At 50.1% G+C, this 52997-nt stretch carries 46 protein-coding genes, 2 tRNA genes and 2 other annotated features; of the genes, 14 read left to right on the top strand and 34 right to left on the bottom strand.

Translation table 11 applies throughout. The features are described from left to right. Positions 1-258 precede the first annotated feature (258 nt). Both DW915_RS13450 and DW915_RS13445 read right to left on the bottom strand, forming a co-directional pair. The gene (locus tag DW915_RS13450; protein ID WP_022461995.1) at positions 259-630 is read right to left on the bottom strand and encodes a hypothetical protein; all 372 of its coding nucleotides are present in this window, start codon (positions 628-630) and stop codon (positions 259-261) included. A gap of 97 nt (positions 631-727) precedes the next feature. Then, entirely contained in the window at positions 728-1567 is an 840-nt protein-coding gene (locus DW915_RS13445; protein ID WP_022461994.1) for a DegV family protein, read from the bottom strand. A gap of 326 nt (positions 1568-1893) precedes the next feature. Here DW915_RS13445 and DW915_RS13440 point away from each other — a divergent pair, with 326 nt between their 5' ends. The 3 genes from DW915_RS13440 to DW915_RS13430 are packed head-to-tail and all read left to right on the top strand — an operon-like array spanning position 1894 to position 4408. After that, positions 1894-2775 carry a magnesium transporter CorA family protein gene (locus DW915_RS13440; RefSeq protein WP_022461993.1) on the top strand — a complete coding sequence of 294 codons (882 nt, stop codon included), beginning with the start codon at positions 1894-1896 and terminating at the stop codon, positions 2773-2775. A 6-nt stretch (positions 2776-2781) separates the two neighbouring features. Continuing rightward, positions 2782-3288 carry a DUF5721 family protein gene (locus DW915_RS13435; protein ID WP_055221274.1) on the top strand — a complete coding sequence of 169 codons (507 nt, stop codon included), beginning with the start codon at positions 2782-2784 and terminating at the stop codon, positions 3286-3288. A 34-nt stretch (positions 3289-3322) separates the two neighbouring features. After that, positions 3323-4408, top strand: coding sequence for an ethanolamine utilization protein EutH (locus tag DW915_RS13430; RefSeq protein ID WP_118742268.1), 1086 nt, complete (start codon positions 3323-3325; stop codon positions 4406-4408). Positions 4409-4636: 228 nt separating this feature from the next. Here the strand turns inward: DW915_RS13430 and DW915_RS13425 are convergent, their stop codons facing one another. Together DW915_RS13425 and DW915_RS13420 are read right to left on the bottom strand one after the other, a co-directional pair. Continuing rightward, a complete protein-coding gene (locus tag DW915_RS13425) occupies positions 4637-6616 on the bottom strand; it encodes an oleate hydratase (RefSeq protein WP_022461990.1) in 1980 nt (659 codons plus the stop codon). Positions 6617-6835: 219 nt separating this feature from the next. Further along, on the bottom strand, positions 6836-7402 hold the full coding sequence (locus tag DW915_RS13420) for a TetR-like C-terminal domain-containing protein (RefSeq protein ID WP_118742267.1): 567 nt from the start codon (positions 7400-7402) through the stop codon (positions 6836-6838). Positions 7403-7745: 343 nt separating this feature from the next. Between DW915_RS13420 and htpG the strand changes: the two genes are divergently transcribed. The 4 genes from htpG (at position 7746) to DW915_RS13400 (ending at position 12614) form a co-directional block, all read left to right on the top strand. Then, positions 7746-9821, top strand: a complete 2076-nt coding sequence (gene htpG, locus DW915_RS13415; RefSeq protein WP_022461988.1) for a molecular chaperone HtpG — start codon at positions 7746-7748, stop codon at positions 9819-9821. A gap of 63 nt (positions 9822-9884) precedes the next feature. Beyond that, positions 9885-11330 (top strand): Na+/H+ antiporter NhaC family protein, encoded by a 1446-nt coding sequence (locus DW915_RS13410; protein WP_118742266.1) that lies wholly within the window; start codon positions 9885-9887, stop codon positions 11328-11330. A gap of 223 nt (positions 11331-11553) precedes the next feature. Next, positions 11554-11925: a CidA/LrgA family protein gene (locus DW915_RS13405; protein ID WP_055221279.1), complete on the top strand. Its 372-nt coding sequence runs from the start codon at positions 11554-11556 to the stop codon at positions 11923-11925. Then, on the top strand, positions 11922-12614 hold the full coding sequence (locus DW915_RS13400; protein WP_055267500.1) for an LrgB family protein: 693 nt from the start codon (positions 11922-11924) through the stop codon (positions 12612-12614). Before DW915_RS13405 ends, DW915_RS13400 begins: the two co-directional genes overlap by 4 nt. 100 nt (positions 12615-12714) lie before the next feature. On the opposite strand, the gene DW915_RS13395 is transcribed toward DW915_RS13400, so the two are convergent. From DW915_RS13395 to ilvB, 3 genes are read right to left on the bottom strand one after another with little or no spacing between them, the layout of a single operon-like run. Then, the gene (locus tag DW915_RS13395; RefSeq protein WP_118742265.1) at positions 12715-13851 is read right to left on the bottom strand and encodes an ROK family transcriptional regulator; all 1137 of its coding nucleotides are present in this window, start codon (positions 13849-13851) and stop codon (positions 12715-12717) included. Positions 13852-13869: 18 nt separating this feature from the next. Further along, entirely contained in the window at positions 13870-14379 is a 510-nt protein-coding gene (gene ilvN / locus DW915_RS13390) for an acetolactate synthase small subunit (protein WP_022463092.1), read from the bottom strand. A 12-nt stretch (positions 14380-14391) separates the two neighbouring features. Next, on the bottom strand, positions 14392-16110 hold the full coding sequence (gene ilvB, locus DW915_RS13385) for a biosynthetic-type acetolactate synthase large subunit (protein WP_055221285.1): 1719 nt from the start codon (positions 16108-16110) through the stop codon (positions 14392-14394). Between the two features lie 71 nt (positions 16111-16181). Further along, positions 16182-16457 (bottom strand) — a binding site (T-box leader). Positions 16458-16601: 144 nt separating this feature from the next. On the opposite strand from ilvB, the gene DW915_RS13380 reads away from it, so the two are divergent. Next, the gene (locus DW915_RS13380; RefSeq protein WP_118595595.1) at positions 16602-17723 is read left to right on the top strand and encodes a phosphotransferase enzyme family protein; all 1122 of its coding nucleotides are present in this window, start codon (positions 16602-16604) and stop codon (positions 17721-17723) included. 89 nt (positions 17724-17812) lie between these two features. Here DW915_RS13380 and DW915_RS13375 read toward each other — a convergent pair whose 3' ends face one another. After that, positions 17813-19828 carry a beta-galactosidase gene (locus DW915_RS13375; protein WP_118742264.1) on the bottom strand — a complete coding sequence of 672 codons (2016 nt, stop codon included), beginning with the start codon at positions 19826-19828 and terminating at the stop codon, positions 17813-17815. A gap of 161 nt (positions 19829-19989) precedes the next feature. Between DW915_RS13375 and DW915_RS13370 the strand changes: the two genes are divergently transcribed. After that, positions 19990-20652 (top strand): AraC family transcriptional regulator, encoded by a 663-nt coding sequence (locus DW915_RS13370; RefSeq protein WP_118742263.1) that lies wholly within the window; start codon positions 19990-19992, stop codon positions 20650-20652. A 78-nt stretch (positions 20653-20730) separates the two neighbouring features. On the opposite strand, the gene DW915_RS13365 is transcribed toward DW915_RS13370, so the two are convergent. From DW915_RS13365 to DW915_RS13355, 3 genes are read right to left on the bottom strand one after another with little or no spacing between them, the layout of a single operon-like run. After that, positions 20731-22125, bottom strand: coding sequence for an NAD(P)/FAD-dependent oxidoreductase (locus DW915_RS13365; RefSeq protein ID WP_022463087.1), 1395 nt, complete (start codon positions 22123-22125; stop codon positions 20731-20733). A 24-nt stretch (positions 22126-22149) separates the two neighbouring features. Then, positions 22150-22413 carry a hypothetical protein gene (locus DW915_RS13360; RefSeq protein WP_055221292.1) on the bottom strand — a complete coding sequence of 88 codons (264 nt, stop codon included), beginning with the start codon at positions 22411-22413 and terminating at the stop codon, positions 22150-22152. Between the two features lie 23 nt (positions 22414-22436). Then, positions 22437-23105: an HAD family hydrolase gene (locus DW915_RS13355; RefSeq protein ID WP_055221324.1), complete on the bottom strand. Its 669-nt coding sequence runs from the start codon at positions 23103-23105 to the stop codon at positions 22437-22439. A 174-nt stretch (positions 23106-23279) separates the two neighbouring features. Between DW915_RS13355 and DW915_RS13350 the strand changes: the two genes are divergently transcribed. The 3 genes from DW915_RS13350 (at position 23280) to pepF (ending at position 26501) form a co-directional block, all read left to right on the top strand. After that, on the top strand, positions 23280-24101 hold the full coding sequence (locus tag DW915_RS13350) for a Cof-type HAD-IIB family hydrolase (protein ID WP_117760558.1): 822 nt from the start codon (positions 23280-23282) through the stop codon (positions 24099-24101). Between the two features lie 143 nt (positions 24102-24244). Then, positions 24245-24616 (top strand): hypothetical protein, encoded by a 372-nt coding sequence (locus tag DW915_RS13345; protein WP_055267483.1) that lies wholly within the window; start codon positions 24245-24247, stop codon positions 24614-24616. A gap of 82 nt (positions 24617-24698) precedes the next feature. After that, positions 24699-26501, top strand: a complete 1803-nt coding sequence (pepF, locus tag DW915_RS13340) for an oligoendopeptidase F (protein ID WP_199669513.1) — start codon at positions 24699-24701, stop codon at positions 26499-26501. A 97-nt stretch (positions 26502-26598) separates the two neighbouring features. Here the strand turns inward: pepF and pdxR are convergent, their stop codons facing one another. The 3 genes from pdxR to DW915_RS13325 all read right to left on the bottom strand — a co-directional run bounded on the left by pdxR (position 26599) and on the right by DW915_RS13325 (position 30405). Beyond that, on the bottom strand, positions 26599-28005 hold the full coding sequence (gene pdxR, locus DW915_RS13335) for a MocR-like pyridoxine biosynthesis transcription factor PdxR (protein ID WP_055267548.1): 1407 nt from the start codon (positions 28003-28005) through the stop codon (positions 26599-26601). Between the two features lie 86 nt (positions 28006-28091). Continuing rightward, positions 28092-29765: a glutamine--tRNA ligase/YqeY domain fusion protein gene (locus DW915_RS13330; protein WP_022463080.1), complete on the bottom strand. Its 1674-nt coding sequence runs from the start codon at positions 29763-29765 to the stop codon at positions 28092-28094. Between the two features lie 151 nt (positions 29766-29916). After that, entirely contained in the window at positions 29917-30405 is a 489-nt protein-coding gene (locus DW915_RS13325; RefSeq protein ID WP_022463079.1) for an Lrp/AsnC family transcriptional regulator, read from the bottom strand. Between the two features lie 289 nt (positions 30406-30694). Between DW915_RS13325 and DW915_RS13320 the strand changes: the two genes are divergently transcribed. Further along, positions 30695-32107: an aspartate ammonia-lyase gene (locus DW915_RS13320; RefSeq protein ID WP_118742262.1), complete on the top strand. Its 1413-nt coding sequence runs from the start codon at positions 30695-30697 to the stop codon at positions 32105-32107. 113 nt (positions 32108-32220) lie between these two features. Here the strand turns inward: DW915_RS13320 and DW915_RS13315 are convergent, their stop codons facing one another. The 15 genes from DW915_RS13315 to mutY form a co-directional block, all read right to left on the bottom strand. Continuing rightward, a complete protein-coding gene (locus DW915_RS13315) occupies positions 32221-33393 on the bottom strand; it encodes an NAD(P)-dependent malic enzyme (RefSeq protein WP_055267479.1) in 1173 nt (390 codons plus the stop codon). Positions 33394-33740: 347 nt separating this feature from the next. Continuing rightward, positions 33741-35129, bottom strand: a complete 1389-nt coding sequence (locus tag DW915_RS13310; RefSeq protein ID WP_118742261.1) for an MATE family efflux transporter — start codon at positions 35127-35129, stop codon at positions 33741-33743. Between the two features lie 347 nt (positions 35130-35476). Then, entirely contained in the window at positions 35477-35770 is a 294-nt protein-coding gene (locus DW915_RS13300; RefSeq protein WP_117760565.1) for an AAA family ATPase, read from the bottom strand. Next, entirely contained in the window at positions 35749-36345 is a 597-nt protein-coding gene (locus DW915_RS13295) for a chromate transporter (RefSeq protein ID WP_022463074.1), read from the bottom strand. The genes DW915_RS13300 and DW915_RS13295 overlap by 22 nt, the downstream gene beginning before the upstream one ends. Next, positions 36342-36908, bottom strand: a complete 567-nt coding sequence (locus tag DW915_RS13290; RefSeq protein ID WP_117804329.1) for a chromate transporter — start codon at positions 36906-36908, stop codon at positions 36342-36344. Before DW915_RS13290 ends, DW915_RS13295 begins: the two co-directional genes overlap by 4 nt. A gap of 106 nt (positions 36909-37014) precedes the next feature. Continuing rightward, positions 37015-37569, bottom strand: a complete 555-nt coding sequence (locus DW915_RS13285; protein ID WP_117804330.1) for a hypothetical protein — start codon at positions 37567-37569, stop codon at positions 37015-37017. A gap of 133 nt (positions 37570-37702) precedes the next feature. Next, positions 37703-37775, bottom strand: a tRNA-Thr gene (locus DW915_RS13280). Between the two features lie 170 nt (positions 37776-37945). After that, a complete protein-coding gene (gene sigH, locus DW915_RS13275) occupies positions 37946-38551 on the bottom strand; it encodes an RNA polymerase sporulation sigma factor SigH (RefSeq protein ID WP_226906387.1) in 606 nt (201 codons plus the stop codon). Between the two features lie 39 nt (positions 38552-38590). Beyond that, the gene (gene rlmB, locus DW915_RS13270; protein WP_118742282.1) at positions 38591-39337 is read right to left on the bottom strand and encodes a 23S rRNA (guanosine(2251)-2'-O)-methyltransferase RlmB; all 747 of its coding nucleotides are present in this window, start codon (positions 39335-39337) and stop codon (positions 38591-38593) included. 219 nt (positions 39338-39556) lie between these two features. Further along, positions 39557-39916, bottom strand: a complete 360-nt coding sequence (locus tag DW915_RS13265; RefSeq protein ID WP_118742281.1) for a Mini-ribonuclease 3 — start codon at positions 39914-39916, stop codon at positions 39557-39559. A 107-nt stretch (positions 39917-40023) separates the two neighbouring features. Further along, entirely contained in the window at positions 40024-40707 is a 684-nt protein-coding gene (epsC, locus tag DW915_RS13260) for a serine O-acetyltransferase EpsC (protein WP_055227154.1), read from the bottom strand. A gap of 102 nt (positions 40708-40809) precedes the next feature. Further along, positions 40810-41044: a binding site (T-box leader), on the bottom strand. Positions 41045-41086: 42 nt separating this feature from the next. Further along, positions 41087-43714 (bottom strand): cation-translocating P-type ATPase, encoded by a 2628-nt coding sequence (locus DW915_RS13250; RefSeq protein ID WP_117760604.1) that lies wholly within the window; start codon positions 43712-43714, stop codon positions 41087-41089. Positions 43715-43976: 262 nt separating this feature from the next. Beyond that, positions 43977-44525, bottom strand: coding sequence for a 2-C-methyl-D-erythritol 2,4-cyclodiphosphate synthase (ispF, locus tag DW915_RS13245; protein WP_022463066.1), 549 nt, complete (start codon positions 44523-44525; stop codon positions 43977-43979). Positions 44526-44551: 26 nt separating this feature from the next. After that, the gene (locus DW915_RS13240; RefSeq protein WP_055267469.1) at positions 44552-45568 is read right to left on the bottom strand and encodes a glycosyltransferase family 2 protein; all 1017 of its coding nucleotides are present in this window, start codon (positions 45566-45568) and stop codon (positions 44552-44554) included. Between the two features lie 37 nt (positions 45569-45605). Beyond that, positions 45606-46673 carry an A/G-specific adenine glycosylase gene (mutY, locus tag DW915_RS13235; protein WP_055267466.1) on the bottom strand — a complete coding sequence of 356 codons (1068 nt, stop codon included), beginning with the start codon at positions 46671-46673 and terminating at the stop codon, positions 45606-45608. Positions 46674-46821: 148 nt separating this feature from the next. Between mutY and DW915_RS13230 the strand changes: the two genes are divergently transcribed. After that, positions 46822-47454 carry an HAD family hydrolase gene (locus DW915_RS13230; RefSeq protein ID WP_226906388.1) on the top strand — a complete coding sequence of 211 codons (633 nt, stop codon included), beginning with the start codon at positions 46822-46824 and terminating at the stop codon, positions 47452-47454. An 86-nt stretch (positions 47455-47540) separates the two neighbouring features. Here the strand turns inward: DW915_RS13230 and DW915_RS13225 are convergent, their stop codons facing one another. From DW915_RS13225 to DW915_RS13205, 5 genes are all read right to left on the bottom strand, one after another. After that, positions 47541-49964, bottom strand: coding sequence for a L,D-transpeptidase family protein (locus tag DW915_RS13225; protein ID WP_118595585.1), 2424 nt, complete (start codon positions 49962-49964; stop codon positions 47541-47543). A gap of 358 nt (positions 49965-50322) precedes the next feature. Beyond that, a complete protein-coding gene (locus DW915_RS13220) occupies positions 50323-50769 on the bottom strand; it encodes a threonine/serine exporter family protein (RefSeq protein ID WP_022463061.1) in 447 nt (148 codons plus the stop codon). Positions 50770-50810: 41 nt separating this feature from the next. Then, positions 50811-51572: a threonine/serine exporter family protein gene (locus tag DW915_RS13215; RefSeq protein ID WP_055221312.1), complete on the bottom strand. Its 762-nt coding sequence runs from the start codon at positions 51570-51572 to the stop codon at positions 50811-50813. Positions 51573-51962: 390 nt separating this feature from the next. Then, positions 51963-52562 (bottom strand): DUF4230 domain-containing protein, encoded by a 600-nt coding sequence (locus tag DW915_RS13210; RefSeq protein WP_055221314.1) that lies wholly within the window; start codon positions 52560-52562, stop codon positions 51963-51965. A gap of 203 nt (positions 52563-52765) precedes the next feature. Continuing rightward, positions 52766-52836: transfer RNA gene (locus DW915_RS13205), tRNA-Trp, on the bottom strand. Positions 52837-52997: the final 161 nt, after the last annotated feature.

Genomic DNA, 52997 nt, shown 5'->3' with positions numbered 1-52997 from the left:
GTTTCTCATAGTTTTTTCTATAGCAAGACCCGAAAATAATGCAAAAAAGGCAGTGCTGCAGAGCGCGAATTGCAAGGAACAGATTTGAAGGCGTACCGGGGTACGACGAAAATCTGTGACGCAGTAATTCACGCTCTGCGGTGCTGAATTTTTTGCATTATTTTCGGGGATTGCTATAAATCTCTATAACAAAAGCGCTTATCACTCCGGGATTTTCCCGTCTGTGGTAAGCGCTTTTACTTTCTTTAACAATTCTGCTTATTCCGCTGTACTTTCGCTGATGGAATCTGCTGTGCTGTCACTTGCCGTATCTGCTGTGCTGTCCGAAGATGTATCGGAAGCATCAGAGCTGTCGCTGGTGTCATCTGCACTGCTGTCGCTGGATGTGTTAGTCTCGCTCAGATAATTCTGAATATCCGTCACGTTCATCGTTGTGGTTTCTTTCGTGCGGTTCGCCTTTTTCTCTGCTACCGAGTTCTGGTAAACAGCAACGGAGAACCAGCCGATCAGGGTAGCCAGAACAACGACGAAAGCGGTAACTTCCAGTCTCGTGATCCATCTTTCACGTCTCATGATTTTCTCACGGTTCGCTTTTTCCTTTTTATAGCGGTCAACTTTTTCCTGACTCATGGTTCTACTTCTCCTTTGATTTCTAAAAAGTGCTCGGCGGCACTTTCAAACATGTTGAAAATTATACTACATTTTCAACAAAAAGGGAAGAGAAAAGTTATAATGCAATGATAATTCCGCCGTCATTTGCATACATACTGCTGACGCCCTGGGTATCGAGTACGAAGACATCCTGTACCGCAAGGCGCTCCAGAAGGGCTTCTTTTACCATCTCGGCGCGCTCCGGGCAGTTGCAATGAGAGATGGCAAGCGTTTTGTTTTCTACATGCTGTGCGTCATTTACAATGGCATCGACCATTTTCATCAGTGCTTTGTTGATGCCGCGCGCCTGATCGAGCTGTACGATATCGCCCTCCGATGTGGCTCCCATAACCGGTTTGATCTTAAGCGCGGATGCAACAAGTGCTTTTGTTTTGGAAAGGCGGCCGTTTTTCCGCAACGTTTCGAGATTTTCCAGCACAAAATAGGTATGCTGTGTGCTGATGTAGAGTTCTACTGTCTCAACTACACGTTCAAAGCTCATACCGGCTTCTTCACACTCCACGATTTTTTTCACAATCAGTGTCTCACCGATGGATGCACTTCTGGAATTAAACACATGAATTTTCAAGTCCTCATCTTCTTCCTGTGCCAGGTTGGCTCCAAGCACTGCACTGTTATAGGATCCGCTGAGCTGTGCGGAAAGCGTTACCGCATAGCAGTGCTTTGCCCCGTTCAGAAATGCCGTGCGGAAATACTCCGGAGACGGGCATGCGGATTTTGGGCATTCCGGGCACTCCGCCACTTTTCTTAGGAATGACTTCTGATCAAATGTTTCGTCATCCAGAATGGATTCACCACCGACTTCCAGGGTCAGCGGTGCAATTTCAATATTTCCTCTTTTTTTCATATCTGCTGTCAGTTCACAGCAGCTGTCTGCAACAATGTGAAAACTCATATATTTTGTCCCTCCAAACTTGATTCCGCTTTTTCTCACTGCGGACGTTTCGTATTTCCAATCACCGCTCTTTTTCAAACCTTCCTGAACTAGGGACGAATTCGACACAGTGAATTTTTTGATATTTTGTCATGTAGTTTTGATAACTACATTTTATCATAACACACTTAGTGCTCCATTGCAAAAAGTTTTTTCCCAATAAAAGTTTTTCCGTTAAAAGTTTTTTCCTTTTCTTGTCGCACTCCCCTTTTTGCGGTATACTACGGTCATACGGCTTTTTTGTTTATGGATATTTTTCCATTGCTTATTTTCAGGAGGTGGTACGTATGGAATGGACTTTTTCGGATTCGGTCCGGCTTTCCCTGCTTTCGTTTTCGGAAGCTTCCAAAGCCTGCGCGGCGCTGCCCGGATTTTCTCTTTTCCGGCGCAGTCTGCAGCCGGAGCGCATCGAATACTGCCGCGCAGAGCTGCTGCCTGACTGCCTGGTCGGATCGCTTGCCGTCCCGGACAAGACGCATCCGCTTCACCTTGCATTCTCGCTTGCGTTTTATCTCGACCGGGGGCAGCTTATTCTGGCAGCCGACGAACAGACACTTCCGGCTTTGCAGAGCCTCCTCTTCCCGGAAGAACCGCTCGATACTTCCGATGTCTTCCACCTGTTTTTCTCGTTTCTGGAATCGCTGATCCAGGAGGATATGCTCTATCTGCAGAATTTTGAGAAGCGCCTCGCGACAATCGAGGAGTCTCTTCTCGACACTCTGCCAAAAGAGCTGCAGCGGACCCTGATCACGATCCGTCGGGAGCTGCTCGTGTTCCATGCCTATTACCAGCAGCTTCTCGACATGTGCGAAATACTCTCCGAGGACGAAAATCACTTTCTTCCCCCGGAATGCGCCCGTCAGTTTTCGCGCCTTGGAAACCGCGTGGACCGTTTGTACGACCACACCCAGATGCTGCGGGAGTACGCCCTGCAGATCCGCGAGATGCAGCAGGCGCAGATCGACCTGCGTCAGAACGATACGATGCGGATTCTGACGGTCGTCTCGACGATCTTTTTCCCGCTTTCCCTGATCGCCGGCTGGTACGGCATGAATTTTACGCATATGCCTGAGCTTTCTGCCCCGTATGCGTACTTCATCCTGATCGGCGTCTGTATTCTCATTGTTGCTGTTGAAATTTGGTATTTTAAAAAGAAAGGCTGGTTTTAACTACGGATGATTATCCTGCAGATTACACAGTTAAAGAATTTTATGAACACCCTGCTCCGTCTCGAGACATTTGACCGCTTTCCAGTCTCCGAGGCGTCGATCACAACGTTTACGACGTTCTCCATCGACGGCAGTCTTCACACGGACTTTTTCGATCCCGATGACGCGCAGCTCTTAAAAGAAAAAGGGCGGACGCGGCTTCTCTGGAAAGATGTGAAATCGTTCTGCTATTCCGTCATCAAAGGAAAACGGACACCCCTGCAGTTCAAATTTGTGTTTCAGCTTCCGCAGGCGGCGTGCGAAAAAATGATCGCGGACCATGCGCTGCCGCTGGAAATAGAGAACGTGTTTGGATGCTTTCTGAATTTTCAGTATAAGGACGGAAAACTCTTACTTACCACCGGAACTTCCCTCAAAATCTTTACGATGGACAAGTCGCTCGACCGCGTCTTCGATGAGGAAGTCCGCCAGTTTCTGCTGAAAAATGAAATTGCATTTGAAGAACAGATATAAAGACAAAATACTTATTTAGAAAGGTTCTCTTTTTATGAATCAGATTATTATGTGGATCATGGCAGTCGGCGCGGTACTCGGCGGTGTCGACCGGATCGCTGGCAATCGCTTCGGACTTGGAAAACGGTTTGAGGAGGGCTTTACGCTGCTTGGACCGACGGCACTTTCCATGTCGGGCATCATCTGCCTCACCCCGCTGCTCTCCCGCTTTCTCCGTTTCGCCCTCGTTCCCATCTGGAACTTTTTTGGTCTGGATGCGGGACTTCTCGCCGGCATTCTCGCCATTGACATGGGCGGCTACCAGCTCGCCGGAGAGCTTTCGGCATCGCAGGAGATGGTACGCTACGCAGGACTTGTGATTGCGGCGACGCTTGGCTGTACCATCACCTTTACGATTCCGGTCGGCATGGGAATGCTGAAAAGCGGCGACCGCCTCTTTTTCTCCCGCGGCATGCTGATCGGCACGGGCACGCTTCCCGTCACGATGATCGTCGGCGGACTGCTCTCAGGGCTCTCTTTTCTGCAGATCGTACTTCAGTCGCTCCCGGTGCTCCTCTTCTGCTTTCTGCTGATGTTCGGCATCTGGCGTTTTCCGGAACAGACCGTGCGCGCGTTCACGGTATTTGCAGATGTGATCCGGCTTCTGACGACGATCGGCCTCATCGCGGGCGCGTTCTGCTATATGACCGGCTTTTCGCTGCTCCCGGACCTTGCGCCGCTGGAGGACGCGATGGCGGTTGTCTCGTCTATCGGCATTGTACTGCTCGGCAGCCTTCCGACGGCGGAGCTTTTACAGCGGGTGCTCAAAAAGTCGCTCTCTTTTATTGGAAGAAAAACCGGCATGAACGACAGCAGTGCCGCCGGCCTTCTGATGGGCATTGTCAGCCCTGTTCCGGCGATCACAATGATGGAAAAAATGGACGAGCGCGGAAAGATTGTAAACGCAGCTTTCCTCGTCTCCGCCGCATCGACCATCGCCGCACATATGGGATTTACGTTCGGCACCGATCCTGATTTTGTCGTGCCGCTTCTCGTTGCAAAGCTCGCCGGAGGCATCGCCGCCGTCTGTGCCGCACTGTTTTTCACGAAGAAATCTGCTTATAGCAAGACCAGAAAATAACGCAAAAAAGGCAGTGCTGCAGGGCGCGAATTACAAGGAACGGATTTGAAGGCGTACCGGGGTACGACGAAAATCCGTGACGCAGTAATTCACGTTCTGCAGTGCTGGATTTTTTGCATTATTTTCTGGAATTGCTATAATTGTTTGAGAGCATACATAGCAACGCAATAAGACCTGCGCCGTTTGAAAGCGCAGGTCTTATTGAATTTCTTACTTATTTTCTATTTCTTATTTCACCATATCCTCTTTGATAATTCCATGCTCTTTTAAGAGATCTCCAACTACATTTCCATCTACCAGTTTCAGCAGAGGTTTTTTCAGCAGGTTGAGCGGTCCAGGAAGCTCGATTTCCAGCGGGGATTTTCCATCCATCAGTTTCACGGAGCTGTCCAGCAGGTCGCGGATATCGTAAACGCTGCCCCATACTTCCGGCACGCCGCGGTCTACGCCGAGGAGTCCGTAAACAGCTTCCATTGCGGTACGAACGGAATACTCTGTCGTGAAGATGGTATCTCTTGGTGTCTCAGCGAACTGTCCGAGGAATGCGAAGTTGACGCAGCCATCCGGGATGACATCCGGGCGGTCGCCCTTTCTTCTTGGCATAAAGAATGCGGTGATGTACGGCATCATGGTCGGTACGCAGACAGCGCTGTTCTCTGCCAGCTCCGGAATCTGGTCAACCGGCACGCCGAGGTGGTACAGCCACTCTTCGGTGATCTCTTTACCAGTGCACTCTTTCATCGGTTTCTTCACATAGTCGCCAGGTACATCGGTGAACAGGCTGTAAACCCATACGCATACCTTATCTTTATCCTGCTCTTTGAACTGTCCCTGACGGTTGATGGTCCAGCTTAAAAGCCACTTGGAATCCTGGCAGCTTACGATACCGCCGGTAACAACCTTTCCGGTTCTCGGATCACGTTTGCAGATATTGGTGATATACGGAATGATCTTATTGTCGAGAGTGGTAATTGTTGCGGATTCCCAGTTTGTCTTTGCAATATCGGAGCAGAATTTCTCCGGATGTCCAAAGGACGGATCCTGTTTTGCAATGTTTTTCCACAGGCTCCAGCAGCCGCTCGTGCGGACCTCTGCATCACCGTTCGGTGCATGGTTCTGATCGCCGTAGATCGTGCCTTCGGTACAGCTTCCGTTGGTAACGAAGACGAGGTCATTCTCGGTGAGAACGATGCCTTTCTCGACGCCGTTTACTTTGCACTCGATGGCTTTTGCTACTTTCTTTCCATCGTTGATTTCAAAGATAACGTTGGTTACTTCGGTATTGAACTGGAAGTCTACGCCGGCATCCTCGAGGTATTTCTTCATCGGAAGAATCAGGGATTCATACTGGTTGTACTTCGTGAATTTCAGTGCGGAGAAGTCCGGCAGTCCGCCGATGTGGTGAATGAACCGCTGGAAGTACAGCTTCATCTCCAGTGCACTGTGCCAGTTTTCGAATGCGAACATCGTTCTCCAGTACAGCCAGAAGGTGGAATTGAAGACTTCATCATCGAAAACATCCTCGATCGTCTTGTCGTACAGATCCTCGTCTCTTGTCATGAAGAGTTTCATGATCTCCATGCAGCCTTTCTGGCTCAGGTTGAACTTGCCGTCGGTATGGGCATCCTCGCCGCGGTTCTTCGTTGCACGGCACAGGGAGTAGTTCGGGTCTTTTTTGTTCAGCCAGTAATACTCGTCGAGAACGGATACGCCAGGTGTCTCAATTGACGGGATGCTGTGGAACAGATCCCACAGGCACTCGAAGTGGTTTTCCATCTCACGGCCGCCTCTCATGATGTAGCCGCGGGTCGGATCGTAGATACCGTCGCAGGCACCGCCAGCGATGTCCATGGCTTCCAGAATGTGGATGTGATCGCCTTTCATCTGGCCGTCTCTTACGAGGAAGCACGCTGCTGCGAGGGCTGCGAGGCCGCTTCCTACGAGGTATGCGCTCTTCTCATCGACGCCTTCCGGTTTTTCCGGTCTTGCGAAGGCTTCGTAGTTTCCGTTGGTGTAATAAATGCCTTTGCTGTTTTTCTTATCTTTTCCGCGCTCGGTGTTGCGGTAATCATTCTTTGGTTCTGATGTTACAGTGGTTGTCTCCGCTGCTTTTTTTGCTTCACTCTTGTTTTTTGCCCGCAGCACTGCTGCTCCAGCTCCGATGACTGCTGCTGATGCGATTCCGAATTTTAATCCTTTTTTTGACATAGACGTTCATCCTTTCTTTTCTAAATACGACTGCCGGAATGTTTTTTCGAATTTCCGGTTCGTATAGGTTATGCTGCTTTCTTTGTTTTACAAGTTTCTATTTGTGTTGCCATTGTCTGTTGACAATTTGAATCTTACTTCATTTTTCCCCGCTTTTCCATTTACAAAACAAGGCGGATGATTAAATTTTTATCATCCGCCCTGTTTTGTAAAGTGTAACTATATTTTATTTCTTTTTTCAAAATTTCGGATGGAATTGACGACATTTCCTTCCATCGTGCGGTGCATTTTTTCCGCAATCATATGGTAATCCCCTTTCATTCCGTCTTTGATCCAGTCGAGCATGACACCGGTAAAGCTATACTTATAGAAATCTGCGATAAAACTCTGATCCGCCTCGGAGATGCCGGTTCCCTTTGCTTTTTCCTGTACGACACCGTACAGCAGATCGTGCGTCAGATGAAAGAGATATGTTTCGATCTGCTCCCGGCTTACAGAGTGATAGACATTCATAATAAATGGTTTATTCTCGAGCACTGCCTCAAAAATCTGCTGCAGGCCTTCCTGCCATGTCTCATACGTTTTCTTCCCCTGCAGCGCCTGCGTCGCATCCTCCAGGCACGACCATTCGACAAGATCGTAGATATCCTTAAAATGATAATAAAACGCCATCCGGCTGATGCCGCAGTCTGTCGTCAGATCGTTGATCGTAATTTTGTCCAGCGGCTTTTTCAAAAGCAGCTTTTTTAATGACGCTTCCAGCGCCGCCTTTGTCGCATTTGTCATGTATTTCCTCCATTTTTCTTTTATGTACCCTCGGAATCTTTCTGTTCGAAACGCTTCTATGCTTTTTCATTGTAGCATATCCATTCTCCAGAAACAACTGCGCAGCCCTTCTGATCAGACTTTACAAAAAGTTTAGAAAGTACCGTAATACCAGTAAATTCAATACTTTCCGTCGTTCTGTTAGCACTCTTTTTTCTCGAGTGCTAATTTTCCCTTGACTTTTCCCTGTGCCAGTATTACTATAACTATCAGAGCAGTAAAAAAGCTGCAGACATCTAAAAAAGCATGATATTCCCGCTTTGCTGGATCAAAATATTTTTATAAGAAAAGGAGTGTGTTTCTCATGAGTGCGAAACATGGAAATCTTTCAATCAACAGCGACAATATTTTCCCGATTATCAAAAAATGGATGTATTCCGACCACGATATCTTTGTCCGTGAGCTCGTTTCCAACGGCTGCGATGCCATCACCAAACTAAAAAAACTCGACGGCATGGGCGAATATACTCTGCCGGATGACTACAAAGCAGCCATTCAGGTGATTGTAAACCCGGATGAGAAAACCTTAAAATTCATCGATAACGGTATCGGTATGACCGCAGACGAAGTCGAAGAATATATTACCCAGATCGCCTTCTCCGGCGCTACCGAATTTCTGGAGAAATACAAAGACAAAACGAATTCAGATCAGATGATCGGCCACTTCGGTCTTGGTTTCTACTCTGCTTTCATGGTAGCAGATGAAGTTCACATCGATTCTCTTTCCTATAAAGAAGGATCCACCCCGGTACACTGGACCTGTGACGGAAGCACCGAGTACGATATGTCCGAGGGCAGCAAGACAACTGTTGGTACCGAAATCACTCTGTTCCTGAACGAGGACTGCCTGGAATTCGCAAACGAATACCGTGTCCGCGAAGTTCTGGAAAAATACTGCTCCTTCATGCCGGTTGAAATTTTCCTGTCCAAAGCAAATGCGCCGCAGGAATACGAGACCATCGATGAAAGCGAATTAAAAGACGACGACGTTGTCGTAGAGCACATCCACGAGGACGCAAAATACGAAGAGAAAGAAAAAGAAGACGGAACGAAAGAGCAGGTTGAAGTTTCCCCGGCCAAAGAGAAAGTAAAAATCAACAAACGCCCGGTTTCCATCAGTGATATCCACCCGCTGTGGACCAAACATCCAAACGAGTGCAGCGATGAGGATTATAAAGAATTCTACCGCAAAGTCTTCAACGACTACCGCGAGCCGCTGTTCTGGATCCACCTGAACATGGACTATCCGTTCAACCTCAAAGGTATCCTCTACTTCCCGCGTATCAACACCGAGTACGATTCCATCGAGGGAACCATCAAGCTGTACAACAACCAGGTATTTATTGCCGACAACATCAAAGAAGTCATTCCGGAATATCTGATGCTCTTAAAAGGCGTCATCGACTGCCCGGATCTGCCGCTGAACGTATCCCGAAGCGCACTGCAGAACGACGGATTTGTCAAGAAGATCTCCGAGTACATCTCCAAGAAATTCGCTGACAAGCTCTCCGGCATGTGCAAAACCGACCGTGAGAATTACGAAAAATACTGGGATGATATCAACCCATTCATCAAATACGGATGCATCAAGGACGAGAAATTCTCCAAGAAGATGATGGACTATATTCTGTTCAAGAACATCGACGGAAAATATCTGACTCTTGAGGACTGCATCAACGAGAATAAGAAAGAAGAAGCTCCTGCAGAGAACACCGAGGAGAAGGCTGAAACTACGGAGAATACCGAAAATACGGAAAACGCTGACGAGAAGAAAGAGCCGGAAAAAACGACTGTTTACTACGTCACCGACGAAGTTCAGCAGAGCCAGTACATCAACATGTTCCGCAGCCAGGGCATGGATGCTGTCATCCTGAAACACAACATCGACTCCGCTTTCATCACCCATGCAGAGCGTTACAACGAGCATGTAACCTTCCAGCGCATCGATGCAGATCTGACCAACGATATGAAAGACGAGTCCGGTGAGGATCTGACCGATGCTACAAATACTCTGACCGATCTCTTCCGCAAAGTCCTCGACAAGAAAGATCTGACCGTCAAAGTTGAGAACCTGAAAGACGAAAATGTATCCTCCATGGTAACGCTTTCCGAGGAGAGCCGCCGGATGCAGGATATGATGAAGATGTACGGCATGACCGGCATGGATCCGTCCATGTTCGGCGGACAGGAAACCCTGATCCTGAATGCAAAACATCCGCTCGTTCAGTACATTCTGAAGAATGGCGAGAACGACAACACATCCCTGTTCTGCGAGCAGCTGTATGATCTGGCAATGATCAGCCACAAACCGCTCTCTCCGGACGAGATGACAAAATTCGTAAGCAGAAGCAATCAGATTATGATGCTCCTTGCAAAATGATAAAGCACAGGCACAGCAAAACGCACCTCTTATAAAACACGCCGGATTTCTGGAATTTACCAGATGTCCGGCGTGTTTTTCCTGCTTTTTTACTTTACGATTTCTGATCCAGATGATAGAATAATTCTATTCGCCCTATTGAAAAATAAGGAAAATCACACGAAAGGTCTGGTATTTATTTCTATGAAAAAAGGAAAGCCATCCGCCCTGCTCCCGATCGCCGTTTTTCTGGTGTTTTATCTGGGGCTCGGCATTTATTCCGAGTATATTTTAAAAATTCCGATGGGCTTCTACAACATCCCCATCGTCGTCGCGTTTCTGGCAGCGATCCTCGTCGCCTGTCTGCAGAACCGCAGTGTCCCGTTTGAAGAAAAGCTCGCCCTCATGGGACAGGGCATCGGGGACAAAAACATCATCACAATGCTGCTGATCTTCCTCGCCGCAGGCACATTTGTCGGCGTTGTCGGAAGGAGCAGTGCAGAGAGCGTTGCCTATTTCATGCTCTCCTGGATTCCGGCAAAGTATGCCGTCGCTGTGCTCTTTGTCGTTGCCTGCTTCGTCTCCACGGCCATGGGAACCTCCGTCGGAACGATCACGCTTCTCGTGCCGATCGCCGCTGCTGTTGCCGAGACCTCCGGCTTTTCGCTGGCGCTCTGCGTCGCCTCCGTCATGGGCGGATCCATGTTCGGCGACAACCTCTCTTTCATCTCCGACACGACAATCGCCGCCTGCAACGGACAGGGCTGCGAGATGAAAGACAAGTTCCGCGAAAACTTCTGGATCGCTCTCCCGGCTGCTCTTGCCGCGCTGGCGCTGATCCTTGTAATCTCCTTCCGACAGGCGCCGGGCACACCGATCGTCCACGAATACCATCTGCTGCAGACGGTTCCGTACCTGCTCGTGCTGATCGGCGGCATCGCGGGCATTCAGGTGTTTGTCGTACTCCTTATCGGTATTGCTTCCGGTGCCGTTATCATGCTCGGTACGGGACAGACGACGCTCTGGGATATGCTCTCCAGCATGGGAAGCGGCACTTCGGGTATGTTTGAGACATGTATGGTTGCGATTCTTGTCGCTGCGATGTGCGCGCTGATTCGGGAAAACGGCGGCTTTACTGTCCTGCTTCGTGCCATTCACAAAATCTTCCGCGGAAAAAAGGGCGGCCAGCTCGGTGTCGGCATTCTCGTCGCGCTGCTCGACATTGCGACCGCAAACAACACCGTCGCGATCGTCATGGCAAACCCGATCGCAAAGCAGATGTCCGAGGACTACGGCATCACCCCACGGAAAACGGCATCGCTCCTCGATACCTTCTCCTGCATCTCACAGGGCATCCTGCCGTACGGCGCGCAGATGCTCGTGGCGATTTCCGCGGTGCATGAACTGGGATATGAGCTCTCCGCCTTTGAAATCATGGCAAACCTCTTCTATCCGGGCATGCTGCTTGTCAGTTCGCTGATCTTTATCTTCGTTCTGCCGGACCGGAAAAATGCCGAAAGCAATGCTTAAAAAGTTCCGTATCGGATCAACTCAAAAAATTATGTTAAAATGCCCACCGATTTCACTTTTTCGTTTGATCGGCGGGCATTTTTTTGCTTTTTTTTGCAAAAATTGCCAAAATTGCAGTAACATTTACGGTTGAAATTCTTTTATGCGGGTAGTATAATCGGGGTCGTGACATTGAGAAGTAATGATGTTATGTGGGTTATGGGGAGAAAGGACAACAGACAAAGTGAAATTATTAAGACAGTTCCTTGTAATTATGGCGGTTTCGTTCGTCGGAGAAATCCTGCACGCCGTGCTGCCGCTTCCGATTCCGGCAAGTATCTACGGCCTTGTGCTGATGCTGGCGCTTCTGATGACGGGGGCATTAAAACTTGATGCCGTCGAGGACGCAGGCAAGTTTATGATTGAGATCATGCCGGTCATGTTCATTCCGGCGGGCGTCGGCCTGATGGAATCCTGGGGTGAATTAAAAGCCGTTCTCGTTCCGGTTCTCGTGATTACGCTCGTCAGCACCATCGTCGTTATGGTTGTGTCCGGACGCGTGACACAGGCGGTCATCCGGCTGGAAAAGAAACACAAAGGAGGGGACGCAAAATGACAAATATGCTCTGTGAATCTGCATTTTTCGGCGTTGTCATCAGCCTTCTGGCGTATGAGCTCGGCATGCTGTTAAAGAAAAAATTTGGGCTTCCGATTTTCAATCCGCTGCTGATTTCCATTGCAGTCGTCATTGTATTCCTTGCTGTTTTCGATATCGATTATCAGAATTATAATGACGGTGCAAAATACTTGAGCTATCTGCTGACTCCTGCAACGGTCTGCCTTGCGATTCCGCTGTATGAGCAGATGGAAGCATTGAAAAAGAATATCAAAGCCATCCTCGCCGGTATTCTCTCCGGCGTGCTGACGAGCCTTACCGTGGTTCTCGCGCTGGCGCTGATCTTCAATCTGAATCATAAAATGTATGTAACACTGCTGCCGAAATCCATCACAACGGCCATCGGCATGGGTGTTTCGGAAGAGCTCGGCGGTGCGGTGACGATCACGGTTGCCGTTATCATCATCACGGGTGTACTGGGAAATATGCTGGCGGAGACGCTCTGCAAGCTGTTTCACATTGAGGAGCCGATTGCAAAGGGCATCAGTATCGGATCGGCCTCCCATGCGATCGGTACGGCGAAGGCCATGGAGATGGGCGATGTCGAGGGCGCGATGAGCAGCCTTTCGATTGCAGTTGCAGGTATTCTGACTGTGGTCGGAGCGTCGATTTATGCGATGTTTATCTAAAAACGAACACTGATAAAAAACAGAAAAAATCCGGGAATGGAAAGCAATGTAAAACTTTCCGTTCCCGGATTTTCTATCCCTGAAATTCTATAACTAAAAATTAAAATTCCGACTGCAGAAACTCTTCAATAAAAAGAAGCGCCGCGCCGATCGCCGGCGTGTACTGGCCGTGTGTGCCGACCAGAAGCTGCTCCCGCACAAGCGGAAACGGGCTGGCTGCATCGACTTTTTCAAGCAGTGTCCGGCAGTCTTCTTCTTTGAAATACGGCGCAAGGTAACCGCTCACAATCACCGCTCCGTCGAGCAGCAGATTTGCTGTCTTCATTGCATAGGCAAGGTGGGACAGGTACGCATCCCAGATTTCCATAAGACGCGCATCGTTTCCTGCCCGCAGCGCCGGGAAAAACTCTTTGACCGGCATCTGTGCCGCCGCTTCCAGCGCATTCGCGGAACAATACGTCTCAAGGCACCCTTTCTGTCCGCAGTAGCACTCCGGCCCTTCCGGGTCGATGCAGATATGCTCGAGCGTTCCGCTGTGCATCGAAAGCCCCTGATGCACCTTGTGATTCGTGATCACCGCCCCGCCCAGGTTGCGGTTCAGCAGGAAGACCACCGCACTTTCAATCTCCGGGTGATTCCACAGTTCCAGGGACGCCGCCGCTTTCGAATCGTGCTCGAGGCGGCACGGATACGGAATCCTTGTGGAAAAGTCGGCAAGCTTCATATCCGTATTGTGGAGAATCTCTCCGTAAAGCACCGACTCCCCGTCCGGCGCCGGGATTCCCTGCGTCGCAATTGATACACCGAGGATCTTTTCCCTGTCATACCCGTTACGGTCAAGGAATGATTCCAGAGATGATGCAATCCCGTCATAATACGCATCACTCTGCGCAAACGGCACAGCGACCGTTTCCTCTGCGATCGCCTCCCCGTAGAGATTGACCGCAGCCAGGTGAAACATATTTTTCAGAATGCCGACACCGACCGCAATCCGGTACTCCGGCACGATCTGGATCACCTGGGCTTTCCGGCCGCCGGTCGACTCGAAAAATCCGTCCCGCGAAATCAGCCCCTCCTTCTCGAGCACGTTGAGGTTCTGGCTCACCGTGGAAAGCCCCATCGTCAGATCCTGCACAATCTGCTGCTTCGCCGTCTGGCGGTGCTCATAGATGTACTGATACACACTTTTCTTATTAATCTTTTTTAACGTAATTGTGGTAATACTCTTTTCGTTCACGCAAAAACGTCCTCTCTTTTACCGCTCCATCACATTGATCGACTCGATGCCGACGCTTCCGCCGCGCACGACTTCGATCTTGCCGAATTCCTCTTTCATCAGCTTCACAACTGCATCGTTTTTCGTCGCCGTCTGGACAAACTCGAGCAGCAGGCTGTCTTTTCCGTAGTCGATGACCTTCGCCTTGAACGTCTCAGCGATCTGGAACAGCTCGACTTTGTCAGCTGCGCTGCAGTTGAATACCTTGATATACAGAATCTCTTTCATGCGCACAAACACGTCGGTAAAGTCGATGACTTTGATGACCTCGACCATGCGGTTCAGCTGTTTTTTGATCTGCTCAAACGTCTCATCGTCACTGACCGTGGCGATCGTCATACGCGATACGGTCGGGTCCTCGGTCGTTCCGACGGTCAGGCTGTCCAAGTTATAGCTTTTTGCGGAAAAAAGCCCGGAAATCTTGGAAAGGACACCAACCTGGTTTTCTACGTACAGTGAAATCCATCTTTTTTTCATTCCCTTATTCATCGCGCTCTCCTCCTAACAGTCCATAATCATATCTTCGAGCGTTCCGCCCGGCTTGATCATCGGGTAAACCATCTCCTCCGGATCGATGATAAATTCGATGATCGTCGGAGTCTTGGTGTTTTTCTTCGCCTCTTCAAACGCGGCCGCGATATCCTCTTTCTTCATGACACGGATGCCTTTTGCGCCGTAACTCTCAGCCAATTTGATAAAATTCGGCGTGTATTCCGGGTACTCTTCTCCGTCTGTTCTGCGGGAAAGTGCACCGGCGCGCAGATTTGTCATGCTGTACCGTTTGCCGTAAAACAGCTTCTGCCACTGGCGTACCATGCCGAGGTATTCATTATTGAAGATACACAGGATGACCGGCAGCTCCTCGAGAACGGCAGTCGCCAGCTCCTGAATATTCATCTGCATACCGCCGTCACCGGAAATCGCGATGACCGGTTTGTCCGGGTTGCCGATTTTTGCTCCGATCGCGCCCGGAAGGCCGTATCCCATCGTTCCAAGGCCACCGGACATGATGATCTGGCGGTTTTCGGTAATGTCGACGTACTGACTTGTCAGCATCTGGTGCTGTCCGACGTCGGTGACGATGATCGCATCGTCAAACTTCTCGTTGATCGCGTTGAAAATATCGAGCGGTCCCATCACGCCGTTCTGGCGCATCGTCAGCGGATGCTCGTTCTTCCAGGCATCGATCTGGGCAAGCCATTTCGATGTGGAGCATGGCTCTACGTACTCTGCCATCTTCGTGATCGCCTCTTTTGCATCGGCTACGATCGGGATATCGACATGGATGTTTCGAGAGATCGAAGCGGTGTCTATGTCGATGTGGACGATCTGCGCGTGCGGGGCAAATTCATGCAGCTTTCCGGTGATACGGTCATTGAAACGTGTTCCGATCGAGAACAGCAGATCGCACTCGCTGACTGCCATATTCGCCGCATACGCGCCGTGCATGCCAAGGTTTCCGATGAACAGCGGATGTTTCGTGGAGATCGCGCCGCGTCCCATAACGGTTGTGACAACCGGCACCTGTGTTTTCTCGACCACTTCGCGGAACACTTCCTGCGCATGTGCGATGTTGACGCCGCCGCCGGCAAGGAACAGCGGGCGTTTTGCTTTCGAAAGCATCTTTAACGCACGTTTTAACTGACCGATGTGAACGCTGGTGTTCGGTTTGTAGCCACGGATGTTGACGTTTTTCGGATACTCTGCGCTGCCGAACTCTGCCATGACATCTTTTGGAAGGTCAATGAGAACCGGGCCCGGTTTTCCTGTGCGTGCGATGTAGAATGCCTCTTTGATGATGCGTCCGAGATCTTCACGGTTTCTTACCGTCACGCCGTATTTCGTGATGCTGCGGGTGATGCCGACGATATCAACCTCCTGGAATGCATCGTTTCCGATGAGGTGGCGGGCTACCTGTCCGGTGAAGCAGACAAGCGGAACGCTGTCGTAGTTTGCCGTTGCAAGACCGGTGACCAGGTTGGTTGCGCCAGGGCCGCTGGTAACGAGGCATACGCCGACTTTTCCTGTCGTTCTCGCATAGGCATCCGCCTCATGCACCAGCGCCTGCTCGTGGCGCGGCAGAACGATTTTGATTTCATCCTGTTTGTAAAGCTCATCGCTGATATCAATGGTGCAGGCTCCCGGATAACCGAAGAGATACTCAACACCCTCCTCCTTCAGAGCCTTTACCAGAAGTTTGTTTCCTGTAATCTGTTTCATATGAAAACCTCCTGTTCTAAATTTGCTGCATAAAAAATCCCCGAACATAAAACACCTTTTCTGTGCCTTACGTTCAGGGAGAATGTTTCCATCCACGGTACCACCTGAATTCCAGAAGAATACACTTCTGCTCATTCCGTACAGGATTTAACTTTTTTCATCCGATACGGCATCCCGGTAACGTGGGAACTACGTTGTAGCCTACTTGGAAAACATTGCTGTCCGCTTTTTCTGTTCAGTCCACTGCTCGAGGGCTACTTCCGCAGGCACGCTCACGGAGATTCTCACCATCCATCTCCTCTCTTTGCTTTGCGCCGCCAGGTACTCCTCCCTGTCACTGCATTTTAGGTTTTGTTTTTTCTTAAATTACTGTCTATTATAGTCGGAAATGCCGCTCGTTGTCAATCGTTTCGCGCCCTTTTCTTGACTTTTCGCCCTGCGCGTGCTTTACTTAATCAGGTTTGTCTAATTAAAATAAGGAGTTTATACCCATGATGATTACATACACACAGGAAGAACTCTCTTCCATTGTCCACGCATTTGCTTTCCCGGGAACGATTACAGACTGGACGCCGCACGGGAACGGCCATATCAACGATACGTTTCTGGTGCGCTCCACCGAAAACGGCGTCCTCCGCAAATCGATTCTGCAGCGCATGAACCGCACCGTTTTCCACAATCCAACGGAGCTGATGCAGAATATTGCACAGGTAACATCATTTCTGCGGAAAAAAATCACAGCCGCAGGAGGAGATCCATTCCGCGAGACGCTGAACCTGATTCCGACGACAGACGATGCCTGGTTTTTCGTCGATGAGCGCGGAGAATTCTGGCGCGCATTTCTCTTTATTTCCGATGCGTCCTGCTATGATGCCGTGACAGATCCAAAGCTGTTTTACGAGACCGGTAATGCTTTCGGCCGCTTCCAGCAGATGCTCTCCGATTTTCCGTCCGCCTCTCTTTTCGAGACGATCCCGGATTTCCACAACACACCGCTCCGCTACCAGGCGCTTTTACAGGCGGTACAGGCGGATCCGAAAGGACGGCTGAAAAACGTTTCGGATGAGATGGCGTTTTTCCTCGACCACGCAGACGATTACGGCGTAGCCGAGCGCATGAAGGCCTCGGGCGAGCTGCCGCTCCGCGTAACGCACAACGATACGAAGCTGAACAACATTATGATTGATGACAAAACCGGCGAGGGCATCTGCGTCATCGATCTAGACACCATTATGCCGGGACTGTCGATCTTTGACTTCGGAGATTCCATCCGCTTCGGCGCGAATACGGCCGCTGAGGACGAACAGGATGTCTCGAAGGTGTCTCTTTCCCTTCCTCTCTTTGAGAGCTATACAAAGGGCTTTCTCGCAGGCTGCGCAGGCTCTTTGACCCGTGCGGAAGTCGAAATGCTGCCGATGGGTGCAAAATTAATGACCCTCGAATGCGGCATCCGTTTTCTCGCCGATTACCTGATGGGCGATACCTACTTCAAAACCGCTTACCCGGAGCACAACCTCGTACGGGCGCGGACACAGATCGCGCTTGTAGCGGATATGGAGGAGAAATGGGGCGAGATGGAGAACATCGTCGCACGGGCTTCGTTTTCCCACTAAGCACCCGCATAAATTCACAACATCAAAAAGACACAGCTGGAAGTATCTTTCTGCCTCCTGCTGTGTCTTTTTTGTTAATATGTTTTATATTATGCTCTCGGAACGCTGACAATCCGCAGATCGTATTTCTTCAGCATCTCACCGCCCTGTACTTTCTCGCCGGTCAGGATATCTTCTTTTCCGTCGAAGACTGCCGGAAGCGGAATCTCCTCATCTTTAAAGTTGATGATAAAGTACAGATCCTCGCCGTCTGCCTGGCGTTTTGTGATCTCGAGTGCTGTTGCTTCTCCAATCACCGGCTGGATGGCTGCGCTGTCTGCTGCCATAGCAAGAACTTTTGCAAGGCCGCTCTCAGAAAGGTCGGTTCCGACATAATATACGGTTCCTTTTCCGAACTGATTTTTTGCAACAGCAGTCATGCCTGCATAGAAATCGCTCTCATACTGTGCGATTTCTTCAGCTCCTTCGAGGTGCATCAGGTCACATACGAGACGGCACTCTTCCTCGGTTCCGTCTGCGAAACGGATCTTGTTTCTCTGCTCCGGTGCAAGAGCGTCGATCTCTTCTACCCATACGCCTGCCATTTTTCTGAGCGGTCCCGGGTATCCGCCGAGATGAACGTTGTCCGACTGTCCGACGATACCGCTCATGTAGGTGGTGATGAGGGTTCCGCCTGCCTGTACATAAGCCTCCAGGCTCTCTGCCACACCGTCTTTTACCATGTAGAGAACCGGTGCTGCAACGAGGTCATATTTGGAGAAGTCCGCATCGATCGGGATCATATCGACAGCGATGTTCTTGTTATAGAAGTAATTGTACATCTGCTCGATCTGGTCTACGTAACGTAAATCGCGGTTCGGTCCGCTGGTGTACTCCAGTGCCCAGTAGTTTTCCCAGTCGAAGATGATGCCGACTTTTGCGTGGTTCTCGGAGCCCATCACACGGCTTCCGATTTTCTCCAGTTCTTTTCCGAGCTGGGTTACCTCACAAAAGACACGGGTATCTGCGGTTCCTGCGTGTGCGATAACAGCACCATGGAATTTCTCGCATCCGCCGACGCTTCTTCTCAGCTGGAAGAACTGAATCGTGTCTGCGCCGTGTGCAACGGTCTGATAGCTCTGTGCGCGCATCTGGCCCGGTTTCTTTAAGGAGTTGTACGGCTGCCAGTTCTGCTGGCTCGGAGTCTGCTCCATCAGCATGAACGGTGCGTCTTTGAGGCCGCGCATCAGGTCGTGGGTCATAGCTACGTGGCTCCATGGTGTATTGTAGCTCGGGTAGTTGTCCCAGGATACGATATCCATTTCTTTTGCCCACTTGAAGTAGTCGAGACCTTTGTACGTTCCCATCAGGTTTGTGGTGATCGGTGTTTCTTTGTCGTATTTGCGGATCGCGTCACGCTCCATTTTGTAGTTGTTCAGCATGCCGTCGGAGTTGAAACGCATGTAGTCGAGGGACATTCCTGCAAATGCAGTGCCGCTTCCCCATGGCATTCCGTCTCCCAGATCGTTCGGCGGTACAATCTCGTCCCAGTCGTAGATGGTGTGGCCCCAGAACTCCATGTTCCATGCCTTGTTGACTTCATCGAGTGTTTTGTATTTGTCTTTCAGCCATACGCGGAACGCTTTTGCACAGTTCTCGCAGTAGCACTCGCCGCCGTACTCATTGCTGATGTGCCAGCAGACGATGTTTTTGTTGTCGCCGTAACGCTCTGCCAGTTTTTCTGCCAGGCGTTTTGCATATTTCTGGAAAACCGGGCTGTTCGGGCAGGCATTGTGGCGATGACCGAATTTGTGATGGCGTCCTTCGAAATCGGTTCTTGCCACTTCCGGATAACGGTGTACCATCCATGCCGGGAGTGCGCCGGTGGATGTTGCCATGACGATCTGGACGTCCTCTTTTGTCAGGGTGTCTACGATCTCATCGAGCTCTGTAAAGTCGTACTCATTCTCGGACGGCTGGATTTTTGCCCAGGAAAATACGTTGATCGTGGTGCTGTTGATGCCGGCCTGATGGAAAAGTTTCATATCCTCATCCCAGATCTCTTTTGGCCACTGGTTTGGGTTGTAGTCTCCTCCGTATAACATTTTTTTGAATTTTGGCTGCATTTTTTTGATTCCTCCTGTGTTTGGATATCTCGTTTTGATGGCTCTATTATATACTGGTCTTTGTGAGAAAAGTATGATATGCTTGTCTAAAAAGTATGAATTTTCGAAACTCATTCCGGAATCTTATTTTAGACTTTTCTTTCAGAAAGGAACTGACTGTTATGCCTATTTTCTTTAAACCATCCGCCTCTGATTTTTCCCTCTCCGCTGACAGCATCGGCAACCGCTGGCTGCAGGAGCCCGTTGTGCGCCCGAACGGATTCCCCTTATATCACTGGATTCAGACGGAACGCGGCGAAGGGCTGCTGACCCTCAAAGGCCAGGAACTTTTGCTGAAACCAGGTGACGGTGTTCTGATTGCTCCGCATGTGCCGCATGAATACCGCGAAAACGACGGCAGGGAGATGTGGTTTACATCCTTTCTGACCTTTGACGGAAAGCTCTCCGATGATCTCTATAAAATCTGTGCCGTCTCGCCGTATCTTTTCGTTCCGGCCTCAGAGGGCGCGTGGTTTCAGGAATGGATTGACCGCATAATCGACTCACATTTTCTGAAAAATGACATCGACGATGCTGCGCTCTCCGTCGGATGCTTTGAGTTCCTGACACGCCTGTTCCAGCGTTTTGTCGGCAGCTCTGTCCGCTCGTACATCAGCGTTCTGCGCATCAGCCGCGCCAAGGAGCTTCTCATCAGCCGTCCCTACACTACGCTCGACGGCATCGCCGCCCTCTGCGGCTACCGCGATGTCAGCTACTTTATCTCGGTTTTCCGCCAGCAGACCGGGACAACGCCGAAGCAGTTCCGGAAGCTGTACGGCATATAATCTGAAACACCCCTCTTTCCGGCGCCAAAAAAGATCCTCCGTCTCATTTCACAGACGAAGGATCTTTTTCGTTTTCTCTTATTTCATGCTTTTCAGAATGCTTCTCGCAACCGACAGTCCGTTTGCGCTTGCCTGCTGGAGGCCGCGGGTTACGGATGCGCCGTCGCCGATGGCGCGGAGGCCTTTGACGCTGGTGCAGAAGTCTTTGTCTACGACAACTTTGTTGGAATAGAATTTGACTTCTACGCCGTACAGCAGTGTCTCATCGCTGGCGATACCCGGTGTTACTTTGTCGAGGGCTTCGATCATCTCGGCAATGTCGACCATGATACGGTGCGGGAATACCAGGGAAAGGTCGCCCGGAACGGCATCTTTTAAGGTCGGGATCAGGTTATTGCGGCAGAGGCGCTCTTCTGTCGTTCTTCTTCCGCGTTTGAAATCGCCGTACGTCTGAACGAGGATCTTGCCGTCGCAGAGCATGTTGGAAAGCTGTGCGATCTGTTTGCCGTACTCGATCGGGGTTTTAAATGGTTTCGTAAAGTTCTTGGATACCAGGAGGGCAAAGTTCGTGTTGTTTGTCTTGAACTCCTGGGATTTGTAGGCGTGGCCGTTTACAACTGCCAGACCGTTTTCATAATACTCAGTTGCCACCTCACCGGACGGGTTCGTACAGAAGGTACGCACTTTGTCGTCAAAAGTCGGGGTATAGTAAACGAGTTTTGCCTCGTACAGGTTCTTGTTCAGAAACTCCATGACCTCGTCGCGGACTTCCACGCGGACACCGATATCGACGGTTCCGACCTCGGTCTCGATGCCGTGGCCGTTGCAGATATGTGAGAACCAGTCGGCTCCCTCGCGGCCTACTGCGGAGACAATCTCATCTGCCTCGTAAACCGTTCCGTCCTCAAGTGTTACAGCTGTCGCACGGCCGTCCTCGATTGTAATATCATTGACCATCGTGTTGAATTTCATTTCCACGCCGATCTCTTTTAAGTGATCCTCGAGGCGGCTGTAAATCTTGTAGCCCTCCTCAGTTCCGAGATGGCGGATTGGACATTCGATCAGCTTCAGGTTGGCGTTGATCGCTCTGCGGCGGATCTCACGGATCTCTTTTTCTTTATCGACACCGTAAACATTCTTGTCTGCGCCGAAATCCAGATAGATCTGGTCGGACTCATGGATCAGCTCAACCGTCTTTTCATATCCTAAAATCTCCGGCAGATTTCCACCGACATCCGGGGAAAGAGAAAGCTTTCCGTCGGAGAATGCGCCTGCTCCGGCAAATCCCGTTGTGATCGAGCACGGTTTGCAGTTCACGCATTTTTTCGTTTTTCTCTTTGGACACTGACGGCTCTCGATCGAACGTCCTTTTTCGATCATCAGCACCTTCAGATCCGGTTTTTCTTTCAGCAGTTCATAGGCACAGAAAATACCTGACGGGCCTGCGCCGATAATAATGACATCATATTTCATTCTTTTTTAATTTCCTCTCGTTTTTTATCCCATCACGATCAGATACTGGCCGTCCGGCAGGGCAAAGACTTCGCTCTGCTCTTCTAATTCTGCATCCGACATTTCTTCCACGTCCATGCCCTCTTCTTCCATGTAGGCGCGCACGTCGTCCAGATTGTCGGCAACGACTGCAAGGCAGTCCTCCAGAAAGGCCTCTGCCTCATCGTAATTTTCAGCCACCGGCTCGTCGAATAACTGGCCCTGATTCATTAAAAATGTGTTGATGCATTCTTCAGTATATTCTCCCATTCTGGTTTTCTCCTCTGTTCGTTTTATTTTTCCTGATTCTTTCTGTGAAAAAGCGTTAAGATTTCCTCCGGCCGGTCGAGCAGCTCCATCGCATGGTTGTCGATCAGCTCCTGGCGCGGGCGGAATCCCCACGTCACACCAACGGTAAACATGCCTGCGGCGTTTCCGGTCTGCATATCCGTATTGGTATCGCCAAAGTACAGGCACTCTTCCGGTCTGGCGCCGAGTGCGTCTGCAATCGCGAGCGCACCGATCGGAGACGGCTTTCTCGGGATTTCTGCGGTCTGCCCCTGAATCCGGTTGAAAAAGCCCGGTCCGTACACGCTCTCCACGACGTGGATGGCCGCCTCGTGCGGCTTGTTGGAACATACGGCAATCGGAACTTCTTCCCGCAGCGCGGTCAGGGTTTCCCGCATATTAGGATACGGTTTTACGTGATACAGCGGGTCCTCGTTGAACCACGCGCGGCCAAGGCGGATGCCCTCCTGCAGATAGTTGAGCTCTGCATCTCCGGCGTCTTTTAAAGCGCGCTCCACTGCCAGATCGAAACCGTCTCCGGCGTAAAAGTTGAAGGCTTCTACCGGGCGCGGCACAAGTCCAAAATGTTCCAGAACGCGGTTGACTGCGTGCGCAATCGACTCTACAGTGTCTGCGATGGTGCCGTCCAGGTCAAAGATACAAGCTTTTATCATATTCTGACTTCCCTTCTTTGTCTCTTTTGTTCTTCGATTTTCTTTCTTCTCTCTCTTCTTGTCCGCAATCATTATATCCTGTATTTTTTCCCTGCGCAACCATATTTTCTTTTCCGGCACTTTATGCTAAAATGAAACTGTTTTTCAGATTCTTGGAAAGGAAAAAAAGAGAATATGAATCAGACTGTGAAAATATTTTTTACCGATATGGATGATACCCTGCTGAATTCCGAAAAGCAGGTGACAAAAGAAAACATGGATGCCATTTCAGAGGCACTTGCTGCCGGCCACAAAATTGTGTTCAACACCGGCCGCCCGCTCTCCGGCTTTCTGCCGATCTTAAAAGAGCTCGGACTCGACCGCGAAGGCTGCTATGCCATCGCATTCAACGGCGGACTGATTTACGACTGCGCGGCAAAGAAAACGCTGTACCGCCGCACGATTCCGCTCGAATATGCACGCGTGATCTTTGAAAAAACGCAGGAGGCAGGCCTCTACTGCCACACCTACTCCGACACCTCCCTTCTCTGCCGCCATGCAGGCGAGGAAACGCGCGTTTACACACAGGCAATCCACATTCCCGTCGTGGAAGATCCGCTTCTGCCGGAGCACCTCGCCGAGGAACCATGCAAGATGATCGTGATTGATCTCCACGACCGTGCAAAAATGGACGCTTACCGCGCTGCCATGGAGCCGTGGTCAAAAGGAAAAATTTCGATGTTCTACTCCAGCCCGCATTACCTCGAGCATGTCCCGGAACACGTTTCCAAGGGCCATGCCGTGAAAAAACTCTGCGAGCTTCTTCAGATTCCGCTTGCCAACACCGTGGCTGCCGGAGATCAGGAAAATGATATTTCGATGATCGAGGCCGCTGCCGTCGGTGCCGCCATGAAAAATGCGACCGATGCCGTAAAGGCGAGTGCCGATTATATCACGGAAAACGACTGCAATCACAGCGGCGTGGCGGAGATTCTTCGTAAGTTTATCCTTGCCTGATTCTGTTTCTGTGTCAGGAAACCTTCTTTTTCTTGTTTTCTTTGGCACTTTTTCCGAATTCTGTAAGATTTTACTTTCTTTTTTGTTGAAACTGTATTACAATAGTTTCAAAGGACGGCATTTGAAAGGAGACTTGAATCGAGATGTCACGAAAATCAAAACGTATTCTGCTTACTCTGGCTTCTGCCGCTGTCGGCGCAGCCTGCGGTGCGGCAGTCTATTTTATCCGGAAAGGAAAAGCAGATCTTGAAACAGATTTTGACGATTTTAAAGACGAATTTGAAGAGGAAGAGCCTGCTCCTGCTGAACGTACTTATACGACCCTTCCGAAAACGAAAGGTGCGGAGGATGCTGCACCGGATCCGGAATCTGCAGCTTGCAATAAAGGTTCCGAAACAGCTGATACAGAAGCTGAAAGCGAAACCGCAGAGTCCGAAGAAGAAGACGCTGAAAAAGAAAGCTGTGCGGATCGTGAAGTTTCTCCACAGGAAGAAAGCGAAGTAACCACAGAATAAAACCCAAAAACAGAATATAGAAACATAAGGAAGTAATTCCTGGGGAGGGAAACCTCCCCTTTTTTATGGAAAGGAGATTGTTATGGAACTTGCAAAACGCGATGACGTTCCTGTAGAACTTACCTGGGACCTGTCTTTAATTTATCCAACCGAGGAGGCCATGCTGGCTGATGCGCAGAAAATGAAAGAATTAAGTCTTTCTATGGAAGCATCCTACAAAGGAAACCTCACCGATGCAGCCACGATCAACCACTGCCTCGACGATTACCAGGAGGTCTACCGTCTGATCACACTGACCGCCAACTACTGCGATCTCGCCGTTTCTGTCGACTATTACAACAGTGCAAACCAGACGCGCAACGACCGCATCAACAGCCTGATCTCTGAGATTTTCAGCCGTCTCACCTTTATCGAGAGCGAGCTTTCCGAACAGTCCGAGGATGTTTTGAACGAGGCCATGCAGCAGTCAGATACGAACCGCTGCTATCTCGCCGAGATTCTCCGCAACAAGGCACACCGCCTGAGCCCGGAAACCGAGCGTGCCATTTCCGCTCTTTCCCAGACCTTCTCGGCTCCGTACCAGATCTACAACATGGCAAAGCTTGCCGATATGAAATTTGATTCTTTCACCGTAAACGGAAAAGAATATCCGCTCGGCTACTCCCTGTTTGAGGATAATTACGAGTACGAAAAAGACACCGATATCCGCCGCAGTGCATTCTCCGCCTTTTCTGCAAAAATCAGACAGTACGAAAATGTAACGGCAGCTGCTTACAATGCCCAGCTGCAGACAGAAAAGACCATGGCCACGCTGCGCGGCTTCGATTCCGTCATCGATTCTCTGCTGTTCCCGCAGCAGGTCAGCCGTGAGCTGTACAACCGCCAGATCGATCTCATCACCACCCGCCTGGCTCCGCATATGCGCAAATATGCCCGCCTGTTGAAAAAGGTTCACAACCTTGACCGCATGACCTTCGCCGATCTGAAAATCGCCGTCGACCCGGAGTACGATCCGTCTGTCACGATCGAGGAATCAAAACAGTACATCGAAAAAGGCCTTGCCATTCTCGGTGATGATTACGTTTCCATGATTCAGGAGGCATACAAAAAACGCTGGGTTGACTTTGCACAGAACCAGGGAAAATCCACCGGCGGCTTCTGTGCCAGCCCGTACGGAAAAGGTTCCTTTATTCTCTTAAGCTGGAATAACCGCATGGCAGATGTTTTCACGCTGGCGCATGAACTCGGCCACGCCGGCCATTTCCGTCTCTGCAACGGCGCACAGGCGATTCTCGATACCGAGGTTTCCTCTTATTTTGTCGAGGCGCCGTCTACCATGAACGAGCTTCTTATGGCTCATTATCTGCTGAAAACGACCCCGGACAAACGGTTCCGCCGCTGGGTTTTAAGCTGTATGATCAGCAACACATATTATCATAACTTCGTCACCCATCTGATGGAGGCTGCTTACCAGCGCGAGGTTTACAAGCTCATCGATGCCGGCGACAGCGTACAGGCTGAGACGTTAAGCAGCATTATGAAAGAGACCCTGCAGAAGTTCTGGGGCGATGATGTGGAAATTTCCGATGACGCAGCGCTCACCTGGATGCGCCAGCCGCATTACTATATGGGACTTTACTCCTACACCTACAGCGCCGGACTGACCGTTGCCACACAGGTCTGCAGGCGCATCGAAACCGAAGGCCAGACCGCTGTCGATGACTGGAAAAAGGTACTGACCGCCGGAAGCACGAAGACACCGGAAGAGCTGGCAAAAATGGCCGGCGTTGATATCTCGACGGATGCACCGCTTCTCGATACGATCGAGACGATTGGATCGATCATCGATGAGATCTGCGAGCTGACCGAAGAGCTGGGCTGCTGATCCTGTCCGCATTGTAACTCTCTATCAAACAGTAAAAACGGATTGTTCCGTCAGCTTTTGTTACTGGCGAAGCAATCCGTTTTTTTCATATCTTTTTTCACGCATTCCAGCACTTTTTCAGAATCGCAGCTGCCTCTGCAATCTCCTCCTCAGAAAGCCCGGCGTACCCAAGCAGCACTGTGCCGCCCTGTGCGGGATCTGCGGCAGCGCCGATGCAGTACCGTTCCAGCCCGTACACGCGCACGCCATCCTCTTTTGCCCGCTGCACCGCCTCCGCTTCGGAAAGTCCTCTCGGCAGGTGGACCAGCACATGGACTCCCGCATTCTCGCCGGACACCGTGTACTCCCGCCCAAACTCCTTCAGAAGCCGGATCAGCAGGTCGTGTTTCCCTTTATACTGTGCACGCATCCGGTTCAGATGGCGCTCGAACGCGCCGCTCCGCATAAACTCTTCCAGAATCTTCTGGTCCGTCTTCGAAACTGTCGCGGAAAAGCATCTTCCGTTCTCCTCGTAGGCAGGCAGCAGCGTCTCCGGCAGCACCATGTAGCTGATGCGGATGGACGGCGCAATCGCCCGCGAAAACGTTCCAAGATAGATCACTTTTCCCTCTGTGTCATTGCCCTGCAGTGCCGGGATCGGGCGGCCCTTGTAGCGGAATTCACTGTCGTAATCATCCTCAATCAGATACCGCCCATTTTCCCTCGATGCCCACGCAAGGAGCTGCATCCGCCGCTTCATCGGCATGACCATGCCCATCGGGAACTGGTGCGACGGCATGATGTACGCCAGATCCGCCCCGCTTTTTTCCAGCTCCGCCGGCCGCATGCCCGCTTCGTCCATCGAAATCGTACACATCGCATAGCCGAGCTTCGCAAAACAGCGGTAGGCACTGATGTAGGTCGGATTTTCCATCGCCACTTTATGGCCACGCCCTAAGATCACCGAAAGCAGCATCAGCAGATAATCATTTCCCGCTCCGACGATGATCTGCTCCGTGCGGCAGTTCACGCCGCGTGCGTGGTGCAGATAGTCGCGGATTGCCTCCCGAAGACCGTGCTCGCCCTTCGCATCCCCGAGCTGGAACAGGCTGTCATCTGCGTCCAGCAGGACTTCTTTCGAGATCTTCTTCCAGCTGTTCTGCGGAAATCCGCCCGGCGCCGTACCGGTCACGGCAAAATCGTAGCGGAACGGCATCTGTTCCGCGGCATCATCCTCTTTTGTCTCCTCTTTCTTTTCATCGAGGCGGTACAGCCCCTCAATTTCACAGACAAAGTAGCCTTTGCACGGCACACTCTCCAGATATCCTTCGGATACCAGCTGCTCATACGCCAGATCCACGGTACTCCGGCTCACCGACAGATAGCCCGAAAGCGCCCGCGCCGACGGCAGCCGCTCCCCTGCACGGATCCGTCCGCCGCGGATTTCCTCGCGGATAAAACCGTAGATCTGCTCATAGAGCGGTGTCTTCCGATGCGGATCCAGCGAAATCGTCAATTCATTCATCTTCCCATCTCCCTGACAAAAAGAACAGCCGCTTGGGATGTCGGCTTCATCCAGGCGGCTGCTCTGTTCCATTTCAAAATTCTTATTTATTTCGCTGCCGGCAGCTTGAAAGAGCTCTTCAGGGATACGATACGGTTGAACACCAGCGCATCCTCTTTGGAATCTTTTGCGTCTACACAGAAGAATCCGTTTCTGACAAACTGGAAGCTGTCATATGCTTTCGCATCTTTTAAAGACGGCTCCAGATAGCACTCTTTTAATACGGTCAGGGAATTCGGATTCAGGTTCATGGAACCATCCTCGTTGTAAACGCCCTTCTCCTCGTCGATCAGGTTTTCGTACAGACGGCACTCTGCTTTGACGGCGGTCTTTGCTGCTACCCAGTGGATTGTTCCTTTTACTTTTCTTCCGTCCGGGGAATTTCCTCCCTTGGACTCCGGATCGTACGTTCCATGGATTACGGTAATATTTCCGTTCTCGTCTTTCTCGCATCCGGTGCAGGTGACGAAGTATGCGTTCATCAGGCGGACTTCATTGCCCGGGAACATACGGAAGTATTTGCGGACCGGCTCCTCCATGAAGTCTTCGCGCTCGATGTACAGTTCTCTTCCGAACGGTACCTGACGGCTGCCAAGCTCCGGATTCTCGAGGTTATTCTGTACTTCCAGCATCTCAATCTGGTCTTCCGGATAGTTGTCGATGACAAGTTTCACCGGATTTAAGACTGCCATGGTACGGGCTTTTTTCAGCTTCAGATCCTCGCGGATGCAGTACTCCAGCATCGCATAGTCAACGGAGCTGTTTGCTTTTGATACACCGCACAGATCTACGAATTTCTTGATGGACTCCGGTGTAAAGCCTCTGCGGCGGAGTGCTGCGATGGATACGAGACGCGGGTCATCCCAGCCGTCTACCACGCCGTCCTCTACCAGCTTTTTGATGTAACGTTTTCCGGTAACCACGTTGGTCAGATACAGCTTTGCAAACTCAATCTGGCGCGGCGGCATCGGATATTCCAGCTCGCGTACAACCCAGTCGTACAGCGGACGGTGGTCCTCAAACTCCAGCGTACAGATAGAATGGGTAATGCCTTCGATGGCGTCCTCGATCGGATGCGCGAAGTCGTACATCGGGTAGATGCACCAGGTATCGCCGGTTCTGTGGTGATGCATATGGGCTACACGGTAGATAACCGGGTCTCTCATGTTGATGTTCGGTGATGCCATATCGATTTTCGCACGGAGTACTTTGCTTCCGTCCTCGAATTCGCCGTTTTTCATGCGCTCGAACAGGTCCAGGTTTTCCTCCACGGAACGATTGCGGTACGGGCTCTCTTTTCCAGGCTCGGTTAAGGTTCCGCGGTACTCACGGATCTCCTCTGCGGACAGATCGCAGACGAATGCTTTTCCTTTTTTGATCAGTTTTACGGCTGCCTCATACATCTGTGGGAAATAATCGGATGCGTAGTACAGATGATCTTTCCAGTCTGCACCAAGCCACTGGATATCGGCTTTGATGGAATCAACAAACTCGGTTTTCTCTTTCGTCGGGTTTGTATCATCGAAACGCATGTGGAACTCTCCGTTGTACTCCTGTGATAAACCGTAGTTTAACAGGATGGATTTTGCATGTCCGATATGAAGATAGCCGTTTGGCTCCGGCGGGAATCGTGTGCATACATGGTCGTAAACGCCCTCTGCCAGATCTTTGTCAATCGCAAGCTCGATAAAATTTTTGGAAACAACTTCTTTTTCTTCCATAATAAGGTCAGGCCTCCCTCGAATCTTTTCGTTTGGAGCACTGTCCCGAAAAGGGCGCAAAATGCTCTGTGTATTCTATCACTATAACACAAAAGCATTCTCCTGCAAAGCATTTTTTTCGGTACACAAAGCCGCCGGAGCGGACCGGTGCCTATTCTTCTGCCTCGTGTGCGGTCACCTGGCGGTGCTCCACGGAGGTCGAGAACACGATCTGCGTCCGCGTCCGTCCAAAATGCTGCAGCTCGCCGATAAACTGGTCGAGCTCAATGGTGCTAACAAAAAGGCCCTCAATGAGCATGGAGTAATCACCGGTAACGCAATTACATTCCACGACATTGTGGACCTTTTCAATATAGGGATAAAATTCTTTTTTCTGAACCGGCTCAACCTCGAGGTTGATGAACGCTTTGATCGGATATCCCAAAAGCGCCGGATTTAATTTGACCTGATATCCTGTAATGTAGCCTTCCTTCTCCAGCCGCTCAATTCTGGCGGAAACTGCCGGGGAGGATAAAAATACGTGTTCCGCGATTTCTTTCAGCGGCATCCTGGCATTTTCCCGAAGGAGATTCAAGATTTTTGCATCGATGTGATCGAGCTCATGGCGCATCGCATCGTTCTTGCTTTTTTCATGTTTCATACGCTGCTCTCCTGTTTTTTCACTTTTATACTGTTCAGCATATCACGTTCGCCGTTTTTTGTCTACGAAAACGTGTCCTCGCGGAAACTGCTTTCGAAAAATAAGTAAAAGTGCCTCTTTCCCTTGGTATTTAAAATCAAATACAAAAATAAATAAGATTCCACAGTTCTTCGGCGGCGGTATTTACAAATTTCTGCCCTGGTGTTATTCTTCCGGTATCGAAAGGCAAAGCAAGAATTGTTTCAGACAATATACACAACTCAATGCGTGCAGAAAGAAGGAGATTATTATGAAGACAAGAATTGAAGCAGATTCCATTGGTTCCCTTGAAGTCCCATCCGACGCCTACTACGGGGTACAGTCCCTGCGGGCAAAACGGAATTTTCCCATCACGGGAACGTCGATCCACCCGGTCATGATCCAGAATCTGGCGAAAATTAAAAAGGCAGCTGCCATCTCCAACCGCGAAGCACAGAGACTGCCGGAGGAAAAAGCGGCTGCCATTATCTATGCCTGTGATGAAATCATTGCCGGCAAATTAAAAGACCAGTTCATCGTTGACGGCATCCAGGGCGGTGCCGGAACGAGTGCCAATATGAACGCAAACGAAGTCATCGCAAACCGCGCCATCGAAATCCTGGGCGGCACCAAGGGTGATTATACCATTGTCCACCCGAATGACCACGTCAACATGGCACAGTCCACAAACGACGTTATCCCAAGTGCAGGAAAACTGACCGTACTCGATCTGCTCCCGGATCTTCTGCATGCGCTCGAGTCACTCCACGCAGCACTGCTCGATAAGTCCCAGGAATTTGACCACATTTTAAAGATGGGAAGAACCCAGCTTGAGGACGCCGTTCCGATGCGTCTCGGCCAGAGCTTCCACGCTTACGCAACGATGATCGAGCGTGATATCCGCCGGATCGAATGCGCCAGAAAAGAGCTGTTCACCCTGAACCTCGGCGGAACAGCCATCGGTACGACGATCAATGCTTCCGATTACTATCTCCACCACATCGTGCCGACCCTCGCTGCTGTGACAGGCTATCCGCTGATGCAGGCGGACGATCTGTTTGACGCGACGGAGAACCTCGACGGATTTGTGACGATCTCCAACACGTTAAAGACCTGCGCCGTCAACCTCTCCAAGATGTGCAACGACCTGCGCCTGCTGTCCAGCGGACCGCGGACCGGATTCGGCGAGATCAACCTGCCGCCGATGCAGAACGGATCCTCGATTATGCCGGGCAAGATCAACCCGGTTATCCCGGAGGTTGTGACACAGGTTGCCTTCCATGTCATCGGAAACGACACCACAATCACGATGGCGGCTGAGGCTGGCCAGATGGAGTTGAACGCGTTTGAACCGGTTGTCTTCTACTCCCTGTTCTCTTCCATCACCTCGATGACAGGCGCTGTGAATACGCTTGTGAAGAACTGTATTCTCGGCATTACCGCAAATGAGAAACGGTGCGAGGATCTCGTTTCGAAGAGTGTCGGCATCACAACGGCGCTCTGCCCGTATATCGGATACCAGAAAGCGGCCTCGATTGCAAAGAAATCGCTGAAGACGGGCGAGAGTGTTACTTCTCTGGTTCTGAAAGACGAACTGCTGACACAGAAACAGCTCGACGCCATTCTCGATCCGTACGCTCTGACCGGACCGGAACTGCCGGCAGAAGACGATCTGGCTGGCTGAATGTAACTGCTGCTTTCCTTCATAATTTCTTAATGATACGCAAAAAGGCTTCCCGGATTTTCTTGCTGTCCGGGAAGCCTTTTTCTGTCGTTTTCTTTTATATCAAACTCTGTTTAGATTCTCGCTACGCCGCTCTTTCTTGCTGCCTCTGCAACGGCTGCTGCCACCGCATCTTTGACACGCGGATCAAAGGCTGCCGGGAGGATGTAGTCTGCGTTCAGCTCTTCATCGCTTACCAGGCCTGCGATTGCGTAAGCTGCTGCGACCTTCATTTCATCGTTGATATCAGATGCTCTCACATCGAGCGCTCCGCGGAAGATGCCCGGGAAGCAGAGTACGTTGTTGACCTGGTTCGGGTAATCGCTTCTTCCTGTGCTGACAACGGCTGCTCCTGCTGCTTTCGCCTCGTCCGGGAAAATCTCCGGCGTCGGATTTGCGCAGGCAAAGATGATCGGATCTTTTGCCATCGTACGTACCATATCGGGAGTGAGCGTACCCGGCGCAGAAACGCCAATAAAAATATCGGCTCCTTTGATTACCTCTGCAAGCGTGCCCTTCTCATGGTTGTAGTTTGTGATCTTCGCCATCTCCTCTTTGATCGGGTTGAGGCCGTCGCGTCCCTCGTAAATCGCACCTTTGCGGTCTGTCATGATGACGTTTTTGAGACCCATCGAAATCAGCAGGCGGATAATGGCGATTCCGGCTGCACCGGCTCCTGAGGTAACAATTTTGACTTCATCCAGTTTCTTTCCAACCAGTTTCAGCGCATTGATGACACCGGCCAGTGTGATCACGGCTGTTCCATGCTGATCATCGTGGAAAATCGGAATATCACAGCATTCCTTTAATTTCTTCTCGATCTCAAAACATCTCGGTGCGGAGATGTCCTCCAGGTTGACACCGCCGAAGCTTCCTGCGAGAAGACGCACGGTATTGACAATATCATCCACATCCTTGCTGCGCACGCAGAGCGGGATTGCATCGACACCACCGAATTCTTTAAACAGCACGCATTTTCCTTCCATGACCGGCATGCCGGCCTCCGGGCCGATATCTCCAAGTCCGAGAACTGCGGTTCCATCTGTAACAACAGCTACCGTGTTCCATCTTCTGGTCAGCTCGTAGCTCTTGTTGACATCTTTCTGAATTTCCAGGCACGGCGCCGCCACACCCGGTGTATAGGCAAGACTCAAGGCATCTTTTGTATCTACGGCCGCCCGGGAAGTGACCTCAAGCTTTCCGCGTAATTCATAGTGCATCTTTAATGATTCTTTTGCGTAATCCATCGCTTTTTTCCTCCATTTCATGTGTGACTGCGTCTCATTAATAATAGGAAGAGAGATTCACGCGTCACACGGGATGTCTGTTCGCTGCACCCCTATTATAACAAGCGTTCTCTAAATTTCAACCGGTGTTTTGATTAATGAAAAAATTTCCACTTTTCCACCAAAAACAGCTGCTTCATTTGCGAAATTTTATCAAAAATACTCTTTTTCTTTCTCTCAGCCGCAGTCCGATCCTGCCCGGAGGGCTTTTTTTGCTTTACAGTAAAATTCAACAAAGTTTTTTATAAAGCAAAAAATCTGCCCGCCTCCCATCCTTTTCAGACTGGAAAACAGACAGATTTTTTTCTTTACTCCGCCACAATATTCTGCAGCCAGACTCCTTTCTTGACAAGGACAAATCCAATCACGCACTTGATCAGGTCAACCGACATAACCATAAAGTAGATTGCGTAGATCGAAAGTCCGGTAAAACGGCTCAGGCAGAAAGCCACCGGCACACTGACAACCCAGATGAAGACGCTGTCGAACAGGAACGTGATGATCGTTTTTCCACCGGAGCGCAGGGTAAAGTAGCTTGCATGCAGGAATGCATTGACCGGCATGAACATGGCCACTTCCACGATGAAGATTGCCGCCATGTGGCGTACTTCGTCCGTCGTGTTGTAGAGGCGTGGGAAGAATGGAGCCACGAGCGCCATCAGCGCGCCGATCACAATGCAGAGTAATACGGAAAACGTGATCAGCTTCGTATCGGTATCCTTTGCCTCTTCCATCCTTCCGGCTCCGAGGAGCTGTCCGACGATGATGGCAACGGAATCGCCGAGTGCGATGAAAACGACGTTGAACAGGTTCGAGATCGTGTTGGAGATATTCATCGCGGCTACGACATTCAGTCCACGCACGGAGTAACACTGCATCAGGATCGCAACGCCGCCTGCCCAGAACGTTTCGTTCAGCATCAGCGGTGTTCCTTTGATAAGGATCTGTTTCGTCAAAGCCGCCGGAACACGGATCGTGCGGTACAGATGCTTCGTAAAACGATATTTTTCTTTGTTTCCGTGCGTGCGGATCAGCACGATCGCCATCTCCACGTAACGGGACAGCACCGTTGCAACTGCCGCGCCGACAACTCCGAGCTGCGGTGCGCCGAATTTTCCGTAGATTAAAATATAATTAAAAATCAGATTGACAAATACGGCTGTGATACCGGCCTTCATCGGAAGCATCGTCTCGCCGCATTCGCGCAGCGTGCTGGCATAAAGCTGCACAAACAGGAACGGCGGCAGACCTACCAGCATGACCTTCATATAAGAAATGCCATAAGCTAATGTCGCATTCATGTCCTGGCTTCCCTGATCGCCTGTCAGGTAGAGACGAATCAGAGGCTCGTGCGCACCAAGGAAAATAGTGATTGCCGCTGCCGTCAGGATCACGCCGATCCAGAGCTTGAAGCGGAAGGTGTTTCGCACACCCTCGTCGTTGCCCTGTCCGAAATACTGCGCAGTGAAAATTCCTGCACCGGATACCCCTCCGAAAATACAGAGGTTATAGATAAAAAGAAGCTGGTTGACAATCGCAACGCCGGACATCTGCTCGGTGCCGACCTGTCCTACCATGATGTTGTCGAGAAGACTGACAAAGTTGGTGATACCGTTCTGAATCATAATCGGCATCGCAACGCCAAGCACCATCAGGTAAAACCGTTTGTCTCCAATAAATTTTCTGTGTTTCTGCATGGTTTCCCCCTTTTCTTGCTGTGTAAAATAAATGACATAAATCGGAGCCTTTCTGGATTTCTCCAGGCAGGCCCCGAACAGTAATGCTTATTATACACGATTCATGTTTAGAAAGAAAGATCCTTTTTATCTTTTTTCTGGCTTTTTTTGACATTTTAATTTCAGAGTATTAAACAGCCTCAACGATAAGATAAACATAACTCCCCATATTACCCATGCCGCAAAGCACCCAATTCCCTGATGGCGGATATCTACCATTATTCCAATAATAAAAGGAAGTGACATAAACATAATTACTGCCATTATAAAATCAAAAATAATGTATAACACTATGTTTACCTTCCCTATTAAGAATCTGCTGTTTGATATTCATCCTGTATTTTCTGATTTGCCGCCTGACCAATATTAAGCTTTTCAAACATTTCTTCTGTATCCAGACTTCTGCTGTAGTACGCAGTCATCATATCCGCTGTGATCGATTTTCCAAATCTTCTGGGGCGGCTGTTGCAGATAAACTTCGATGTTGTGTCAATCACACTGTTGGTGTATTCCAGCAATCCTGTTTTATCGATATATATTTTTGAGTTTAATACGTCCTGAAAAGCATTCACCTTTGAATTTAAAAAATCGTCCCACAGCATGCCGCAAATTTTTCCACCAGCGCCACTGCCACCTTCATCACCCCGGCCAGTACCATCACAAAGATTGGGTTCTTTTTGCCTTTCTGCAGCAGGATGAGGCTGATGATAAAGATCACGACAAGACTCCAGTTCGTCTGCGCCAGCCGGATCACGGTATCTCCTTCACTGCTCCAAAACGCCGTGACCAGAATTGAAATCCCTGCGGAACCGATCATCGCCACAACCGCCGGGCGGAGGGAGTGGAGGATTCCCTGGAGCATTGCCATTTCGCGGTATTTTAAATATAGCTTCGCAAGCAGTGTGACGAGAATACACGACGGCAGAATACATCCAAACGTTGCCACGAGCGCTCCTGGGATGCCTGCGATTTTAATTCCGACGAAGGTTGCCGAATTGACTGCGATCGGCCCCGGTGTCATCTGAGAGATGGTGATAAGATCCGTAAACTCCGACATCGAAAGCCAGCCGTGTCCCTGCACCACCTGTCCCTGAATCAGCGGCATGGCCGCATAGCCTCCGCCGAAGCTGAGCAGGCCGATCTGGAAAAAGCTTAAAAATAGCTGAAAATAAATCATTTCGCACCCCTCCGTTTCGCCAGAATCGTCCGCACCGCACCGATGGCACCGCAGACCAGTACAATATAAATCACGTTGACCTTGAAAAAACAGGCTGCTGCAAACGCACAGACAAGAATCACCAGCGACAGCGGATCTTTTTCTTTCACAACCCCGGCTCCCATCTCATACGTCACGGATGCAATCACGGCTCCGACGCCTGCCTGCATTCCTTCGAGCATCTGGCTCACGAAAAAATTATCCCGGAACGCCTGATAGCAGACCGAAATCACAGAGATAATCAGAAACGGCGGAATAATCGTTCCAATAATCGAAACCAGCACACCAATCATCCCCGCCAGTTTATACCCGACAACAATCGCCCCATTCACCGCAATCGGCCCCGGCGATGACTGCGCAATCGCCACCAGATCGAGCATCTCATTCTCCTCAATCCAGTGGTACTCATCCACAAATTTCTTCTTCATCAGCGTCACAATCACATAACCGCCGCCGAACGTAAATGCGCTCAGATACAGCGTGGAAAGGAACAGTTTTTGCAGTACCTTACGTTTTGACTCCATTGTTTTCTTCACCTCATTTTTTCTGTTGTACCTATTCTACCATCTTTGGCACCAAAAAGCGACCCAATTGTTTTCACAAATGAGTCGCTCTTCTCGTTTTCCTATCTTATTTCTCTGCACACAGCTCCACAAACGCCTGCACTGCCTCGTTTGCATTGCCGTACACGCCTGCTCCGAAGTCATTGCAGACCTGCTCCAATGCCGCGCGGATGGAATCCGGCACGCTGCCGTCGTTGATAAAACTTGCCTCAATATTTTTTGCATCCCGAAGCCCCGCATACCGCTCATCGGTTCCGTTTTCTGCCACCGACGGCAGGCCTTTAATACTGGCCATCTCGTCGATCTCTTTTTCCTGCATCATAAAGCGCAGAAACTCAACCGCGATCTCTTTCTCTTCGCTGTCTTTGTTGACCGAAAATCCATACCACGGCTGCTGGTACGCGTAAGCGCCCTTGTCCCCGAGCGGTGCGTATAAGAATTCGTATTCAAACGGATTTGCGCTGAATGTCTCCGATTTGGATTCTCTCTTTTTCATGCCGCTGACACACTCGGCATTGCAGACATAGAACGGCATATCCAGATCGGTTCCGGCAATGTTCGAATAATAGAAATAACAGTCCTGTCCTTTGGAATCCTTATATTCGAGCTTTCTTTCCCCCAAGCGAATGACGCATCTTCTTTTTCCCTCACAATCATAACTGTACCTTTTGTAATAGTGTCTTTTTCTTCCTGCCCATCTCCTGCTGTTTTTTATATAACGAAAAGATCCCGGTTTCCCGGGATCTTTCTTAGTAAGCTGATGACGGGAATCGAACCCGTGACCTCCGCCTTACCAAGGCGACGCTCTACCGACTGAGCCACATCAGCACTCGCAAGTTGTTTTGTTTTTTTGTTAGCTCCTTGCTACATTTAGTATTCTATCAAAACTATAGTGAATTGTCAACAGTTTTTTCTACAAATTTGAAAATTTTTATTTGTTCACAGATTTTCCTGCACTTTTGACAATTCACCGTAATTTTTTCGGTCGTTTTTCCATCTCACGAACAGACCTCCCGCACTTTACTGCGTATTCTCTGCAGTGCATTGTCGATTGCCTTTGGCTGCTTTCCAAGTTTTTCTGCAATCTGCGTATAATCGTACCCTTTCAGATACAATTCCAGCACCTGGTACTCAAATTTGCTGAGCCGTTCTTTGATCCGCTCATGCATGCCGATTACGTTTTCCCGGCTGATCATGATCTCCTCCGGTGTCTCCTCGTCCACCAGGCGCAGCTCCTGCTCGGAAACCGGTTCGCTTAACGAAACGAAGCTGTTCAGCGGCTGATGCTTCTGGCGCTGGGACGATGCCACTGCAGAATACATCTGACGGTCGATACACAGGCCGGCGAAGGTGGCAAACGATGCCTCCTTCCCCGGTTTGTAGTCACGCACTGCCTTAAAAAGCCCGAGCATGCCCTCCTGGATCAGATCCTCGTGATCTCCGCCCACCAGGTACAGCGCCCTCGCCCTGGTCCGCACCAGCGATTTGTATTTGTCGATCAGATAATCGGTAATCTCGCGTTCTCCTGCCCGCAGACGCGCAATCAGCTCCTCATCCGTGCAGGTATCGTAATCTTTCACCATCATATCTCTTGTATCCTTCATCTTTCTTCCGCCGGAGCGTAATGTGATTTTCCGCAATTTCTAGCAGCTTCTCTGTCTTACAATCTCATAAGCGAGCACGCCGGCTGCCACGGAAGCGTTCAGAGAGTCGATATCGCCTTTCATCGGAATTGTGGCTGTGAAGTCGCAGTTTTCTCTCACCAGACGGCTGACACCCTCTCCCTCATTTCCGATTACAAGGCCGATCGGTCCTTTGAGGTCGAGATCATACATTCTCTGTCCGTTCATGTCCGCGCATACAAACCAGATGCCCTTTTCCTTCAGCATTTCCATGGTCTGCACCAGATTCGTCACCTTTGCCACCGGTGTGTAATTTAATGCACCTGCCGACGTTTTGGCAACGGTTGCTGTCAGGCCGACTGCGCGGTGCTTCGGCACGATGACACCATGTGCGCCTGCCAGGTTTGCGGTACGGATGATCGCACCGAGGTTATGCGGATCCTCAATGCCGTCCAGCAGAAGGATAAATGGCGGCTCCCCTTTCTCCTCTGCGCGCGCGAGGATGTCCTCAACGGTTGCATAACTGTAGGAAGCCACCTGTGCAATGACACCCTGATGCTTTCCGGTGGTGGACAGCTCGTCAAGACGTTCTTTTTCTACATAATTGATGATGGTATCGTGTTTTTTCGCCTCACGGATGATCGTGCGGATCGGGCCGTCCTGGCTGCTTGCAAGGACGAACAGCTTGTCCACGGTCTTGCCGGAACGGAACGCTTCGATTACGGCGTTTCTTCCCTCTACCATACCGCCTGCGAATTCCTCATCCATCTGCTGTGTTTCCTGTTTTCTGTCTCTGTCACGGTAATCACGTTTTCCTTTAAAGTCGCGCTTTTTTCCATCTTTTCTTTCAAAATTTCTCTTGTCGTTTCTGTTGTTTTCTCTCATATCATTCCTGTTCCGCGGCTCCAAAAGCAGTGGAACTTTTTTCTTTTTCAAAAGCCCCACTGCCCTGCCGCTTCTTTTTTATTTTCTGAATCTTATCTGCTCTCACACTTCGCCAAGTCCTGCCCGGATCAGGTCGATCATCCGCTTGTAATCCCCTTTCAGGTACAGATACCCCATCACGGCCTCAAACCCGGTTGCCCGGCGGTAGTCGATCGTGGACGCATTTTTTGCCTTGGTATAGGATTTCGCATTTCTGCCTCTTTTATAAATCTGTTTTTCCTCTTCGGTAAACAGCGGCTCCAGAATTTCAATCATCGCCGACTGGTTCTCCGCCTTTACAAGCCCTGCCGCATGGCGGTGCAGCTTGTTGACCTGCATATTTGCTTTCCGCACCAGAATCGTGCGGATGACGATCTCATACGCAGCATCCCCGATGTAGGCCAGCGTAAGCGGCGAATACATGCGGATGTCATGCTGTTCCAGTCCGAATACCTCCGAAAGATAATCCTTCTCCCCGAAAACCGCCTCTGGAAAAAGCTCCTCGTTTTCTGTCTCTTTGCCCACTTCCGTCACTTCTGTTCTGTCCTTTCTTTTTTCCTCATCTGACGCAGCTCGCCCTCCAGCTCGAGCACACGGTTCGTAAGCTCCGTATTCTCCTGCTGGAGTACTTTGATATCCTCGAAAATCGGGTCCGGCAGATGAATGTGATCCATGCTTTTTCTCGGAATCCGCACATCATTCTGCTTCACAATGTGCCCCGGCACGCCGACGACGGTACAGTTCGGCGGAACCTCCTCGATCACAACCGATCCGGCTCCGATTTTGGAGTTTTCCCCGATCGTAAACGATCCGATGATCTTCGCGCCGGCGCTGACCATAACATTGTCCTTCAGCGTCGGATGACGTTTCCCGGTCTCCTTACCATTACCGCCGAGCGTCACGCCCTGATACAGCGTCACGTTGTCTCCGATAATGGCTGTTTCTCCGATAATCACACCAGAACCATGATCAATAAACAATCCCTTTCCGATCGTCGCACCCGGATGGATTTCGATACCGGTTTTTCTCGCTGCCCGCTGTGAAATCCACCTGGCCAGAAAGTAATGGCCTTTCAGATATAGCTTGTGCGCCCGTCTGTACTTCAGCATAACACGAAATGAAGGATACAGCAAGACTTCCATGGGAGAATGTATCGCCGGATCCCGCTCCTGAATCACCTGAAATTCCTCTTTAAAATACGCGAAAAAACTCATCTTTCCTCTCCTTGCCTCCTGCTGGGACTTTTTCAGATTTTTATTTCTTACCACCTTTTTTGCCCGAAGGGCAATATTCAAAAACGGAGCTGTTTCATCTCCGATAAAGACGAAATAGCTCCGTGGTTCCACTTTACTTTAAGGGCATGCATGCCCTCTTCTTTTCTTCTGCATAACGTGCAGGACCCGTGCCGGACTACCCACTTTTTCCGCTTCACCCGGCCAGCTTCCGGACGCACTTCAAAAACCCTCGTTTCAGGCAGCTTCCAGCCCCATTTGTCTGCCATTCTCTGTGAAACAATTCTGATTTTCTACTTTTTCCGTTCCAAGCCTTTTTCTGTTTCCGTTTGTTCTAGTTTATGCAAATTTTTCTCGTTTGTCAAGCAAATTTCCGCCGGATCCACTTGCTGATTTCGACCGCCGGAATGACAAGCAGTCCAAGGCCGATCGCCACATCATATTCCAACGCGCTGATCCGCTCAAAACCGAACGCACTCGACAGTGCCGGGATGTAAATGACGGCGGATGTGAGGACAAATGAGAGTGCCATCGCGCCCCACAGATACTTGTTCTGATGCTTCATATGGAAAATAGAACCTTTCCGTGATCTCATATTGAAGGAATGGAAAATTTCCACCATAGAGAGTGTCAGAAACGCCATCGACATGCCGTCCGGGCTGTTGACGATTTCCCAGCGGCCGGCTTCCAGATAGTGGCCGATGAAGTAGGACGCCAGCGTCAGCACCGTAATCACGATGCCCTGAAACGCAACATCAAAGCCGAGGCCGTCCGCAAAAATACCGTCATCCGCATTTCTCGGCGGGCGTTTCATGATGTCTGCCTCACCGTCCTCCATACCGAGCGCCAGCGCCGGGAAGCAGTCCGTAATCAGGTTGATCCAGAGCAGATGCACCGGATTTAAAATCGTAAAGCCCATCAGCGTCGCGCAGAAAATCGACAGCACCTCGGCAAGGTTCGATGCCAGAAGGAACTGAATTGCCTTACGGATATTATCGTAGATTCGTCTTCCTTCCTCAACCGCTACGATGATCGTCGCAAAGTTGTCGTCCGCGAGCACCATATCTGCCACGTTTTTCGTCACATCCGTTCCCGTGATGCCCATTCCGATGCCGATATCCGCACGCTTGATCGACGGCGCATCGTTGACTCCGTCTCCTGTCATCGCGGTGATTCTGCCTTTCCGCTTCCACGCATCGACAATCCGCACTTTATGCTCCGGCTGAACGCGTGCGTAAACAGCATATTCCTCGATTCTCCGGTCAAGCTCCTCATCGCTTAACTGGTCAATCTCGGCTCCCGTTACCGCTTTCCAGCCCGCCTCCAGAATACCCAGCTCTTTTGCAATAGCAACCGCTGTGTCTTTGTGGTCACCCGTAATCATCACCGGACGGATGCCTGCCCCGCGGCATTCCCGGATCGCATCGACTACTTCCGGCCGCACCGGATCAATCATACCGCAAAGTCCTAAAAAGCAGAGATCCTGCTCCAGAAAGTCCGGCTCCTGGGAGGACGGCATCTGGTTCCACGCTCTTCCTGCTGCCGCCAGCACGCGGAGTGCCTGGTCTGCCATCGCCTTGTTCTGCGACAGGATTTCCTGCCGGAATGCTTCTGTCATCGGCTGTTTTCTGCCGTCACGCCAAACGGAGGTACACCGCTTCAGAATCTCATCCGGTGCGCCTTTTGTGCAGGAAAAATACGTTCCGTCGTTTGCGCGGTGGATCGTTGTCATGCGTTTCCGCATCGAATCAAACGGCGCTTCCCCGACACGCGGATACTGGACGGACAGGCTCTTCTTCGGGCATCCCTCTTTCTGCGCATCGTTGACCAACGCACATTCCGTCGGTTCTCCGACTGCCTCGCCGTTTTCGTCCGGCTCCGCATCGGAGCAGAGTGCCATGACGGATACGAGACGTTTTATATCACTTCCCTCATGTTTTACCACGGTCATCTTATTCTGGGTCAGCGTTCCTGTCTTATCCGAGCAGATCACCTGCGTACAGCCGAGCGTCTCGACAGCCGTCAGTTTCCGGATCACCGCATTCCGCTTTGACATTTTGGTCACACCGATGGAAAGCACGATTGTGACAACTGCTGCAAGTCCTTCCGGAATTGCCGCTACGGCAAGGCTGACGGCTACCATAAAGGTATTTAAGATGTTCTGCGGCGTCACGCCCTCTTTTAAAATGCCGACAACGAAAATCACGGCACAGATGGCGAGCACCATCACGCTTAAGATTTTGCTGAGCTGGTTCAGCCGCTTCTGCAGCGGTGTGCTCTCATCCGCCGACTGCGTCAGAACATGGGCGATTTTTCCCATCTCGGTTTTCATACCCGTTCCGGTGATAACAGCGCGGCCGCGGCCATAGACAACGGTGCTTCCCATATAGACCATGTTTTTCCGGTCCCCGAGCGGAACCTCGCTGGCTGCGCCGGCGTTCAGAACATCCGCTGTTTTATTGACCGGGACAGATTCTCCGGTCAGCGCTGCTTCCTCGATTTTCATGCTGGCGCTCTCTAAAATACGGCCATCCGCCGGAACAGCATCGCCCGCTTCGAGAATTACAATATCACCGGGTACGAGCTCCTCGCTCTTTTTCACTTCCATTTTCCCGCCGCGCATCACCTTCGACGTGGCTGCCGCGATCTCCTGCAGAGCTTCAATCGCTTTCTCTGCCTTGCTCTCCTGCAGAACACCGAGCACCGCATTAATGATGACAACGGCGAGAATAATGACCACATCAGCGTACGATTCGCCTTCATACGCCGATGTGATGCCGGAAATCAGCGCTGCGGCGAGCAGGATCAGGATCATCGGGTCTTTCAGCTCTTCGAAAAACCGCTGCAGATTGCTCTTCTTTTTTCCCGCCGCCAGCCGGTTAGGTCCGTGTTCGGAAAGCCGCCGCGCAGCTTCCGCCTCGGAAAGTCCCTGCTCCGTTGTCTGTAACTCATCAAGAATCTTCGAACTTTTTTCCAGATACTCTTTCATTTCCATCCGTCCTTTCTTCTGAAAACGCTTTTTGCGTTCCTGTGATAAGTTCCCACTGGTACACTGGTCTCTTTCTATATAGAAAAAGACCTATCCGCACCATATTTGTTGATACAGATAAGTCTTGTCATTTCATACAAAGCCAGAAGAAATGCTTTTTCTTCGGTTGTTGGCCTTATAGCGTCACGTATGCCGCCGACTACTCCCTTATTCTTCTTCCAGTCTACCACATCTTCCGGCCTTGTGCAATCGCATTTCTCTTTTATTCTTCTGCGTTCTTTGCGCATCCTGGGCAGCCGCTGCATCCGCCTGCGATCCGGTCGTCCGGCATCAGGTCGAGTGCCTTGGAAATGCAGCAGATCGCCTGTGCGGAAATTCCCTCTTTCTTTCCGGTAAAGCCAAGTCCTTCCTCGGTCGTTGCCTTGATATTGACCTGATCCTCTTCGAGATGAAGCGCCTCCGCCACATTTTTCACCATCGTGTCGATGTATGGCAGGAGCTTCGGCTTTTGTGCAATAACGGTTGCATCGATATTTTCAATCAGATACATCCGCTCCTCGAGCATCTCACCCACTTTTTTCAGCAGTTCGATGCTGTCTGCGCCCTCATACGCCGGATCATTGTCCGGAAAATGGCGTCCGATGTCCCGCAGTGCTGCAGCGCCGAGAAGCGCATCCATAATGGCATGGACCAGCACATCTGCATCGGAATGTCCCAGAAGGCCATATTCATACGGGATTTCCACACCGCCCAGAATCAGTTTCCGGTTTTCCACCAGTTTATGCACATCGTAACCCATTCCTACTCGCATTGTTCGTTCCTCCGCTTCGTTACTTTCTAGTTAAATCCATACAGCTTCTGCGCTACCTTGTAGGCATAGACTGCAATTTTCTGTCCCGGTTTTGATTTGCTGCTCATAACAGTTCCGAAAATGCCGTGGCGGATGCGGAAGTAATCGGCTGCATCCTCCTGTTTCAGGTATCTCCAAAGATCGTTCTTTTTCTCGAGATTTTCTTCCGTTCCAGAGCGCATCATCATCACGGAAGAAACCGTCATAATAATGGTCAGATAGCTGATCATATATTTCCGCAGGTGCTTCGACAGCCCTTTCTGTTCACCAAGGTAATCGATCATCAGCTTGTTGACACGGATCTGCTGGTCAATTCTGCCGATCATGACTTTCTCGTTAACCGACTGGTCGGCTCTCCCGATAAAGTAGCGGTAGAAATTGACATCGAGATAATACATCGTTTTGACGTACGGAAGCGGAATAAACGCAACCAGATTATCCACATAGAAGGTGTGCTCCGGCAGCTTCATGCCGCACTCTCTTAAAAGAGAAGTCCGGTAAATCAGCGAATGCATCAGCAGATAATGTGTTTTGCCGAGAGCTTTCGCCTCATCCCATCCGAAAAAGCGGCCTTCCGGCAGCGATTTCGCATAGCGCATCACACGTTTTCTCTTGGCGCCCTCTTTTTCATACACATAGTTACTGATCAGAAGGTCGAGTGTTTTCGGTCCGCGTACGACTTCTGCCAGAACATTTAAAATCTTCTGGTATGCCTCTGGGTTTACCCAGTCATCACTGTCCACAACCTTAAAGTACAGACCCGTCGCATTTTCCACACCCGTGTTGACTGCTCCGCCGTGGCCCTTGTTTTCCTGATGAATCGCTTTTACAATCGTCGGATATTTTTCCTGATAGCGGTCTGCAATCTCTGTGGTTCCGTCCTTGGAACCATCGTCCACGATCAGAATTTCTACTTCTTCTCCGCCGACCAGCAGCGAATCGATACATTTCTCCATATATGCTTCTGAATTATAGCATGGTACTGCAATTGATAAAATCTTCATCTTTTTTCTCCCTGCTCTTTTTTGCTCTTCTGCCGTTTCAGGCACGTTCCAGATCTGTATATTTTGCGTATTCCGCAAACGCAGACGGAATGGCATATCTTTCAGCCGCGGTTTTCGCATCCGCAAAAATCAATCCGGCTTTTTCTTCCCCTTCCTGCTCCACATCGTTTCCTGCAATTTTAATAGCGTATCCTGTGATATGCCACTCGACATGGGAAAAAATGTGCTTGTACGGCGGCAATGCCTGAATATGAAGCGGCGTCACGCCGAATTTTTCTGCCTCTTCAAGTGCTTCCTGTTCGGAGAGCACGCCATCGAAGTTCGGGAACTCGTAAAGTCCCGCCAGAAGTCCTTTTTTCGGCCGTTTCCGCACTGCTGTGTGCGTACCGTCCAGAAATAACAGAACGGTTCTGTCTTCGATTCTGCGCGGCTTTGCGCTCTTTTTAAACGGATATTCCGTCCAGGTCTGATGCTGTCCCGCCAGACACTGGTCAAAAAGCGGACAGACTTCACATTTTGGTGCGCCGTTCGGCAGACAGACCATTGCGCCGAGATCCATCATCGCCTGGTTGAAGGCTCCCGGATCTTCTGCCGGCATGATTTCGGTCAATTCCGCTTCCACGCGGTTTTTCACGGACTGCTTTAAAATGTCCTCACCGTCCTCCCGGAGGCGTGCCATCACACGAAGCACATTTCCGTCCACCGCCGGCACCGGAATGCAAAACGCGATCGATGCAACGGCTCCCGCTGTGTAATTTCCAATTCCCGGAAGTCCTTTTAAGGCTTCGTAATCTGCCGGAAATACACCGTCATACACTTCCATAATTTTCTGTGCGGCCTTCTGCATATTCCGCACACGGTTATAGTAACCAAGGCCTTCCCAGAGCTTCAAAAGCTTTTCCTCGGGACAGACCGCAAGTGCTGCGACATTGGGCAGTTCACGCATAAACCGCTCATAAAACGGCTTGACCGCCTCCACCCTCGTCTGCTGGAGCATAATCTCGGAAACCCAGATTTCATACGGGTTCTTTTTTTCTCTCCACGGCAGCACTCTTTTATTTTCGCCATACCATTTCAATAATGGCTTTGTGATTGTGTCCTGCATAGTAATCTCCTGTTAATATATCATTCTTATTTTGCCACATTTTCCTCCAAAATGCAAAATAAACATTGCGCTCTCACGTGTTTTTGATTAAAATTAATAAATACTTTAAAAGAATAACCAAAACCCTTAAGATATGGAGGAAAAACTCTTGATCGACAGTATTATTTTTGATGTGGACGGCACCCTGTGGGACTCCACAGACGTTGTTGCCGACGCATGGAATCAGATTATGGAAAAAGAAACTGATATGACACCAAACCTCACCGGAACCGTGTTAAAAGGCCTGTTCGGCCGCCTGCTCCCGGATATCGCCGCCGTCATTTTCCACGAATATCCAAAGGAGCGCCAGTTAGAACTGATCGAGGCATGCTGTGCCAAAGAGCATGAGGCACTTCTTGCGACACCGGCTCCTGTTTATCCGGGACTTGTCGATGCACTTTCTATTCTTTCCAGACATTACCCGCTTTATATCGTAAGCAACTGCCAGGCGGGCTATATCGAAGTTTTTCTGGAAGCCACAGGCCTCGGTCACTATTTCAAAGGCCATCTCTGTCCTGGCGATACCGGAAAGGCAAAGGCAGACAACATCCGTACAATCATCGAACAGAACCATCTGCAGCACGCGGTCTATGTCGGCGATACCGACGGCGACTACAAGGCGACACGCGAGGCCGGAATCCCGTTTGTCCATGCCGCATACGGTTTTGGTCAGACCGAAAACCCGGACTACACCATCACTTCCCCGATGGATCTTGTCACACTGTTCGTACCGGAAAATTAATTTTTAACAGTTTCTTTCTCATAAAAAATACGCATTCCTGTTTTGATAACGGAATGCGTATTTTTTATGTTCTATTTCTTCTTTTCTCAGCTCTCGCCCTTACCTGGGTAATCATCGTCACCCGTATGGTCTCCCTGATCCGGTGCGCTCGGCTCCTGGGTCGGTTCCGGTGTGGACGGGGTCTCCGTCGGTGCTACGGTCGGCTCCGGCGTAGACGGGATCTCGGTCGGTGCTGTGGTCGGTTCCGGCGTAGACGGGGTCGATGGAGTTGATGGGGTTGATGGAGTTGATGGGGTTGACGGAGTTGACGGCGTGTAATCATCGTACGTGTAGGATGGCGTTCTCGTCGGCGTTACTGTCGTGGTATTCGTCGTATCATCGACATTTTCGTCATCTGCTTCCGGTGCCTGTGTCACAGTAAGCGTGTCTTCACTTACCTCATAAGCTTCGGAATAATAAATGATAACCGGTGTTCCGTCATCGACATTGTCATATAATGCCTGTGCCACTGCAGTCGGAAGTGCAACAGATCCTGTCGTCGATCCTGCAGTCAGATACAGGTTTCCGCCGAAACTACTTCTCCAGGAAGCATCGTAGAAACCAATCTCTCCGTTGAACGGAATCCAGGAATCCACATCTCTTTCCCAGGAATAGCTGCCGTCTGCCTGAAGCTCTCCGTGCAGTTTTTTCTGGCTTTCTTTTGCTGCGGTTGTGTAGATACCCGGCTTCGTGTAGCTGCTCTGCTCCATCAGACCGGTTACACAGTCACCGTCGACAACCAGATTTCCATCTTTGTAGAGCCAGATATGCTGACGGCTGGCATCAACCTCAACATACGTCTTGCCGAATCCGTTGTTCTCTGTGGAAGCAGCAAACTCTCTCTGCGCATACTGCGGCTCTCTTGCGTCTGCTGCGTGAGCATCTACTTCTTCTGCGATCTTTGCTATCTCCTGCTCCTGATCCACTTTCCATCCGTAGCCTTCCTGGCTGATGGTCACGCCGCCTTCGATACCGGTTGCCGGGAAGGTGTGATCCTTGCCATCGGTATCAATCGCTGCCGCAAGATTTGCCACATATTCTTTTACTTTTTCATTCCACTGGTTTTCATCTTTGGAATAATTTCCATCCGCATCGACCGCCAGCCAGTCTTTCATGGTATTTCCGTCAAGAACCTGTGTTGTTCCATCCGGCATACTGTATGTGATACTTGCGCGTACCAGTTCATTTAACTGATCCTTCTGTGCATTCAGTGTTTCGTCATCTGCTGTTACCAAGGTTCCGTCGTAAACGCCTGCTTTTTCAAGATCCACTTCGGTATCCGCATTGATCAGCGCGTTTTCGATGCACTGTTTTGCAAGGGTAAGATCCATTCCCTCACCCATAACAGCATCCACAATCTCAAACTCATTGTTCTGGAAGGTGATGTAGGCGCTGGCCGGTGCATTCTCACCGTCTGCGGACTGGAATTCGTCAAATCCATCAATCACCGCATCCAGTTTTTCCTGACTGTACTGCATGGTGACCTGGGAATCTTTCTCTTTTCCGCCATTTCCCAGGAACCAGAGGAAACTGTTCTGTTTCTTTAACACGCTCTCCACGCTGCCGTCTCCGGCGTAGGTGTAGTCGATGTCTTTTCCGCTGACACTCTTCGTATCATTGTCTTTGAATTTTACATTTAAGGTATAGTTTGCAGCCTGCTCTTTGATTTTCGTTTCTGCCTCTTTGGCCGTCATATCCGAGCAGTCTACTCCGTTGATGGTTGTTCCGTTGAAAAAATAATTCTGGTAATGGAACATTTTGCTTCCATAGAAAAAGCCTCCCACAGCAATAACAGCAACGGCTGCAACGGCGATAACCGCACCGCCTTTTCCCTTTTTCTTCTGCGGTTTTGCGCCATGCGGAATGTACTCTTCGTCGTCATCCTCATAATCGTCGTAGTCATCATCCTCATCGTCTATTTCCGGCATTGGGATATGGCCTACCGTGTCGCTGACGAGGCGCTCCATTGCGGCTTCCACCTGATCACCAAGCACTTCTTTCTCCGAACCCTTGGTCTCTGTCTTCTCTTCTCCCAGCAGATCATCCTCATCTGCGAATGGATCGTTGATGATCAGATCATCATCCACCATCACTTCTTCCGGTTCCGATTCTGTTTTTGTCTCCGCCGGCGTCTCTTCGATTTCTTCTTCCTCTTCTGTAAATTCCGGAATCTCGATGTCCTGCGTCACAGGCTCCACTTTGGTCTGCTTCATTTTCTGCTTCGCTTCTTCGTCTTTTGCACGCTCAGTTGCCTCAAGGACACTTCGCAGATTACTTAAATTTGCAGTCTCATCCGGGATGTGATCTTCGCTTTTTGTTTCTTTGCTTTCAAATTCAATGGAGTCTTCGATGTCTGCCAGTTCTTCCTGGAATGTTTCACCGCTCTCCTTTTCCGCCAGGTCACGGTCAATCTCTTTTTGCAGGGCAGCCCAAAGTTTACCGTCCTTTAAATCATCATCTTCAAACTTCATATTTTTTGCTCCTCATAGTTCTGTGTCTGCACTTTACTTACTTCTCTTCTTTTTTCCTTGTTTCAACTCACAGTCGGTATTTTCACGGAGTCTGACATGTCGAAAATAGTTCGACTGTGACTTACCTCATGTCAGTGGAGGATACCGATTTCTCTCCGCCCGCCACTACCGTTATGTTTCTTTTAACAATTCATCCCACCGCTTTAGAAGCGGGGGACTTCTTGTCTACTGATGTTAAAAATGCCCCTATAGATTTCTTCTTTTGTCCAAGGGCACATACACTGTTAAGTATATCATAAAATTCGACAAAAAAAAGCAAAAAATTTGGTTTTGGCAAATTTCTCACTTTTTTCGTAAATCACCTATGGAATTCGTAAAAAAATACCTTCTGCAGCGCTTCTCCGAGGAAAATTCCAAGGGCAATTGCGCCTGCCGCGGTCGCTGTCTCTAAAAGATACGTTCCAACCATGTTTTCCGGCCCCATAACGATCGAGTAGACGATGCGGTACATACCGGCTCCCGGCACCATCGGAAGAATGCCCGGGATCACGAAAAGGATCACCGGCGCTTTGAAATGACGCGCCATTGCCTGGGAAACCAGGGCGACGGCAACGGCGGCAAGAAAGTTCTTCATCAGAATGCCGTCGTTGAATACTTCCACGATCAGATAGACCGCCCAGCCGATCATACCGACACCGGCCGTGTAGCATTCCAGCTTTTTTGGTGCGTTCAACAGTCTTGAAAATCCCCAGATTGCAACCCAGGCTCCAAGGGATTTCAGGATGATTTCACCTGCTATTCTCATATTTTTGCTTTAACCTCATCTTTTTTCTGTATCGGTTTTCTCTACCGCACCAGTGGACGGAGCAGCAGCATGCCAAGTCCCACGCCGATTGCGATGGCCGCAGCGGTTACAAACGCCTCAAGCATCCGTGCCGCACCGGAAATGTAGTCGCCGTGCAGGGTATCATACACCGCATTCGTGATCGCCACACCCGGTACGAGGGGCATGATCGATGCAATGATAATGACGTTCAGATCCATGGTCCCCGGCAGGTAATGAACACAGAGAATAGATGTGACCGCCAGCAAAAATGACCCGATACAGTTCACAAGAAACGACTGCATCCCGGCTTTTTTTCCTCCGTAAACACCGATTCCTGATATAAAACCTGCAAGTGCAGATGCCAGCACTTCGTAGAACCCGGCTCCGAACATGATTGCAAAGCCTGCGGTCGTCGCCATCATCGCGAGCAGATTTTTTTTAATTTCCGACTTGGCACGATAGATATCCCGCACCCGGTGGAACAGCGCATCCAGGTCGATATTTCCTTCGCAGAAATCGCGGGAAAGCTGATTGACCGCATGGATCCGGTTCAGATCCGTTGCACGGCTCTCTACGCTGCGCATAACAGTCATGGAATCCATCGCCGGGTCGTCGAGCGTTACCACAAAGCCGGTCGTCAGCGCCAGTACATCCGCAGTTTTCAGGCCGGACATGCGCAGCATCCGCAGCATGGTATCCTCCACCCGCCACGTCTCCGCCCCGCTTTCCAGCAGGATTTCTCCCGCCATGACCGCGGTGTCCAGCAGCAGTTTATAGTCCATAGTTTTTGTCCTCTCAAATGTAACTCATATTTCACACATGCCAAACGATTGTACCATGAAGCAGTGTTCACTTTCAAGTTAATTCTATGCAAATTCGGCGATATCCGGGCGTTGGGATGTTCCGATGTTCACCCGCGCCATTCACAAATCTTTTCAAAGTTTCTTCAAACTCCATTCACACTTTCCTCACATATGACAACTATACTAAACGTATCAAAACAAAGGGACAACAAATCATCTTCCTCTATCTTTCAACCGTTGTCCCAACCTAATATTCTTTCCAATTTATATAGATTTTTCTTTTTCATAATGCCGGTGTTTCTGCCAGAAGAAATACCGGCCCTCCTTTTTTTATCCCCCAAAAAGAAGTGCCGACATCCCGTCTATGTACTATTCTTCAAATTTTACAACCAATGTCTTGTCCCCGACCGTCTCGGACAGCATTCCGGTAATCAGTGTTTTCGCCTGTTCCTGTGCCATCGTTTCCAGGTCATCCATTTCTTTCGTCTGCTGCTCTACATCCTCCTTCGCACTCGCGATTGCATCCATCGCATCTTCCTTCCGCTCCCAGTTCAGAAGCGCTGCCTTCTCATCGTAATACTGGATGGAATCATTGTCGATGGAAATATCAAAAATCTCCACTGCCGGAAGTGTAACTGTTACTTCTGAATCCGTCACCTCCGTATTCGCCTTCGAGAGATCCACGCCCGCACGTACCTCTGCACGGTATGTCATATTAAACGCCTTCTGCGTCAGAAACGGAATCGACCCGTCCGAGTAATGAATCAGCCCGTTATAAATCATCTTCGCCGACGTCAGCTCCCCCGCCGCCTCCAGCTTGCTGTCAATAAACGTCCCCGTAATCTCCGGCTCCCGGTCCCGCCGCAACGACTGCGTCAGATAAACAACCATTCCAGCAAGGATTACTACGATCAGAAGATAAATGACAGCTTTTACCGTGCCGCGGCTTCCATTCTTTTCTCTGCTCACGTTACACCCACTCCCTTCTCATGTTTCATTTTTCATTATTTTTGAATATGTTCTGTGGCTCTATTGTACCTTATTTACACCATAAAAAACAGTCCTGCTTTACAAAAATATCTTAAAATTCTGTAAATCCTGTTCTGTTAGACTTTTCTTTTAAACAATACGAAAAAAGAGTGAAGATTTTGTATCTTCACTCTTTCCTAATACAGGGGATGAGAGAATCGAACTCCCACCAAAGGTTTTGGAGACCCCTATCATACCATTTGACCAATCCCCTACGCTAGATATACCTTCAAAACCGCATACACTTAACATCTATACATCATACCATACTTTCTTTCCGAACACAACCATTTTCTGCAAAACTTTTGTTTTGCATTTCAGGTCAAGCCCTCGACCGATTAGTAACAGTCAGCTCCATGCCTTACGGCACTTCCA

It is taken from the genome of Blautia sp. AM42-2, assembly GCF_003480245.1.
Classification (GTDB): domain Bacteria; phylum Bacillota; class Clostridia; order Lachnospirales; family Lachnospiraceae; genus Fusicatenibacter; species Fusicatenibacter saccharivorans.
The sequence above is the reverse complement of the archived record's forward strand: the minus strand, read 5'-3'. Positions and strand labels throughout refer to the sequence as shown.

Coding starts and splice junctions, on each gene's coding strand:
- DW915_RS13450 (WP_022461995.1), bottom strand. CDS start 630: ATGAGTCAGGAAAAAGTTGACCGCTATAAAAAGGAAAAAGCGAACCGT.
- DW915_RS13445 (WP_022461994.1), bottom strand. CDS start 1,567: ATGAGTTTTCACATTGTTGCAGACAGCTGCTGTGAACTGACAGCAGAT.
- DW915_RS13440 (WP_022461993.1), top strand. CDS start 1,894: ATGGAATGGACTTTTTCGGATTCGGTCCGGCTTTCCCTGCTTTCGTTT.
- DW915_RS13435 (WP_055221274.1), top strand. CDS start 2,782: ATGATTATCCTGCAGATTACACAGTTAAAGAATTTTATGAACACCCTG.
- DW915_RS13430 (WP_118742268.1), top strand. CDS start 3,323: ATGAATCAGATTATTATGTGGATCATGGCAGTCGGCGCGGTACTCGGC.
- DW915_RS13425 (WP_022461990.1), bottom strand. CDS start 6,616: ATGTCAAAAAAAGGATTAAAATTCGGAATCGCATCAGCAGCAGTCATC.
- DW915_RS13420 (WP_118742267.1), bottom strand. CDS start 7,402: ATGACAAATGCGACAAAGGCGGCGCTGGAAGCGTCATTAAAAAAGCTG.
- htpG (WP_022461988.1), top strand. CDS start 7,746: ATGAGTGCGAAACATGGAAATCTTTCAATCAACAGCGACAATATTTTC.
- DW915_RS13410 (WP_118742266.1), top strand. CDS start 9,885: ATGTCCGGCGTGTTTTTCCTGCTTTTTTACTTTACGATTTCTGATCCA.
- DW915_RS13400 (WP_055267500.1), top strand. CDS start 11,922: ATGACAAATATGCTCTGTGAATCTGCATTTTTCGGCGTTGTCATCAGC.
- ilvN (WP_022463092.1), bottom strand. CDS start 14,379: ATGAATAAGGGAATGAAAAAAAGATGGATTTCACTGTACGTAGAAAAC.
- ilvB (WP_055221285.1), bottom strand. CDS start 16,110: ATGAAACAGATTACAGGAAACAAACTTCTGGTAAAGGCTCTGAAGGAG.
- DW915_RS13380 (WP_118595595.1), top strand. CDS start 16,602: ATGATGATTACATACACACAGGAAGAACTCTCTTCCATTGTCCACGCA.
- DW915_RS13375 (WP_118742264.1), bottom strand. CDS start 19,828: ATGCAGCCAAAATTCAAAAAAATGTTATACGGAGGAGACTACAACCCA.
- DW915_RS13370 (WP_118742263.1), top strand. CDS start 19,990: ATGCCTATTTTCTTTAAACCATCCGCCTCTGATTTTTCCCTCTCCGCT.
- DW915_RS13365 (WP_022463087.1), bottom strand. CDS start 22,125: ATGAAATATGATGTCATTATTATCGGCGCAGGCCCGTCAGGTATTTTC.
- DW915_RS13360 (WP_055221292.1), bottom strand. CDS start 22,413: ATGGGAGAATATACTGAAGAATGCATCAACACATTTTTAATGAATCAG.
- DW915_RS13355 (WP_055221324.1), bottom strand. CDS start 23,105: ATGATAAAAGCTTGTATCTTTGACCTGGACGGCACCATCGCAGACACT.
- DW915_RS13350 (WP_117760558.1), top strand. CDS start 23,280: ATGAATCAGACTGTGAAAATATTTTTTACCGATATGGATGATACCCTG.
- DW915_RS13345 (WP_055267483.1), top strand. CDS start 24,245: ATGTCACGAAAATCAAAACGTATTCTGCTTACTCTGGCTTCTGCCGCT.
- pepF (WP_199669513.1), top strand. CDS start 24,699: ATGGAACTTGCAAAACGCGATGACGTTCCTGTAGAACTTACCTGGGAC.
- pdxR (WP_055267548.1), bottom strand. CDS start 28,005: ATGAATGAATTGACGATTTCGCTGGATCCGCATCGGAAGACACCGCTC.
- DW915_RS13330 (WP_022463080.1), bottom strand. CDS start 29,765: ATGGAAGAAAAAGAAGTTGTTTCCAAAAATTTTATCGAGCTTGCGATT.
- DW915_RS13325 (WP_022463079.1), bottom strand. CDS start 30,405: ATGAAACATGAAAAAAGCAAGAACGATGCGATGCGCCATGAGCTCGAT.
- DW915_RS13320 (WP_118742262.1), top strand. CDS start 30,695: ATGAAGACAAGAATTGAAGCAGATTCCATTGGTTCCCTTGAAGTCCCA.
- DW915_RS13315 (WP_055267479.1), bottom strand. CDS start 33,393: ATGGATTACGCAAAAGAATCATTAAAGATGCACTATGAATTACGCGGA.
- DW915_RS13310 (WP_118742261.1), bottom strand. CDS start 35,129: ATGCAGAAACACAGAAAATTTATTGGAGACAAACGGTTTTACCTGATG.
- DW915_RS13300 (WP_117760565.1), bottom strand. CDS start 35,770: ATGCTGTGGGACGATTTTTTAAATTCAAAGGTGAATGCTTTTCAGGAC.
- DW915_RS13295 (WP_022463074.1), bottom strand. CDS start 36,345: ATGATTTATTTTCAGCTATTTTTAAGCTTTTTCCAGATCGGCCTGCTC.
- DW915_RS13290 (WP_117804329.1), bottom strand. CDS start 36,908: ATGGAGTCAAAACGTAAGGTACTGCAAAAACTGTTCCTTTCCACGCTG.
- sigH (WP_226906387.1), bottom strand. CDS start 38,551: ATGAAGGATACAAGAGATATGATGGTGAAAGATTACGATACCTGCACG.
- rlmB (WP_118742282.1), bottom strand. CDS start 39,337: ATGGATGAGGAATTCGCAGGCGGTATGGTAGAGGGAAGAAACGCCGTA.
- DW915_RS13265 (WP_118742281.1), bottom strand. CDS start 39,916: ATGTATTCGCCGCTTACGCTGGCCTACATCGGGGATGCTGCGTATGAG.
- epsC (WP_055227154.1), bottom strand. CDS start 40,707: ATGAGTTTTTTCGCGTATTTTAAAGAGGAATTTCAGGTGATTCAGGAG.
- DW915_RS13250 (WP_117760604.1), bottom strand. CDS start 43,714: ATGAAAGAGTATCTGGAAAAAAGTTCGAAGATTCTTGATGAGTTACAG.
- ispF (WP_022463066.1), bottom strand. CDS start 44,525: ATGCGAGTAGGAATGGGTTACGATGTGCATAAACTGGTGGAAAACCGG.
- DW915_RS13240 (WP_055267469.1), bottom strand. CDS start 45,568: ATGAAGATTTTATCAATTGCAGTACCATGCTATAATTCAGAAGCATAT.
- mutY (WP_055267466.1), bottom strand. CDS start 46,673: ATGCAGGACACAATCACAAAGCCATTATTGAAATGGTATGGCGAAAAT.
- DW915_RS13225 (WP_118595585.1), bottom strand. CDS start 49,964: ATGAAGTTTGAAGATGATGATTTAAAGGACGGTAAACTTTGGGCTGCC.
- DW915_RS13220 (WP_022463061.1), bottom strand. CDS start 50,769: ATGAGAATAGCAGGTGAAATCATCCTGAAATCCCTTGGAGCCTGGGTT.
- DW915_RS13215 (WP_055221312.1), bottom strand. CDS start 51,572: ATGGACTATAAACTGCTGCTGGACACCGCGGTCATGGCGGGAGAAATC.